At 43.4% G+C, this 57503-nt stretch carries 59 protein-coding genes (1 of these 59 running past the window's edge); 23 read left to right on the top strand and 36 right to left on the bottom strand.

From position 1 onward, the window contains the following. Positions 1-450, top strand: the end of a protein-coding gene (locus MHN32_RS13165; protein ID WP_239421962.1) for a hypothetical protein. It extends 1536 nt beyond the left edge of the window; only the last 450 of its 1986 coding nucleotides appear in the window; its start codon lies off the left edge, out of view; its stop codon occupies positions 448-450. Positions 451-1128: 678 nt separating this feature from the next. Here MHN32_RS13165 and MHN32_RS13160 read toward each other — a convergent pair. After that, positions 1129-1443: a hypothetical protein gene (locus MHN32_RS13160; protein ID WP_239360390.1), complete on the bottom strand. Its 315-nt coding sequence runs from the start codon at positions 1441-1443 to the stop codon at positions 1129-1131. Positions 1444-1843: 400 nt separating this feature from the next. Here MHN32_RS13160 and MHN32_RS13155 point away from each other — a divergent pair, with 400 nt between their 5' ends. Both MHN32_RS13155 and MHN32_RS13150 read left to right on the top strand, forming a co-directional pair. Then, complete coding sequence (locus MHN32_RS13155; protein WP_239421961.1) at positions 1844-2281, top strand: thioesterase family protein; 438 nt, start codon at positions 1844-1846, stop codon at positions 2279-2281. A 404-nt stretch (positions 2282-2685) separates the two neighbouring features. Next, entirely contained in the window at positions 2686-3693 is a 1008-nt protein-coding gene (locus MHN32_RS13150) for a fatty acid desaturase (RefSeq protein WP_239421959.1), read from the top strand. A gap of 21 nt (positions 3694-3714) precedes the next feature. Here MHN32_RS13150 and MHN32_RS13145 read toward each other — a convergent pair whose 3' ends face one another. The 3 genes from MHN32_RS13145 to MHN32_RS13135 form a co-directional block, all read right to left on the bottom strand. Further along, a complete protein-coding gene (locus MHN32_RS13145) occupies positions 3715-4218 on the bottom strand; it encodes an RNA methyltransferase (RefSeq protein ID WP_045961974.1) in 504 nt (167 codons plus the stop codon). 146 nt (positions 4219-4364) lie between these two features. Continuing rightward, a complete protein-coding gene (locus MHN32_RS13140) occupies positions 4365-4679 on the bottom strand; it encodes a DUF6172 family protein (RefSeq protein ID WP_010370561.1) in 315 nt (104 codons plus the stop codon). Positions 4680-4916: 237 nt separating this feature from the next. After that, the gene (locus tag MHN32_RS13135; RefSeq protein WP_239421957.1) at positions 4917-5690 is read right to left on the bottom strand and encodes a hypothetical protein; all 774 of its coding nucleotides are present in this window, start codon (positions 5688-5690) and stop codon (positions 4917-4919) included. A gap of 63 nt (positions 5691-5753) precedes the next feature. Here MHN32_RS13135 and MHN32_RS13130 point away from each other — a divergent pair, with 63 nt between their 5' ends. Then, the gene (locus MHN32_RS13130) at positions 5754-5915 is read left to right on the top strand and encodes a hypothetical protein (RefSeq protein WP_158299106.1); all 162 of its coding nucleotides are present in this window, start codon (positions 5754-5756) and stop codon (positions 5913-5915) included. 62 nt (positions 5916-5977) lie between these two features. Here the strand turns inward: MHN32_RS13130 and MHN32_RS13125 are convergent, their stop codons facing one another. The 3 genes from MHN32_RS13125 to MHN32_RS13115 form a co-directional block, all read right to left on the bottom strand. Then, entirely contained in the window at positions 5978-6286 is a 309-nt protein-coding gene (locus MHN32_RS13125) for a hypothetical protein (protein WP_102056286.1), read from the bottom strand. A 127-nt stretch (positions 6287-6413) separates the two neighbouring features. Continuing rightward, positions 6414-7481 (bottom strand): alpha/beta fold hydrolase, encoded by a 1068-nt coding sequence (locus tag MHN32_RS13120; protein WP_239421955.1) that lies wholly within the window; start codon positions 7479-7481, stop codon positions 6414-6416. Between the two features lie 12 nt (positions 7482-7493). After that, entirely contained in the window at positions 7494-7886 is a 393-nt protein-coding gene (locus tag MHN32_RS13115; RefSeq protein WP_239421954.1) for an alpha/beta hydrolase, read from the bottom strand. A 146-nt stretch (positions 7887-8032) separates the two neighbouring features. Here MHN32_RS13115 and MHN32_RS13110 point away from each other — a divergent pair, with 146 nt between their 5' ends. Then, the gene (locus tag MHN32_RS13110) at positions 8033-9556 is read left to right on the top strand and encodes a LytTR family DNA-binding domain-containing protein (RefSeq protein ID WP_239421953.1); all 1524 of its coding nucleotides are present in this window, start codon (positions 8033-8035) and stop codon (positions 9554-9556) included. A gap of 14 nt (positions 9557-9570) precedes the next feature. On the opposite strand, the gene MHN32_RS13105 is transcribed toward MHN32_RS13110, so the two are convergent. The 3 genes from MHN32_RS13105 to MHN32_RS13095 form a co-directional block, all read right to left on the bottom strand. Then, the gene (locus MHN32_RS13105) at positions 9571-9774 is read right to left on the bottom strand and encodes a hypothetical protein (protein ID WP_239421952.1); all 204 of its coding nucleotides are present in this window, start codon (positions 9772-9774) and stop codon (positions 9571-9573) included. A 78-nt stretch (positions 9775-9852) separates the two neighbouring features. Next, positions 9853-10002 carry a hypothetical protein gene (locus tag MHN32_RS13100; protein WP_239421951.1) on the bottom strand — a complete coding sequence of 50 codons (150 nt, stop codon included), beginning with the start codon at positions 10000-10002 and terminating at the stop codon, positions 9853-9855. A 105-nt stretch (positions 10003-10107) separates the two neighbouring features. Beyond that, a complete protein-coding gene (locus tag MHN32_RS13095; protein WP_237116809.1) occupies positions 10108-11013 on the bottom strand; it encodes a LysR family transcriptional regulator in 906 nt (301 codons plus the stop codon). A 158-nt stretch (positions 11014-11171) separates the two neighbouring features. On the opposite strand from MHN32_RS13095, the gene MHN32_RS13090 reads away from it, so the two are divergent. The 3 genes from MHN32_RS13090 to MHN32_RS13080 are packed head-to-tail and all read left to right on the top strand — an operon-like array spanning position 11172 to position 13582. Further along, positions 11172-11864: a type 1 glutamine amidotransferase domain-containing protein gene (locus MHN32_RS13090; RefSeq protein ID WP_235368625.1), complete on the top strand. Its 693-nt coding sequence runs from the start codon at positions 11172-11174 to the stop codon at positions 11862-11864. 24 nt (positions 11865-11888) lie between these two features. Further along, positions 11889-12950, top strand: a complete 1062-nt coding sequence (locus MHN32_RS13085) for an NADP-dependent oxidoreductase (protein ID WP_206471322.1) — start codon at positions 11889-11891, stop codon at positions 12948-12950. A gap of 23 nt (positions 12951-12973) precedes the next feature. After that, positions 12974-13582, top strand: a complete 609-nt coding sequence (locus MHN32_RS13080) for a glutathione S-transferase family protein (RefSeq protein WP_239421949.1) — start codon at positions 12974-12976, stop codon at positions 13580-13582. 74 nt (positions 13583-13656) lie between these two features. Here MHN32_RS13080 and MHN32_RS13075 read toward each other — a convergent pair whose 3' ends face one another. Beyond that, positions 13657-14835, bottom strand: coding sequence for an acyltransferase family protein (locus MHN32_RS13075; protein ID WP_239421947.1), 1179 nt, complete (start codon positions 14833-14835; stop codon positions 13657-13659). A 200-nt stretch (positions 14836-15035) separates the two neighbouring features. On the opposite strand from MHN32_RS13075, the gene MHN32_RS13070 reads away from it, so the two are divergent. Then, complete coding sequence (locus MHN32_RS13070) at positions 15036-15701, top strand: hypothetical protein (protein WP_239421945.1); 666 nt, start codon at positions 15036-15038, stop codon at positions 15699-15701. Positions 15702-15768: 67 nt separating this feature from the next. Here the strand turns inward: MHN32_RS13070 and MHN32_RS13065 are convergent, their stop codons facing one another. From MHN32_RS13065 to MHN32_RS13040, 6 genes are all read right to left on the bottom strand, one after another. Beyond that, complete coding sequence (locus tag MHN32_RS13065) at positions 15769-17808, bottom strand: prolyl oligopeptidase family serine peptidase (RefSeq protein WP_237116860.1); 2040 nt, start codon at positions 17806-17808, stop codon at positions 15769-15771. A 142-nt stretch (positions 17809-17950) separates the two neighbouring features. Next, complete coding sequence (locus tag MHN32_RS13060) at positions 17951-19576, bottom strand: Na/Pi symporter (RefSeq protein WP_239421943.1); 1626 nt, start codon at positions 19574-19576, stop codon at positions 17951-17953. A 127-nt stretch (positions 19577-19703) separates the two neighbouring features. Continuing rightward, the gene (locus MHN32_RS13055; RefSeq protein WP_239421941.1) at positions 19704-20720 is read right to left on the bottom strand and encodes a helix-turn-helix transcriptional regulator; all 1017 of its coding nucleotides are present in this window, start codon (positions 20718-20720) and stop codon (positions 19704-19706) included. A 121-nt stretch (positions 20721-20841) separates the two neighbouring features. Next, the gene (locus MHN32_RS13050; protein ID WP_239421939.1) at positions 20842-22083 is read right to left on the bottom strand and encodes a lipase; all 1242 of its coding nucleotides are present in this window, start codon (positions 22081-22083) and stop codon (positions 20842-20844) included. 9 nt (positions 22084-22092) lie between these two features. Continuing rightward, positions 22093-23043, bottom strand: a complete 951-nt coding sequence (locus tag MHN32_RS13045; RefSeq protein ID WP_239421937.1) for an alpha/beta hydrolase — start codon at positions 23041-23043, stop codon at positions 22093-22095. A 2-nt stretch (positions 23044-23045) separates the two neighbouring features. Further along, positions 23046-25316, bottom strand: coding sequence for a TonB-dependent receptor (locus MHN32_RS13040; RefSeq protein WP_239421935.1), 2271 nt, complete (start codon positions 25314-25316; stop codon positions 23046-23048). A 111-nt stretch (positions 25317-25427) separates the two neighbouring features. On the opposite strand from MHN32_RS13040, the gene MHN32_RS13035 reads away from it, so the two are divergent. Together MHN32_RS13035 and MHN32_RS13030 are read left to right on the top strand one after the other, a co-directional pair. After that, positions 25428-26306, top strand: a complete 879-nt coding sequence (locus MHN32_RS13035; protein WP_239421933.1) for a hypothetical protein — start codon at positions 25428-25430, stop codon at positions 26304-26306. A 213-nt stretch (positions 26307-26519) separates the two neighbouring features. Further along, positions 26520-26702, top strand: coding sequence for a hypothetical protein (locus MHN32_RS13030; RefSeq protein ID WP_010607278.1), 183 nt, complete (start codon positions 26520-26522; stop codon positions 26700-26702). 160 nt (positions 26703-26862) lie between these two features. Here MHN32_RS13030 and MHN32_RS13025 read toward each other — a convergent pair whose 3' ends face one another. Both MHN32_RS13025 and MHN32_RS13020 read right to left on the bottom strand, forming a co-directional pair. Beyond that, positions 26863-27477 (bottom strand): response regulator transcription factor, encoded by a 615-nt coding sequence (locus tag MHN32_RS13025; protein ID WP_010607277.1) that lies wholly within the window; start codon positions 27475-27477, stop codon positions 26863-26865. Continuing rightward, the gene (locus tag MHN32_RS13020; protein WP_239421931.1) at positions 27474-28610 is read right to left on the bottom strand and encodes a histidine kinase; all 1137 of its coding nucleotides are present in this window, start codon (positions 28608-28610) and stop codon (positions 27474-27476) included. Before MHN32_RS13020 ends, MHN32_RS13025 begins: the two co-directional genes overlap by 4 nt. 154 nt (positions 28611-28764) lie before the next feature. On the opposite strand from MHN32_RS13020, the gene MHN32_RS13015 reads away from it, so the two are divergent. The 3 genes from MHN32_RS13015 to MHN32_RS13005 all read left to right on the top strand — a co-directional run bounded on the left by MHN32_RS13015 (position 28765) and on the right by MHN32_RS13005 (position 30249). Then, complete coding sequence (locus MHN32_RS13015; protein ID WP_010607275.1) at positions 28765-29073, top strand: hypothetical protein; 309 nt, start codon at positions 28765-28767, stop codon at positions 29071-29073. A 232-nt stretch (positions 29074-29305) separates the two neighbouring features. Further along, entirely contained in the window at positions 29306-29554 is a 249-nt protein-coding gene (locus MHN32_RS13010) for a hypothetical protein (RefSeq protein ID WP_010370628.1), read from the top strand. 128 nt (positions 29555-29682) lie between these two features. Then, positions 29683-30249, top strand: coding sequence for a hypothetical protein (locus MHN32_RS13005; protein WP_017217868.1), 567 nt, complete (start codon positions 29683-29685; stop codon positions 30247-30249). Between the two features lie 196 nt (positions 30250-30445). Here the strand turns inward: MHN32_RS13005 and MHN32_RS13000 are convergent, their stop codons facing one another. Beyond that, entirely contained in the window at positions 30446-30994 is a 549-nt protein-coding gene (locus tag MHN32_RS13000; protein ID WP_010607273.1) for a carbohydrate binding domain-containing protein, read from the bottom strand. A 242-nt stretch (positions 30995-31236) separates the two neighbouring features. Between MHN32_RS13000 and MHN32_RS12995 the strand changes: the two genes are divergently transcribed. Next, the gene (locus MHN32_RS12995) at positions 31237-33918 is read left to right on the top strand and encodes a DUF2339 domain-containing protein (RefSeq protein WP_239421929.1); all 2682 of its coding nucleotides are present in this window, start codon (positions 31237-31239) and stop codon (positions 33916-33918) included. 222 nt (positions 33919-34140) lie between these two features. Beyond that, positions 34141-34389 (top strand): hypothetical protein, encoded by a 249-nt coding sequence (locus MHN32_RS12990; RefSeq protein WP_102056307.1) that lies wholly within the window; start codon positions 34141-34143, stop codon positions 34387-34389. 100 nt (positions 34390-34489) lie between these two features. Here MHN32_RS12990 and MHN32_RS12985 read toward each other — a convergent pair whose 3' ends face one another. Next, the gene (locus MHN32_RS12985; RefSeq protein ID WP_239421927.1) at positions 34490-35875 is read right to left on the bottom strand and encodes a hypothetical protein; all 1386 of its coding nucleotides are present in this window, start codon (positions 35873-35875) and stop codon (positions 34490-34492) included. A gap of 250 nt (positions 35876-36125) precedes the next feature. On the opposite strand from MHN32_RS12985, the gene MHN32_RS12980 reads away from it, so the two are divergent. Beyond that, complete coding sequence (locus MHN32_RS12980; protein WP_239421925.1) at positions 36126-37469, top strand: hypothetical protein; 1344 nt, start codon at positions 36126-36128, stop codon at positions 37467-37469. Between the two features lie 101 nt (positions 37470-37570). Here the strand turns inward: MHN32_RS12980 and MHN32_RS12975 are convergent, their stop codons facing one another. The 6 genes from MHN32_RS12975 to MHN32_RS12950 form a co-directional block, all read right to left on the bottom strand. Next, positions 37571-38653, bottom strand: a complete 1083-nt coding sequence (locus MHN32_RS12975) for an MBL fold metallo-hydrolase (RefSeq protein ID WP_239421923.1) — start codon at positions 38651-38653, stop codon at positions 37571-37573. A 92-nt stretch (positions 38654-38745) separates the two neighbouring features. Continuing rightward, entirely contained in the window at positions 38746-39444 is a 699-nt protein-coding gene (locus MHN32_RS12970) for a response regulator (RefSeq protein ID WP_010607267.1), read from the bottom strand. Positions 39445-39456: 12 nt separating this feature from the next. After that, the gene (locus MHN32_RS12965; protein WP_211868191.1) at positions 39457-40929 is read right to left on the bottom strand and encodes an ATP-binding protein; all 1473 of its coding nucleotides are present in this window, start codon (positions 40927-40929) and stop codon (positions 39457-39459) included. Between the two features lie 20 nt (positions 40930-40949). Beyond that, positions 40950-42446, bottom strand: a complete 1497-nt coding sequence (locus tag MHN32_RS12960) for a cytochrome c peroxidase (RefSeq protein ID WP_239421921.1) — start codon at positions 42444-42446, stop codon at positions 40950-40952. Between the two features lie 246 nt (positions 42447-42692). Then, positions 42693-43325 (bottom strand): hypothetical protein, encoded by a 633-nt coding sequence (locus tag MHN32_RS12955; protein ID WP_239421920.1) that lies wholly within the window; start codon positions 43323-43325, stop codon positions 42693-42695. Between the two features lie 155 nt (positions 43326-43480). Beyond that, positions 43481-44389: a hypothetical protein gene (locus MHN32_RS12950; protein ID WP_239421919.1), complete on the bottom strand. Its 909-nt coding sequence runs from the start codon at positions 44387-44389 to the stop codon at positions 43481-43483. A 168-nt stretch (positions 44390-44557) separates the two neighbouring features. On the opposite strand from MHN32_RS12950, the gene dctP reads away from it, so the two are divergent. Beyond that, positions 44558-45670, top strand: coding sequence for a TRAP transporter substrate-binding protein DctP (gene dctP, locus MHN32_RS12945; protein WP_239421918.1), 1113 nt, complete (start codon positions 44558-44560; stop codon positions 45668-45670). A 70-nt stretch (positions 45671-45740) separates the two neighbouring features. On the opposite strand, the gene MHN32_RS12940 is transcribed toward dctP, so the two are convergent. Continuing rightward, a complete protein-coding gene (locus MHN32_RS12940) occupies positions 45741-46577 on the bottom strand; it encodes an SPFH domain-containing protein (RefSeq protein WP_239421972.1) in 837 nt (278 codons plus the stop codon). A gap of 102 nt (positions 46578-46679) precedes the next feature. Between MHN32_RS12940 and MHN32_RS12935 the strand changes: the two genes are divergently transcribed. Further along, the gene (locus tag MHN32_RS12935) at positions 46680-47093 is read left to right on the top strand and encodes a GNAT family N-acetyltransferase (protein WP_029215910.1); all 414 of its coding nucleotides are present in this window, start codon (positions 46680-46682) and stop codon (positions 47091-47093) included. Positions 47094-47132: 39 nt separating this feature from the next. Here MHN32_RS12935 and MHN32_RS12930 read toward each other — a convergent pair whose 3' ends face one another. Next, on the bottom strand, positions 47133-47318 hold the full coding sequence (locus MHN32_RS12930; protein WP_010607259.1) for a hypothetical protein: 186 nt from the start codon (positions 47316-47318) through the stop codon (positions 47133-47135). A 95-nt stretch (positions 47319-47413) separates the two neighbouring features. Here MHN32_RS12930 and MHN32_RS12925 point away from each other — a divergent pair, with 95 nt between their 5' ends. Both MHN32_RS12925 and MHN32_RS12920 read left to right on the top strand, forming a co-directional pair. Further along, entirely contained in the window at positions 47414-47737 is a 324-nt protein-coding gene (locus MHN32_RS12925; protein ID WP_010607258.1) for a hypothetical protein, read from the top strand. A gap of 132 nt (positions 47738-47869) precedes the next feature. After that, positions 47870-48118: a DUF3297 family protein gene (locus tag MHN32_RS12920; RefSeq protein WP_239421917.1), complete on the top strand. Its 249-nt coding sequence runs from the start codon at positions 47870-47872 to the stop codon at positions 48116-48118. 66 nt (positions 48119-48184) lie between these two features. Here the strand turns inward: MHN32_RS12920 and MHN32_RS12915 are convergent, their stop codons facing one another. Continuing rightward, entirely contained in the window at positions 48185-48826 is a 642-nt protein-coding gene (locus tag MHN32_RS12915) for a response regulator transcription factor (protein ID WP_010607256.1), read from the bottom strand. A gap of 11 nt (positions 48827-48837) precedes the next feature. Beyond that, a complete protein-coding gene (locus MHN32_RS12910) occupies positions 48838-49965 on the bottom strand; it encodes a histidine kinase (RefSeq protein WP_239421915.1) in 1128 nt (375 codons plus the stop codon). Positions 49966-50124: 159 nt separating this feature from the next. On the opposite strand from MHN32_RS12910, the gene MHN32_RS12905 reads away from it, so the two are divergent. Next, positions 50125-50871, top strand: coding sequence for a hypothetical protein (locus MHN32_RS12905; RefSeq protein WP_010607254.1), 747 nt, complete (start codon positions 50125-50127; stop codon positions 50869-50871). Further along, positions 50871-51857, top strand: coding sequence for a tetratricopeptide repeat protein (locus tag MHN32_RS12900; RefSeq protein WP_206473656.1), 987 nt, complete (start codon positions 50871-50873; stop codon positions 51855-51857). Before MHN32_RS12905 ends, MHN32_RS12900 begins: the two co-directional genes overlap by 1 nt. Positions 51858-51918: 61 nt before the next feature. Here the strand turns inward: MHN32_RS12900 and MHN32_RS12895 are convergent, their stop codons facing one another. From MHN32_RS12895 to MHN32_RS12875, 5 genes are all read right to left on the bottom strand, one after another. After that, positions 51919-52089 carry a hypothetical protein gene (locus tag MHN32_RS12895; RefSeq protein ID WP_099642116.1) on the bottom strand — a complete coding sequence of 57 codons (171 nt, stop codon included), beginning with the start codon at positions 52087-52089 and terminating at the stop codon, positions 51919-51921. A 397-nt stretch (positions 52090-52486) separates the two neighbouring features. Then, complete coding sequence (locus tag MHN32_RS12890) at positions 52487-53116, bottom strand: SDR family oxidoreductase (protein WP_239421913.1); 630 nt, start codon at positions 53114-53116, stop codon at positions 52487-52489. A 179-nt stretch (positions 53117-53295) separates the two neighbouring features. Continuing rightward, positions 53296-54684, bottom strand: a complete 1389-nt coding sequence (gene dbpA, locus MHN32_RS12885) for an ATP-dependent RNA helicase DbpA (RefSeq protein ID WP_130126731.1) — start codon at positions 54682-54684, stop codon at positions 53296-53298. 98 nt (positions 54685-54782) lie between these two features. Beyond that, positions 54783-55592: a peptidase S8 gene (locus MHN32_RS12880; RefSeq protein WP_239421911.1), complete on the bottom strand. Its 810-nt coding sequence runs from the start codon at positions 55590-55592 to the stop codon at positions 54783-54785. Between the two features lie 94 nt (positions 55593-55686). Next, on the bottom strand, positions 55687-57108 hold the full coding sequence (locus MHN32_RS12875; RefSeq protein WP_239421909.1) for a DEAD/DEAH box helicase: 1422 nt from the start codon (positions 57106-57108) through the stop codon (positions 55687-55689). Positions 57109-57503 lie beyond the last annotated feature (395 nt).

Here is a 57503-nt window from a genome sequence, read left to right as displayed (position 1 = left end):
AGCTTTTTACCGATAGTGAGAAATATTGAATACAGAAATATTAACTCTGGTGGTTTAAGAACTATTACTTCAATTGGCTATCTAGCTTCGATTATGGAAGCTAAATTAAATACCAACACAAACTTACCTAGTTTGATGATGATTGATACGGTCGGAAAGTTCTTAGGAAAAACGCCTGAAGACGAAGCATTTGATACGGATCTTAAAGCAGATGAAAACGAAGGAGTGTCTGATCCTGATAAATATAAAAATCTGTTTGAGTCTCTTTTAGATTTAGCCGAGAGTTTTGAAGAGAAAGGAAAGCTTTGCCAGATAATATTGGTTGATAATGATTTACCACCAGAGGTAGCTAAAAAACACAGTGGATTTGAAATTGCACATTATCGCTCAAATGGAGTAAATAATTTACCTGTTGGCTTGGTAGACGATTGGGAACAAGGTAAGAAGTAAGATGTATGAAAGACTTTAATAGAAGTAAACTTGCTATGTCCATGATGAATTTAGCGTAATACAAATATTCTTGTAGGGGTAACTACTGCACTTTACATGCAAAGTGAGAAAGTGGAGGCGCGTCACGAGAGGGAAAACGGACAACAGCATCTTCGTCGTTTTTGTTAATTTTTTAGGCTCTCGTTGAGCACTTGGAAGTAGTTTACCAAAACTGTGTTTAGCATCACTCGCCCTTAATGTATACATGTTAGAGTTCAAAGTTTAAGTTTATTGATAATATTGTGGTTTTCTATGCAAAATGTTCAATTTAATTAAATTATGTGATTTGCGTGTAATTTAAGCTTCTCTTTTTGATCGTCGGCAAGGCGACATAAGGTCGCTGCTACGAATTGTTTGTAGCCGCTGGCAATCACGAAAGATCGCGGCGTAAAGCCGCTCCCACCCGGTCAAATTCAGCTCGGCGTTGAATAGATTAGTCTGCTGCTTTTCATCGCCAAAGCGGCGAAAGGTAAAATTGCAGGGCGGGGTCAAAAAACAAGTCGCTGCTACGAATTGTTCGTAGTCGCTGGCAAGCTCCTGAAGATCGCGGCGTGAAGCCGCTCCTACTCGGTTTGGCTCAACGCGATGTAGAATTGCTTAATACTTTAGTTGCAGGCCTTGTAGTGTGCATTTACCGCCTTAATGGACGGTAATAGGGAGATCGTTTACTACTAACGATTGGCCATTTTGCTGAGCTCTAAGAAAACTGGATACCAAAACGTCGTTGGATAGGGTGCTGATGTCGTTAACAGTTTCAACCATGCAAAACGTAATGGACTCCCAACCTAAATCTTTAATAAAGGCCTCAAGTTTATTGATGTTATCTTCGTAGTTTTCGTCTGTGGTTAGCAGGCCGATGGAGTGTTTGTTACCAAGTTTGTATTTCCCTTGCTGAGTGATGGCGCATTTGGCGTAACCGCTCAGTACATAAACTGTATTTGTGCTGTTGTTCATATTGGTGACATGCTTAAGTTTAATTCTGATTTTGATTTCAGATGCATTTTTTAAACCAAGCTTATAAATATTGCTCTGCTGTTTGCTTATATATTGAAAGTATTGAGAAAAATTATTAGTGATTTGTCTTGGGTGTTGTTCCCACAAAAAGGCGTCAATTTTTTGTGAGATTGAATGATAGGGATTGCGCTTATATTTACCGTTGTGTCGAAATCAAAGGGAGTGGGTGTATTATTTGTCGCCATCAATGGCGACCTACGGGGGGCGTAAGGTTGCACTGCGAAATGCTGGCTTTGCTTTCTTTGTTTTGACAAGTTGCCTTAAACTATCTCGTTAACCTTGTTGCTGGTACGATGAGTTGTTACTCTCGAGTTCAATAAACAAAATTAAAGGCAACATCATGCAGGAATTTTTAGAAAAGTTTGCAATCACCACCAAAGTGAATGTGGTGTGGGGAGAAATGGATGCGTTGGGGCATGTGAATAACGTGTCGTATTTTCGCTATTTTGAAACCGCGCGAATCGATTTTTTGACTCAAACGGGCTTACTTTCTGTATTATCAGAACCTACCCATAGTCCGGTTTTACGTGATACGTACGCGCAATACAAGCGACCAGTTACGTTTCCAGATACCTTGTATATTGGCTCATATATTACCGATATCAAAGAAGACCGCTTTACCATGCGCTATGAGGCGTTTAGCGAATCGCAACAAGCAGTATGCACAACGGGGTATGCGAATGTGGTGATGTTTAATATGAAAACAGGGAATAAATCGCCAATTCCAGAGAGCATGTTGGCCATTTTGAAGCAATACGAGATGGACGATAATCAATAGAAGTGTAGAGTTTAGGTATTGCTTTGTATCGATGTTTGAAAAACCGTCGCGGCGTAAAGCCGCTGCTACGACAATATGAGATGGACGATAGTCAATAGAAGCGCGGAGTTTGGGTGTTTCGTTGCGTTGCTGTTTTAAAGTTGTCTCGGCTTAAAGTCGCTGCTACGACAATGTGAGATGGACGATAGTCAATAGAAGCCTGGAGTTTAAGTGTCGCGTTGCTGTTTTAAAGTTGTCGCGGCGTAAAGCCGCTGCTACGACAATGTGAGATGGACGATAGTCAATAGAAGCGCGGAGTTTAGGTGTTGCGTTGCTGTTTTAAAGTTGTCGCGGCATAAAGCCGCTGCTTCGGTAGTAGGAGTTTTCGTTATGATCTTGATATCAAAAGGTGAGTAAAGGGACCAATGCCAACATTAACGGCGAGGCAGAATATCAAAGCGATAGTGACTGCTATCCAAGCTGAAGAGCAGTCACTTCGAACGCGTTATCCTATTTTAAATCAGCAAAACGGTATTGCTATGGTGATTTTGCTGTTGTCGTTAAGTGCGCTAATTGGTGTTGCCTCGCTTTACTATTTTGCCGTTATTCCTGCATGGCTGTGTATTATCTTGGCGGCTCTTATTACCTCTATTTCTCATGAACTTGAGCACGACTTGATCCACAAGCTGTATTTTAGTGACCGCCCATTTGTATATCATTTTATGATGTTGACGGTGTGGCTTATGCGGCCAAATACGGTGAATCCTTGGTATCGCAGGCAAATTCATTTACATCACCATAAAATGTCTGGTACTGAACAAGACTTAGAAGAGCGCTTGGTGGGTAATGGTATCCAATCTCCTTGGTTGCGAGCTGTGGTGGTTACAGATGGATTGCTAGGTTTATTATTGAATGCCAAGCGGTTTAGTCGAGAAATCAAGGGTTTTAAGTTTTTGCAGGTCTTTAATGCTGGTTTTCCGCTTGCCACGGCTTATTTTGCGACTTTATATGGTGTGATTGCTTATTACGTGCTGCAATTTATACAACCGTTTGAATTACCTAGGTGGGGAGCAGAGTTACTAGCGGTTGCTGAGTTCTTAATGGTGGTGCTGATTGTGCCTAATATGATCCGCTCAGCATCTTTAAACCTCGTCACATCTTCAATGCATTATTATGGCGGCGTGAGTAATGTGTTAGAGCAGACCCATGTGATCACCAGTCGCTGGTTTTTACCGTTTCAGTTATTTTGTTTTGATTTTGGCCGTACGCACACGATCCATCACTTTGTACCTAATCAACCGTTTTATATTCGGCAATTGATAAGTAAAAAAGTACGCCCAGTTATGGCTCAGCACGGAGTACGTTTTGATGACTTACAAAGCCTAAAAAATGCAAATCACTACCCGGACAAAGAGCGGGTTAGTCAAAAATAAAAAGATGCTTACAGCAAAAACTTATCCAACTGTTAGGCGGTTATTGATATCGCGGCTGGTGAGTATCTGACTAGCATCAAATCCCGTTGAGCGTTTTGCCATACGGTCGTATAACAACACGTTGACTGTCGCGGCTAAGTTCATGCAGCCTGTGGTTGGTACATACACCACGGCATCAGCGGCATCCACGATTTCTTGTGGCAGGCTGCCATCTTCAGGACCAAAAATGTATAACGCGTTGTCGGGGTGAGCAAACTGTGGCAGTGGGGTTGCGCCCTCTACCAGCTCAACGCAGACAAGTGCACGGCCTGCTACTTTTAAACTGATGAAATCATCAACTTGTTTGATGGGAATGTTATCGGCAACGTTTTTTGTATCCGTATGATATTTTGCAGCCCTTGCGTAACGATTGCCGCTAAAGTAGATGGCTTGCGCATCATAACAACCTGCGGCCCGTAATACGCCACCCACATTGGTTGGTGATTTAGGGTTTACTAATCCGATTGCTACAAATGACTCGCTCATACTTTTTAATTCTCACTATACCGGCAGTAGCGCCACCAAAAATTCGACGAGCGATTGTATCATGCGCGTGATTTTGTGCCAGTTGGTATTGTTGGGGGAGAGCAGGTGATGTTGTCGAGCTAAAGCTCGACCTACAGAAGTTGGGCTTAGTAGTCTTCTAACTCATCGTCAGATAAATCGTTTGATTTTCTATAGCCTGGCTTTGCTAAAATCTCAACATAAAAGGAAGTGAGGTTTTCAGTTTGCGTTTTATCAATCAACTTGTTTAGTTGTGATAGGTGCACCGGCTCGGCTTCTGCTTCTGTGTTACCAAACTTACAATCAAAATCCCAATAATCAGCGCCCGCTGGCAAAGTTTTGTTGCGCTCGCGCTTTAGGTATTTTTTAAGTTCATGCTTAACCGCGTCAACGCGTCTTTCAAGTTTGATTTTAGGGTGAATTAGTTCAAATGTCTTTTTCATAGTTGCCTTCAAGCAAGAAATACTCAATCGGCAAAACAGTATGCCTGAGTAGATAATGTGTATTGATTTAAGCGTAAAGCTTACGCGCGAATAAATACAGGAATGTAATAGGATATTTTACGTTATATTTTGTGAACTGGCGAGGGACTTTGTGAATGCCGAAGAGAATAAAAGCTGAGTTGGTTGCGCGAGTTCGCTACCAACTCATATTGCTAATGTACCATTGATAATGACGGATTAATTCGCTTTTGGTTGCGTTTGAGTTGTGGGGGCTGCTGCCAATTTACGCTCCAAACGCTCTAATTTTTCTGCCAGTGCGGTTTGTGTCATCTCTATTTGGGTAAGGCTTGCGCCGATCTCTATCTGTTTAGAGTCTCTGCTTTGCGCTTGAGACTTTAACTGATCAACATCGCCATTAATGGCTGCAATTTGATTTTTTAGCACACTAGCGGCTTGCTGTTGTTCTTCTAATAGCGATAGTTTTAAAGCAAGCTCTGTTTGACTCTGCGATAGTGTTTCTACTTTGGTAGTCGTACTGGTCTGGTTTTTAGCGTTATTACTTGCTTGCTCTTCGAGCTTTTTGATGTCTGATTGGTTTCTTCGCCACGCTGACGCCCATAGTTTATCCATCTGTGACCAAAGCTCGTCTGTGCGCTCGGTTAGTGTGTTCAATTTTGCTTGCATTGCACCCGCGGACAAGTCCATCTCTTCATCTGTGGCGGTGAGGGTATGTTCAAGCTCGGCAATGCGCTTTGTTGACTCGAGTAATTGTGCCTGGGTTGTTAAGTTTTGTTGGTAGAGCGCAAACGCCGCAGCAGCCAACGCAATAATCGAGATTGCACCCAACCAATTCATCATCCCCATACCTTTGGCGGGTTGGCTTGTTTGTTTGGTACTTTCTTTTGGTGCTGAGGTTTTATGGCTCGCTTGGGTGGTGGAGTTTTTATAGGCTTCAACCTGATCTAAATCTGGCGTAATACTGGGAAGCTCAGGTTCAATTCTCTTATCCAACGTACTTTCCTCTTTTTTGAGATTTATAAGGAGCTTTAGCAGCTTACTTGAAAATAACGCAATATGGAATTTGCAATCGATAAGAACCTTTGGAGCTGGAGGATTGCAGTCAATAAGCTGAAAAAATCCAATCCAAATGCAAAAGCATTTTTTGCTTTAAAGCAAGAACTCATTCCCAATCATCGTTTTAGCAATCAATTGTGGCGTCAACACTATGGCGAATGAGAGCTGTTAATATCGACTCGCCGAATAGCGTTCAGTTGTCCGGCTAGATTTTATCGGCAGTTTTAATCCTCGGGACCAAGCAAAGTAAAGGTTAAATGTTTACGCATATCCTTTAAAATCACCCCTTTTTTCAGCATGGCGGCGCTTAAACGCTTTTGCCATTTAAGAAGGTCTGGCTTTGCGGCTTCCAATGCTTGTTCATTCTCAAATTGGAAAAAGAGTATTAATGAGCCGGGGAACAAGTGATATTCCACATCAAACCAACATTGCACCATGCCGGGAATTTCTGCACGAGCTTGTTCCTCGAGTTTGTCTGCAATGGTCAGTACCAAGGCTTGTTGTTTTTCTTGTACTTTTGAGAGCTTTTTCATAATGCTATGGATGTAAGAGGCCAAAAGCCTGATTATACTCAAGCTTATGGGCTATCAACAACTTTGTTGATGATAGCCCGCTCTAAGTGAATTGCTTTTTCAATTCACTTAGAGTCGTTTTTTCGAATTACGGTGCTGACAGCGCAAGTTTTGGTAGCGGTAGTTGGATTGCTTCTGCACTGACGGGTTTTCCGCTTAAGAATGTTTGCATTCTGGCGAGCACCAAGGGTGAGCTTGTATAAAGGTTGTGGCCCGCATTGTTGACCATAATCTGGGTCAAATTTGTAAATCCTCTCACAGCTTCAAGTTGTTCTTCTGGATACGTTCTACCGTCTAGACTCCCTGTAAACAATAAAGTTGGGATGCTGGATAGGGGAGCGGTTCTAAAATCATCACCTAAATCTAGTTTTTTATCTATCAAGTGAAGTGTTGGCATTGGAAAGTTAAGCTTGTCGCCAAGCAAGGCTGTTGGCGATTGGGTTGTCACTTTTGCAAGGCGTTTAGCGGTGATCCCTGAAGCCACATCCATCGCCAGCGGCATCAATTTGAATGTAATGGGCTCATCGGTAAACATTCCACGCTGTAAAATATGCTTTAACAGCTCGGTATTACCGTTATCTAAACCTAAATAAACGTGAATTAGCATGGCAAGATATTGGTTAGGATCGGCAATCATCATGCTAGCTAACGACTGAATATGATGCTTTTGAAATAACATGGGTGTTTTTGAGCCGTCTTTTTGTGTAATTTGAAGTGCAATAGGCTGTTGCTCAAGTTTACTGTGCACTCGGCGCATCAAAGCGGGTAGATCCGAAACTTGTTGTTTAAGTGCTTGCTGATTGATAATTCCTTGAACTTTTTCAAAGTATTGATCGGTTTGGTGAGGTAGTTTAACGGTCTGATTGAGCCCTTCAGCACTGGCGATAATTACTTTGTCAAGATGCGCTGGCATCGCTTTTATGGCACTGAGTGCCAGATGGCTGCCGTAAGAGATCCCCCAAAGTGATACTTTGTCAGCTTTTAGGTGTTTTCGTAAGTCGTTTATGTCTAGCGCGTTCTGAGCGGTATTATAACCATATATATCAATATGTTGAGACTTCCATTGAGTAAAGCATTCTAATGCAGCTTTGCGGTAACGGTCTGCAATTTGCGCTTCAGTGGTAACAGAGTTAAGCGCAATGTGTTCACTAGACACGCAAGGAGCAGTTTACTCTGACTGCCCCGTGCCTCTTTGGTCTAGCGCAATAACATCACCAAACTCTCTTAGTGCTTGAAATAACGGAAATCTTCGCCACTTGGCAGTCGCGGTCCCTGAACCACCGGGGCCACCAGATAGATACACGATAGGTGAACCTTTATTGCTGCCGGTTGCAGGAAAGCGCACATAGTTGATTCTAATTTTGTTGCTGTTGGGGTTATTCCTGTTTTCAGGCACCCAGAGGTGCCCAGCTATGGCATCCGTTGTTTCTCCGCTGTTGGCTTGAAACTCGATTTGTTGCTCATTGCTGTACAGCACTTGCTTATCGCTACCTTTCTCTGCGCTTACGCATAAGCAAGTGAATAAGCTTAACGCGGCTATTAATGTGTGTGTTGATCGCATAGTATTACTCCTTAATAGTTTGTTTTTATTGAATACCATGGCAACTTTATGGGGTAGTGAACTTCTATGAGAGGCCGATATTTATTGGCTTGTAGGCTCAGCGGTAGTAAAAAGCCGACGAACGGTAAAAGGAAAAGCGGTAGAGTGTGAATATTAATCTTGTACTTTATTTAGTGATGGCTGTGTGTTGCTCGGGCGCTCTAGGTAAGGCTTATACCAGTCAACCTTTGTTGCCATTTTCTTATGAGCAAGCCGTGACGGTTTGCCCATGGTCAGTCTCGGCAAAAGAAATTCCACAGTTTACTGAGCCGCAATGTCACCGAGCTAAGTTATCTGAGATTGACCCGCAAAATCAGGCTGTTTGGGTGTTAATCGAATTTGAGCGAGCGAAATTAGCCTCAATACCAAGGCCCGTAGGGTTGTATTTATTTGCTAAAACATCAAGCGAAGTCTTTTTAAATGGTAGTAAGGTGGGGAGCAGCGGTTTTCCTGCCGTAGATAAAACTGAGCAAATAGGCAAAATGGACAGCGTATTTTATTTGCCAGACTCACTTATAAAGAAAAGCAATCAACTGGTGTTTGGTCTGTCTGCACAGCATAGCCTTATTTCATTAGGATACCCAATTCATTTTATTGGGCTAGGGCAATTTGGCGATCCTAAGCAGTATATTCAATCATTTAGTGGTTTGGGCCTGATTCTGGTTGGTGCCTTTTTGTTGGGCGCATTGTACTTTATAAGTCTGAGCTTTGGTCGTTATGGCAATACAAGCGTTCGGATATTTTCCGCACTGTGCCTGCTTGCGACAATGCAGCTCAGTGCTGAAATATCGCGAGGATTAGTTGACTATGGCTATGTGTGGCATGATATTCGACTGTTGACTGTGACGGCGTTGTCGTTTTTATTTGGCACTTTGTTGCTTGTATATAGCTCCTTAAAAGTTGCAAAAAAGCACGCGCTTCACTGGATTTATATTGGTACTATTGTCACGCTTATTGTTATTATTTTTGCACCAGGCTTTGATGCTAAAACCACTGCCGGAGTCTTTGTGCCATTACTCGTTAGCTTAGTTCAGCTAGGCTATTGTTGGCGACGCGCCAAAAACAATAATTTAGCGGTTTGGTTTGTGGTGCAGTTATTGGTGGCTGCAACCGTGCTATTTGTTGCATCAAGCTTCCACGAAATTACTCACTTTGTGATCATTGCCGTCTTGCTAGTCTACCTTTTCATTCGTCAAGCTAAAGAGTATCGTGCTCAGCAAGTACAGTTGAGTAGTGATCAAGCTCATATTGCCAAGCTTGAGTTCAAACTCGCGCAGAACAAACAACTTCAGTCTCCTTCTAAGCTGGAAGTCAGTATTGCAGGCAAAACTGACTATGTTGTGCTCACGGATATTGCGTTTTGTAAAGCCGCAGGGGACTACGTTGAGCTGCACATGAAAGATACCACGCAGAAGCTGTTTACAGGCTCACTAAAACAACTCGAACTTACTTTGCCCTCTATTTTTGTAAAAACACATCGTTCTTATTTAACTAATCTAAATGAAGTGGTGTCATTAGAAAGTGATAATAATCAAAGCAACTTGAAATTAACCAATGGAGCAAGTGTTCCCGTCAGTCGTCGGCTTGTCTCGTCGGTTAGAGCGACGCTTAAAGCGTCTACTAAACCTTAAACGCTGCAGGTCTTTTAAATTGGGTTTTGCAGAGCTGAAATTAAATACATCGCTCCGTTTGGCTCTATATGGCCGTCGCAGTTGCCGCTTTCTATTTGAGTGGTGCTCAATGCGGCTTGACCATCGGTTGGTAAATAAAGTGCTTTTGATACACGCCAGCAGCTCTTTTGTTGGATAGTTTGCTGTTCGACGATAAGAATATGTCCACCACCTATCACGTAAGCGTTGGGAATGTTGGTTTGGGCTAGATAGGCGACTTTACAGGCTTTATCGTTATTAAAACCGTTTGCTATTATCTATTTTGAAGCGGGGGTTGAAACGGTAATAATACATTTTTCACCAATGGATACAGCGTATTGTCCCAGTTGCCACTCTGCTGCTACTTCGCCTTGTGCAGCCGCTAAATTATTTATGCCGATCGTTGCTATAAGTGCTAAATATTTCATGGAAGCCTCCTCGCATATTCCTATTAATCCTTTTGTGGTCACTCAACATTAGTATCTCATCCACCAGCTGAAAGTTACTAGGTTAAATACACAATTGGTTGAGGCTTACGCTTCAACCAATTGGCGCTGAAAATACCCTTTTAGAAAATCGAGCAGTAGTCGCACTTTTTTAGAGTTGGCATTGCCTTTTGGGAAAACGCCATAAACATGTATGTCTGGCAGCGTGTAATCTTCTAATACAGGCACTAAAGTACCGGCCTGTATTTTTGGTAATGCATCGTAAGTTGGAATTCGTCCAAGACCGTGACCTCCCTCAACAAAAGCGGTGCGAGCGGCGGCATTGTTGGTGCTTATATCGCCTTTCATCGTGATGCTATAAGCTCTAGCCCCTTTACTCAATGTGAGTGCCCCCGATGTCAGCTTGTAAATCACCCATTGATGCTGGTAGAGATCGGTAGGGTGTTTGGGGACGCCGTACTTTTGCAAATAGTCGGGCGATGCGCACAGACAGGTTTTTAGCACTGAAAGTTTACTGGCTTGCAAACCTGAATCGGGAAGTGGGGCGCCTCGAATGGCCAGATCAATCCCTTCTTTGATGATATTGACGACTTCATCTGTAAGCATGATATCGAGCTGAATTTTTGGATACATAGCTCTAAATTCATTGAGTGCAGGCACTATGGTTTGCAGGCCAACATTCACAGGGCAGGTAAGCTTTATTAGACCGATTGGTTCTTTCTTTAAATTCTCAATTTGCTGGTTTGCAGCAAAGGCTTGCTCTGCAATCACACGGCAGCGCTGATAATATTCGCGGCCTGCCTCTGTAAGTGAAATGGTGCGGGTCGAGCGATTGAGCAATTTTATGCCTAACTGTGACTCCAGTTTTTTGACATGATAACTCACCACTGCACGAGACAAGTTTAAATGCTTAGCGGCGCCGCTTAAGGTGCCTTGCTCAATAACTTGGGCAAAAACGACCATGCTTTTAAGTTGCTCAAACGAAATATCCACGCATTACTCCACAGGCTGAGATGAATTGATTGTATCAATTGTTTGAACAAAGAGTTAGCTTTTGTCTGCATTGTTTAACTTGTCTTAAGTTCATACTTTTATATTTATCCGCAGGTTAAATAGCCTGAAGTTTTAAGAAAGAATGAGAGGTAACTTTGATGACAGCAAAGAAAATTTTAATGGTGCTAACGTCACATGCAGAACTAGGCAATACAGGTGAGAAAACAGGGTTTTGGATTGAAGAGTTTGCCGCACCTTACTATGCCTTTGTGGATGCAGGGGTAGAAGTAACGCTTGCTTCACCAAAAGGTGGTCAGCCGCCAATTGACCCAAAAAGTGAACAGCCTGATTTCCAAACCGACAGTACTAAACGCTATTTTGATGATCAAAAAACGCAGGAGAGGGTGGCAAATACGGTGCCACTAGCTAAGGTGAGCGCGGCAGATTTTGACGCTGTGTTCTATCCTGGCGGTCACGGACCTCTATGGGATTTAGCAACAGATACCAATTCAATCCAATTGATAAGCGCCTTTTTAGCTGCAGATAAACCAGTTGGTGCGGTGTGCCACGCTCCGGCGGTGCTAATGGATGTAAAAACCACGTCGGGTGAGTATCTGGTAAAAGGTAAAGTGGTGTCTGGTTTTACGAATAGTGAAGAGGCGGCAGTTGGGCTGACTGATGTTGTGCCATTTTTATTAGAAGATGAGCTGGTTAAACGAGGTGCTGATTTCCAGAAAGTCGATGATTGGAATGTGTTTGCTGTTAGAGATGGCTTAATTTTTACAGGGCAGAATCCAGCAAGCTCTGAACTTGTCGCTGAGAAAATGCTGACGTACCTAAACCAGCTGTAACCTGCTTATTAAAAGGAATAAATCATGAGTAACGCAATAAACCAAGCTCAAAACGCACAAACGAATCGTCGCATTACCTTGGCGTCACGCCCACATGGTGCACCAACGCAAGAAAATTTCAATTATGAAGAAGCACAGATCCCAACGCCAAAAGAGGGCGAGGTGCTCCTTCGTACCGTCTTTTTGTCGTTAGATCCATACATGCGTGGCCGTATGAGCGATGCAAAATCTTATGCTGAGCCGGTTGCTATTGGTGAAGCGATGGTGGGTGGCACAGTATGCCGAGTTGAAGCGTCAAATAACCCTAAATTTACCAAAGGTGACTGGGTACTCGCGATGAGTGGCTGGCAAGACTATAGCGTCTCGGATGGCACTGGCTTACTTAAGTTAGACAACAATCTACCTAACCCATCATATAGCTTGGGCGTGTTAGGGATGCCAGGCCTTACCGCTTACATGGGACTGATGGATATCGGCCAGCCAAAAGCTGGAGAAACGGTAGTCGTTGCCGCAGCAACCGGTGCTGTAGGCAGCCTTGTTGGACAAATAGCAAAACTGCAAGGCTGTAGAGTAATAGGCATTGCTGGTGGCGCCGAAAAATGCAGTTACGCTACCGAGACACTTGGTTTTGATGCCTGTCTTGATCACCGCAAGGATGACCTCGCTGAGCAGTTAGCGCAGGCATGCCCATCGGGAATTGACGTCTATTTTGAAAATGTGGGTGGCAAGGTGTTCGATGCAGTTATGCCATTGCTTAACTCAAGTGCTCGGGTTCCACTTTGTGGGTTGATCTCTCAATATAATGCCACTGAGTTGCCATCGGGGCCTGATCGTATGTCGATGCTGATGGCGACACTGCTGATTAAGCGAGTGAAAATGCAAGGCTTTATTGTATTCGACGACTATGGACATAGATACAACGAGTTCAGTGAAGCGATGCTGCCATGGTTAAACGCGGGCAAGATTAAGTACAAAGAGCACTTAGTCGAGGGGATGGATAACACAGTGGAGGCATTTATTGGCTTATTGGAAGGTAAAAACTTCGGCAAACTTGTCGTGCGCTTAGGTCCAGACGAACTCGTATAATTAGATTTATCAGGAAAAATTAGATGTTAACTGTTCACCACTTAAACGAATCACGCTCGACAAGAGTACTTTGGCTTTTACATGAACTCGACATGCCTTATGACCTTGTGGAGCACGAGCGAAACTCTGAAACGCGTCTTGCACCCGAAAGCCTAAAACAGGTGCATCCGCTTGGAAAAGCCCCCGTGTTGGTCGATGACAGCCTAGTCTTATGTGAGTCTGGAGCCATCATGGAGTATCTGCTAGATAAGGCAGAAGACAGTAGTTTGCGACCAAGTGCGGGGACTCCTGAGTACTATCGATATCAAGAATGGTTGCACTTTGCTGAGGGATCATTGGCACTGCCGGTGATCGCATCTTTGATGATGAAGATGGAGCAGCGTACAGGCGATAAACCAATGGATGGTTACATTGCTAAAGAAGTCAATGTCGACTTTTCTTATATAGATACCACACTCGCCAAGCAAAGCTATTTCGCAGGCAACGACTTTACCGCCGCCGATATTATGATGACGGTGATGCTAGAAATCGCAGATAAAGTCGGTTTGCTCACAGCGCATGTCAATATCAAGGCTTATCTTGAAAAAGTGCAAGCTCGCGCCGCATATCAAGCTGCACGCAGCTACGGTTAGGCTGTTTAAAAGCCAGAGGTTTGCTCTGGCTTTTGCGAAAGTAACTTTCGCACGCCGACTTCCTCTACTAAAGTTCACTCCGTCAACATGCCTGCTTTTACATTTTTTTGCTTGGCTTTTCGGCCGTTTAATAAGATACCAATCACCGTATTTCTAACCATATAATGGTAGCTAATAATGCCTATCGTCACCGTCAGAGATAGAGCAATAATAAACTTGATGAAGACAGGTACTTCAAGGTTCGTAAGAGGAAGTTGAATATACACAAGGAGCGGAATATGGATGAGATAAATCCAATAGGATGCGTCTGAAATATAGCGACTTTGTTTGTTAAATTGATTTAACCATTTGAACCCAGCTAAATAAGCGACAGCAGTCCAACTGAGAATGGCGATGGTTTGAACTACAACGCTGATCAAATTGATTTTTTCAGGCGTTGCGTCGCCTGTTTTGACCGCGATGATGACTTTTTCAAGCGACGGTGATGGCGGCAAAAAGTAAAAGTATGCAACCAATGAAGTGCAAGCAGTAATTAATAACCAATTGAATTGTTTTGAGTAGCGAGTTACCACTTCATGATGATGAAATAGTCCTGCTCCCAACAAAAATAAAGAGCCATAAAACCCGTAAGCCCACCAATGAGGTTGCAGTTTATCAGGAGCTGGAAATGGCACCATCAAATTGGACATAGATGCCGTGATGATAACCGGCAATATAACGCATAAAAAGACTGGTTTAACAACGATAGCGAGAGTGTGTTGATAAAACTTTGGAAACTTGTGTAACAGCCAAAATAACACACAGAACTGGCTTAAATACCATAAGAACCATAAATGCATGCTTGTCACCTGTGGCTCTTTTATCTGCTGCATAACACCAAATAACGGTGGTGGGGTGCTGGCAACACTGCTGCCCCAATGCATCGCATGTAATAACACCAGTAAGGTGAGCGGTAGGAAAATAATAAAGGGAATGAGTAGTCGTTTTAACCTGTTTTGAATATAAGCTTTACCACCACGTTTTTGAATAAGCAGGGCGGCACAAAAGCCGGCGATGATAAAAAATAGTGGCATCCTGAATAGGTGCGTCCACATGGCGAGGTAGTTAAAAAAGACATTTTTGTCTGGATCGACACTGATCCAAAGGTTATGAAAATAAGGGCCGTATGCTAAGGCCGCATGAAAAACAACACCAAGCAATAGTGCCAAGCCTCGCATATTATCAATATAATGAAACCGCGCGTTATTGTGCATTCTGTTATCCCTACATTGGATGCTTTATCAGGTGGTTATACTATATTTTCTGCCTACTAAAATATTGAAGAAAAGCGACTCTTCAGGCTGAATCGTTGTTACGAGAACATTTAATAACAAATAAAGTGGCTGACCGACTTTATTTTTATCCTGTCTTGGACTCAAAATAGAGACTTTATCTTGCTGGAAACGGAGCCAGAATGAAAGCAAAATTGATATTTGCAAGCGCAGCATTAGCAGTAGGGTTAGTGGGGTGTAATAGCGACGGTAGTGGTCCTGATGATGGTCAATGTGGTGGTGTTGGTAACTCAAGGTTTGATATAACCAGCTTTAACCTCGGTGAGTTTAGCGCTGATCAGGTAGATGAGTGGGTGAACACTGAATATGATGGCGTTGAACCTATTTCGTATCAAACGCTCGTATTTCAGCTTAAAGCTGACACGCAGTCTGTAGCGCAGTTAAGTGCACCGAGTTTTAAGTTTTCTTTAATTAGCACCGCTTATGCCTGCTCACCTGTTCCCCCGTATACCAATGAAAAAATCACGGATATAAATATTACCTCTAGCGCTGCGTTTAGTGACGAGTTACCTGCAGGTTCAAGCTTAAATGAGGTGTTCGACATCGTGTATATCGGTTCCGATTACTCTAATCAGGTTGATTATCGTAGGCTGGATAATGGTGAAAATGACTACTTTTCAATATCCGAGTTTTTAGATATGGAAGATAAAAATGCGAGCGAATTTATCCAGTTTGCACTGAACAGTGAACCTACTTACAAACAGAACCATGTATTTTATATTGAAATTTCGCTGGATACCGGTGAGCAATTCTCGCTTGAATCTCATGAGCTTAGTTTTGCCGAGTAGGTGAAATGAGAAAAGCGCTCAATATGAGCTTGAGCGCTTTTAACGTACTAGATAGTAAAATTTAAAGCTATTTGAGTCTGTCCATGAGGTAAACAAACTCAAGGCTATTTACCATCGCTCGCTGTTCATTATTTGCAGCGCCTGCATGGCCACCTTCGGTATTCTCAAAATACAGAACTTCAAATCCCATATCTTTCATTTTAGCAACCATTTTACGTGCATGGCCTGGGTGAACGCGGTCATCTCGGGTTGAGGTTGTGAAAAATACTTTCGGATATTGTTTGTCTTTACTTAGGTTATGGTAAGGCGAGTACGTTTTAATGTATTCCCACTCTTCAGGAACATCTGGATTACCATATTCGCCCATCCAACTTGCGCCAGCAAGTAGCTTATTAAAACGCTTCATATCGAGTAATGGCACTTGGCAAATAACGGCGTTGTAAAGTTCAGGCCTGCGAGTGAAAGCGGCGCCCACTAGCAATCCGCCGTTACTACCACCTTTAATACCTAAATGTTGAGGTTTGGTTACTTTATCTGCTATCAGCTGCTCTGCTACGGCTTCAAAGTCTTCATACGCCTTGTGGCGATTTTCTTTTAGTGCTGCTTGGTGCCAGCTTGGTCCATACTCACCGCCGCCACGAATATTCGCAAGCACATAAACACCGCCTTGTTCTAACCAGTTTTTACCAGTTGATGCCGAGTAGTACGGCTGCATAGAAACTTCAAAGCCACCATAGGCATATAATAAAGTAGGATTGCTACCATCTAACTTGATATCTTTCTTATGAACAATAAAGTAAGGCACTTTTGTACCGTCTTTTGATGTCGCAAATTTTTGCTGGGTAACAAACTTATCTGCGTCGAAATGTGATTTATTACCTTTGAGTCTGGTTGTTCCAAGTGATTTACCATCGACTAAGTAAAGACTGGTCGGTGATAAAAAGTCCGTGTAGGTGACAAAAAAGTCGTCTCTATTGGGATCAGTATCAAAAACGGATAATGAACCGGTATCAGGAAAGTTCACTGGGTCTATTTTCCACTGCCCATTAGCTTTAGGCATATAGCGGAAAACCTTATTCTTTACATCATCTAACACGGTAACTAGTATGGCTGATTTGGTAAAACTCAAATTTTCTATTGAACGATTTGCTGTTGGCTTGATTAAGCTTGTAAACTGGATATTTTTAGAACCCAAATCGTTAATGTTGGCATATATTACTTCTGCTTGTGAAAAGTGCTTCCAAGCAGATTTTAGCTGGATAAAGAGCATGCCATTGTTTAATCCGAGGAGGCTTGCATCGCTAGGCACTGGAATTTTTATCTGCTTATCACCTTCGAGTTTATAGACGTCGCGAGTATAAAAGCTTGTAGAATCGTATAGAAAGTGATTTGTGTTGCCTTGATCGTATACCGTAAAGCCTCCGGCACTGATAGAACTTTTATTTGCCTGATAGACCGTTTTAGCGTCGTCCAGCAGCGTACCGCGTTGCCACACTTTAACCGTTCCAGCATAACCTGAGTCAGTTAATGAGCCTTCTCCAAAATCTGTTGCAACAAATATTGAATTCTCGTTGAACCAAGATACTGAGGTTTTTGCTTCAGGTAAATAAAACCCATTTTTTACAAAAGATTTGCTTGGAATGTCGAACTCTCTCACGACTTTTGCATCAGCACCACCGCGGGATAAGTATACCAAACAGCGTTCATACTTTGGATAGTGACAGTTCATTCCGCCATAAACCCAGTTTTCGTCTTCAGCTTTTGCTAGCGCATCTAAGTCGAGAATGGTTTCCCACTTAGGATCCGCTTTTTTATACTCTTCAAGAGTTGTTCTGCGGTATATGCCTCTTACATGCTCCGCATCTCTCCAGAAATTATAGTAATAACCTGCACGTTCAGTTGCGTACGGAATACGAGACCGATCATTGATAATATCTAATGTATTTTGAAAGATATGATTATATTGGCTGTGGCTTTTGAGTTGTTTTAGTGAGCTATCGTTTTGTGCCGTTACCCACTCTAGCGCTTGTTTGCCTTCAATCTCTTCAAGCCATAAGTATGGATCTTTTTCTAATGCTATCGATTTACCAGCAAAGGTGGTGAGCATACATAGTGTCGCAATATTTGTAATTTTTTTTCTCAAAACTTAGTCCCTATTTTATAGTTATTTATTACGTTTTATCATCAAGTCGTCAAAATAGGAATGTGTGCTGATTAAAAAAACGTGATCTGCTTACATCGATTCACACTTAATCTGCTTGCGATGGAGAGAGTTGTGCTTCAATGGCGTGGATCAGCAACATCGCTTTATGCCACTGCTGTGAAAGTTGCCACATCTCCGCCAGAGTATTGATATTGCTTACCATCTTATCTATCGCCAGTGATGCGTGAGTACCTGCTAGAATTAAGTCGTCTTTCACATCGTCATGTAAACGTTGCAATGTCTCTTGCGCCTGCAACAGCTCTGCAGGTGTTACGCTTTGCCCATGTAAGCTGGTTTTCATGAAGTGGCTAAGCTGGGCTTGGTATTCATTCAATTGTGCATGCAAGTCATGATGCTCTGCGAGTTGCTTATATGGAGCGTGTTCCGTTAATTGTTCTACACAGTGGCTACAAGTAAACAAATACTGCTCAATACGCATGAGTTTAGCGAGTAGTGAGGTGGTCTGTGATGATAATGCTGATTGCTCTACCGACACAATAAAAAGGCTAATTTGCTGACACAGAGACTGGATCGCATGAAGTGCCTGTTCAACCGCGAGCTTATCGGTCGGGAGTAGGCATTTATCAAATTGGGCCAACACCTTATCTGCAACGAGTTTGGACTCAAGCAATAACGCATTGATTGCAAGCTCTGGCGTTTGGGCGATGGTATTATCTAAAAAGCGTGGCCTCGAAGCCGTCTCCTCGGCACTGCAAAAGCGTTTCATTAAAAAGCCCGCGAGCCTGTCATTGAGTGGAAAGATGAGTAGCACGCCCAAAATATTAAACAAAGTATGAAAAAGTGCCAATGACAACGCGGGATCGGCGGTGACGCCGAAAAGCGCGGTAAAATAGTTGATGAGATAAAACAACACAGGTAACACCGCAAAAGCGACCATCGCGGTGAACACATTAAATATGACCTGAGCCGCCGCGACGCGTTTGGCATTAGCTGTTGCGCCAATGGATGCCAGCATAGATGTTGACGTGGTGCCGACGTTTGCACCGATGACCATCGCGCCTGCGGCATATAACCCAATCATGCCACTAGCAGCGGCGGTAATGGTCAAGGTGATGGAAGCACTGGAGGATTGAGTAAGGGTTGTCATCACCATGCCCACCAGCAAAAAGGTCAACATGCCGCTTATTCCCTCTGCGTTAAATTGGCTTAGATCAAAAGCAACGACAATATGCTCAAATGCGCCTTTGAGAATATCAATACCGATAAAAAATAGCCCAAAACCAACCAAGGCCATGCCTGCCGATGCCAGTCGCGAGCGAGGAAGTAGCAACTTCATTAAGGCACCAATGCCTATCAAGGGGAGTGCGATAGCTTGGATATTAAATTTAAATCCAACCGCGGCTACCAACCAGCCAGTGATGGTGGTGCCAACATTAGCGCCATAGACAATACCAAGCGCCTGATGCATGGTAATAAGGCCTGCATTTACAAAGCCCAAAGAGGCCACGGTAACCGCGCTGGACGACTGCACTAAGGCTGTCATGCAAAAACCAGCAGCAATACCGCGCTGAGGGGTTTTGGTCCACACTCCAAGCACTCGGCGCAGCGACGAGCCGGCCGCTAGTTTTAGGCCGTCTGTCATCATGCTTATCGCAACTAAAAATATTCCCAAACCGCCGAGTAGCGTTCCTGCAAGTTGAAGTGTTTCCATATCCCTTCCACGTATTACATTTTTACTCTGTTTGCTTGTTGCACAATATCACTTTTGTTGTGCTTTGTTTTGTTTAACGTCAACTTTTACATGAGTTGTATTAGCAGCTCTAAACAAAATTTAATAGTTAGGATTTTGAACTCAAACTCTGCAGAAATTGCATAGGCGTTATGCCGTTCCACGACTTAAACGCACGGATAAAGCTACGCTCATCTGAAAACTGCAGTGTGTGCGCCACTTCATACAAACTACTGCCTTGAGTTAGTCGCAGTTTGGCCTGCTTGTTCTGTACGTTATTTTTGAGTTGCCTAAAACTGGTTTGATACTCAGCGAGCCTTCGTCTTAATGTTGCGGGACTGATATTGAGCTTGTCAGCCATTTGTTCTTGGCACAGTGTTCCCGCGTTAAGCTCACTATAGACTTTATCGAGCAAGTTAGCGTGGTCGTTGATCGATTGCTGGTGATGGAGTGTGTTTGCGAGCGAATGATAAATGGTACTGAGTGTTAGGTGCTCTAGCTTCGCCAAATCCAATGATTGATTCGTTTCTTGGTATTGATAGGTGAGTAAGTAGCGATTACTTAAGGGTTTAATGGGAATGTGGGTGATAACCGAGTTTAGCAGCGAGCTTGAGTCACTTTTGGTCTGCACTTGTGTCAGTTGAACTCGGGTGGTTTCGGCGCACACATATTTTACGAGGCCATGGATCAATATCAGCATGCTATCTAACATACAGCGAGAAAATTGTGCGTCAGCGGCTGTGGCGTAGTCAAAGGCTGCATCATCAATTATGTAACTCACTTGAGAGTGTGACACCTCGCAGAAATTGTAGGTCCCCGCGTGGATAAAGTTATAGCCACGGGCAAGCTCCTGTAAGAGCTGAGTAATGGTGCGGCAATGGCGCAGACTATTGAATACAAATTCGTTAGTGCCAGGCAGAAGCTTTTTGCGGTTGAGGTTTAGGCTTTCGTCATTGAGCTCGACAGCACAGTGTTCCATCACGCGCATAAACTCAATGGCATCTAGGGCGTCAATAGCTTTATTGATAGCCAAATACTGCGCGACCGCAGCAAATTCCAGTTTTGCTGCGGTGAGTGTGTGCTGCATCAATTGCACGTAGCAAGGTGCAATGGCGGTGTTTGACATAAATACGTAAGCTCATCCTGTCACTCTCAACAATTCAGTTAATCAACATCAACTCAAGATAGCAATAGTTTTGCGTTGCAACTTTAGTGCAGTATTTTGTCACCATCCGCCGAGGGGGCTGCTAGGGTGCACTTAACCAATTTTTGATTTGGTTGATTGCACTGGGTTCCCAGCCAAGCTCTAGGTGGTTGGTGGCCACAACCGCCGAGCCCGCCAAGTTACTTATTCCTGTGCTGTCGATGCAGCTACTGATAAATACAACGCCATCGGAAGGGCCGGTATGTTCATTGTGAATAAATGCCATATCGGCCTGATCGCCACAAAGATTATAAACTTGAACGCTACTGTCGGTGCCAGCGTTACGAACTTGGTCTACCAGTGAGTTGACTGTAAACGTTGCGATACCTCGGCCTTTGCTCACAAACCCTAAGCCACCGTAGTAAGTGGTGTACCAATCTTGCTCTGTGGTGGGCAGTGCATATTTATCATCTAGTGCTTTTAACATCTGCGCGGAGCCGGGAAAGTAAGGCGAGTCGTAAACCCACTCGGAACTCGAATACCACAGGCCAAAACATAATATTTGATCATGCGCAGTAGGCCCATTTATGCTGCCGCCACATTGCGAATAAGCACCATAGGTATGATTAACGCCGTGACGAAATGACCAATCAATGCCGTTGTTGGGGGCACCGAGCATCACCAGTTTGCGTACGTCACTGTTGAATTTAGTGCTCCAAGCATTGGTCAAAGAAGAAATATACATGCGGGCATTAAACGCGCTTTTTGACCAAGTGACTAAATCGACTTGCGTTGCCCCCGTCTTATTTTTAACCTGAGCGATGGCATTGGCTATCTGCTCCGCCCAGATAAAGCCATCGCCATTTTTATGCGCCAGATTTAAGGCAAAAACCTTGTAATCATCATTGGCAAGCGCTTGCATTAAGCCTTGCGAAGGGCAGTTTTGTCGACCACAGCCGTAACTACCGGCCTCGTTTGGATTTGCCCAAGCCAAATCAGCATCTTGATTGGCACCGTGGATCAGCAACACCGGTGTTTGGCGGCTGTTACTATCCCAACCCGGCGCATGATAAAGCAGAAACTGCGCAGAGCTTGGTTGGCTAGATGCAAAGAAAGTAGCACGCTGACCTGATTGATCGCCACGGCCGTCGGCAGGAAAGCTTTCATTGCCGATATGCCCTGAGCTATCTCGCCACCTTTCAACCTTCTGCCAGCCATTGTTAATACCTGTGGTATAGGTGGCTTCAAGTGTCGCTGAAGCGTGCGCTACACCACTAGCTGCAAGTGAGATAAAAACGAGCAATCCATAAGTGTGAGTACGCAACGCTGTTTTTGTGTTTTTCATATTTTTATCCTAGGTTAAGTCATGTTTTAACTGATTGGCGATATTACTGCGCGCGAGCTTGCAGACGTCGAGCACGGCAAAGGAGAAAAACGCATGTATGGTATTTTCAAAGCAGGTTAGGGTATTAAGCACACCCGCTTGCTTTAGTTTTTTGGCGAGCAGTATTCCTTCGTCGTAAAGTGGGTCGCAGCCGGCAAGCAGCACACTAGTGGCAGGAAGGTGCGTCATGTCTTCAATAAATAATGGCGAGACATTGACGTCCGCCGCGCTTTGCTCGGGTGCGAGATACCAGTTGCAGGTGTCTTTAATTGCCTCTCTGGTTAGCAACAAGTTTCCATCGCCATACTGCATGCGCGACGGGTAGGTTTCATGGGGAGAAAAAGAGTCAACCACAGGGTAAACTAGGTATAAGTTACTTAGGGTGTTTGGCTGTTGTTGATGTAAGTTATGCGCTGCAACAAGCGCTAAGTTACCACCTGCACTGTCGCCCATCAGTGAAATCTTAGTGGGGTCTAGCTCCAACCGCTGGTGGTTTTCTTGCAGCCAATCTACTACGGCGAGCACTTGCTGCAGGGCGCATGGAAATTTATGCTCAGGCGCGAGGCTGTATTCGACACTGAAAAAAACGACACCGGATTGCTGGCATAAGTCTTTTACCAGTCCGTCATAGCAGTCGACATCTCCTAAAGACCAGCCGCCGCCGTGGACAAACACCACCGCGGGACTGGGGCTTGCCAAAGGCTGCGCTGGGCGGTAACAGCGAACGCTCACGTGAATACCATTGTGTTCAATGTGTAGGTCTTGGCTACTTACTTGTGCGTCAATCTCTCCCGCGAGTCCTAAAAACATCGCTCTTGCGCCTTGTCGAGAGGTCTCAATGGAGATTTCTATGTCATGAATGTCGCCAGCTTGAGCCGCGAGGTCGTCTAACAGTGCTTGTGTTTGTTTGTCTAATTTCATAATTAAAACTTATATTTAAGGTTGATACCGTACGTTCTAGGCGCGCCGTAATAACCAAGTTGAACCCCAGGTGCTGCGCTAAGATCGAAGCCGTGTTGACGATAGCGTTTATCGCCTAAGTTTTTACCGTATAAACTGGCTTCCCAAGTATCGTCCGCGGAGCGGTAGTGTAGTGACATATCAAAGAGGGTGTAGCCTGACTGTGCGAGTACCTCAGAGCTGCTCACGGTGAGATAGGTTTTACTGCGATAGGCGGCACTACCACGTAGCGAAAATTCGCCTTGCGTAAAAGCGCTAAAGAAGTATTCAAAGCCTGCACGGCCATTCCATTTGGGTGAATTAACCAGCTCCCTTTCATCGCTGACTTCTTTCCCAAAGTCGCCGATGAGCTCATCATAACCGCCCCCTAAATAGCCCAAGTTGAGGTTCACAGTGAGGTTATCGGAAGCCACGGCTTCGAGCTCCATTTCTGCGCCATAAATGGTGGCTTTACCTGCATTTTCAAACAGTGATAAAAACGCGCCGGTGTCGGGGTCGATAGAAAAGCGGCTGAGCTGAAAGTTCTTATAGTCATTGAAAAAAGCCGCGGTATTTAAGCGAATATTCTGCTTATTCAATAAGGACTTAGAGCCAATTTCATAGCTCCACAAGGTTTCTGGTTCAAAAGGTTGTGCAAATGAGGTGATCCGGCCGTTAAAACCGCCACTTTTAAACCCTTTTCCGGCGCTCAGGTAAACCATGCTGTCGTCAGATATGGTGTAATCGAACACCACTTTTGGGGTAAACTCTTTCCACTCCTTGGATGCGCTGTAGCCTGTAGGGCTATAGCCAATGCCTGTGCCGAATACCGCTTCCATTTCCTCAGCCGTTGTTACACCGGTGCCAAAAAACTCCTCGCCTTTGGACGTGACTTCTTTTTTCTCAATGGTGTAGCGTGCGCCAAGCGTGATGTCGAGCTTTTCAGTCAAAGACCAAGAGAGGTTAGCGTAGAGGGCTGAGCTGGTATTTTCTTGATCGCGTTCTCCTGCGTTAATCACAGGCCAAGGCAGGTAAACATCTGGTGCCACCATAACGAAAAAGTCCGGAGCAACGGAGCCGCCAAAACTCAGATCGTCCTCATTAAAGTAATAGAGCCCAGATACCAAGGAGAACTGGTCGTCTTTGTATAACCATTGAAATTCTTGGCTTATCTGCTGTTGATCTTCGAAATTAAAAATACCAAATGATGCATCGGGGGTGGCATCTAAGTCTAAGTGCGTGCGGTATTCCATTTCGCGTCGAGCAGTGATGGATTTAAATACCGAGTGGCCCGTGAGATATTCAAGCGTTAAGCTCGCTCCCGAGGTATCGAGTTCTTCTAAATCGTTGTAGTTAACGTCAACGAGAAAAGGGTCTTCCTCGGGCGCGTAGTAGCCTTCTTTTACCACCGAATAGATAGGCGTTTCTCTATGTGGGGTGCGTGAGCTTGAGGGGGATGCGTTCGAGCCGTCGACGACTAAATAGGCCGAAAAATTCTCACTTGGTTGATAAAGTAAACTGCCGCGCCACGCTAAGGTGTCTTTGTCGTGGTCGTCACTATTGTTATAGCGATTCTCACTAAAACCATCTCGACTACTTTTGGCAATCGCAAAACGTCCAGAGAGCGTGTCTTCAATCAATGCGCCGTTGACGCTAGCTTTTATCGTCCGAGCATTATAATTTCCAAGTGCCACGCTGACATACCCTTCGTTATCTTGCGAAGGTTTGGCACTACTGAAACGCACCGCGCCACCTATGGTGTTGCGACCGTAAAGGGTGCCTTGTGGACCGCGTAATACTTCGATTTGTTCCGGGTCGACAACATCTAAAAAGGCACCTTGAACGCGCCCAAGATATACGTCGTCGAGATACACACCAACGCCAGGGTCATTAAAGGAGATAGAGTCAATTTGGCCAATTCCGCGAATATAAATGACGGCGTTGGAAGCATCACCTGAGTGCAGGTTAAGGTTCGGAACGTGAGATGCCAAGTCACCGAGGTCTTGTACGTTCATCTTCTCAAGCTCTGAGGCGGAGAGCGCGGTCACCGCAAGTGCGACATCTTGTAGGTTTTCGGTTTGCCGCGTTGCGGTAACGCTGATCCGCTCAATTTTTTTGCTTTGCTGAGTGCTTAGCGTGGACTCCGCTTCGGCATAGCTATGGCCTGATAATACTGTCGCAATCAGAAGTGATAGTGTATGCGGTGGTATACCTTTGGTTGAACTGACTCTGTGCGATTGAGTTGCTGCAATCATGCTGAGTAACCTTTCGTCGTTATTATTATGTTCTCCAGTATAGGAATGAAGAAAATTCAATAGCTAGGACAAAAACAGTCAACTTGATGAGCAAATTAGCTCATTACGAACATGGATATCTTATTCATCCATCAACTCAAACCTGTTCTACGGCTCAATGGGTGTTTATATTATGATGCTGATGAAAGTGGCTTAGAGTGTTCAAGTAATTCTTACGGTCAGGTTTTGTTTGATAAACAATACTATCCTGATGACATTTCTTTGAGAGATGACAACTTATGTATCGTTGAAAATGGTAAGTTGGATTGTTTCGAGTTGGTAAAAGAATGGAGCCAAGAAGACCCTAAAATTCGACTGCAAGCGCGTCCAACAAATTTAGATTCTATTAGTAATGGAAGCGCAGCAAGAAAATCTTACCTTAGTTGGGAAGGTATTAGCGTATGCGCTTTATACACAGGCGGCTTTTTGTGTGACAGCGACAACTCTGGGGCTGATTGGAGTTATCCTAGTATGTATTTTGATAACATATTATCTCTGGATTTAAGTGAGGACCGTATTTGCATGGTTAGAGGTTATCAGCAGATTAATTCTCGCTTTGTGCAATGTATCAAGGAGGGAACTCATGAAGAACTGTTTGTTCCTGGTGACTTATTAACTACAAAAAGTGTCTCAGTTGGTGCTATAGAAACATGTGTTTTAGAACTTGATAGAGCGGTGTGCTGGAATCGCGCTAATGATGTATATAGCAAACCACTCGTTAATCCGACGCAACTCAAAGTATACACTTACCAAGCTTGTGCAGTAGATGATAACGGTCTATCTTGCTGGCCCTTAGGGAGTAATGAAGGAAAGGGGATAACGCTTCCTTCGATTCAAAATGTGACGAAATTAATGGAAGATTCAACCTGTGCGGTGGGAGAAAATGGTCTATTTTGCTGGGATACTTTTCCTTATTATGGGTATGGGCAAAGAGACCGAGCACTATACTAGTTTAAAGGCATTGGACTGGGTTGAGCTCAGTCCATTGCACGCAACAAATTATCCGATATGTAAAGATTGCATGCTAAGCCCTTAGTTAAAACTGAGCGAAAGAATTATTTACAATTTTAGTATTTGCTGAATTATTGTTCTTTATCTCTAAAGGTGATACTTTGGGGTACTCTTTTAAAAAAGGGTACAAATTATCAATAAGGAAAATAAAGAATGAAATTGAAATTACAAAAAAAACCACTTAAATCTCTATCTAATAATACCGAACTCAATGCGCAAGCGACTCCTCAAGTAGCAGGTGGCGTGAAGCAAACTGAGTGGTGCAGCATGGGTCCAAAATGTTTAGTTACCGGCACTTGCTATCCTACGGATAAAGTTGCCTGTACGGAAATGTAATATTGATTCGTGATGCGGACCTAGTTCGTATCACATTTTATGCTTTTTTGTATAAATAACCTTAGCTTCGGATAGTTAATGCCATCCTAGCCGTCAGCTTTGGCGCTAATCGGATTGAGCTCACTTTCAATAACCAGCTATCGTCACGGTTAAGCTTCATTTAAATCAAACTCTGGTTAATCGCCTTTATGACCGCTTGGGTTCTGTCTTTAACTTCAAGTTTTGCGAGTATTTGAGAGACATGGTTGCGAATGGTGCCTTCGGAATTGTGTAAGGTGTTGGCGATGATTTTGTTTGACATGCCGAGAGATAAACAGCGCAACACTGCTTGTTCTTTTTCAGTCAATTTTTCTTGTGGTGCTAATTGCTGATCTAGAAGGTAAGTCGTCAAAGCGCTTTGTAGCACTTTTTTCCCTGCAATCACTTGTTGGATGGCGTCGATTAATGCCTCTAGTTCAATATTTTTAAGTACATAGCCCCGTGCACCAAGATTAATGGCCTTTACCAATACATCGCAATCTTCAAAGGTAGTGATAATCAAAACTGGAGTGGGTATTGCGTTAGTGCGCAATGCATTAAGTACACCTAGTCCATCTAAATTAGGCATGCGCATATCCAGTAAGATGATGTCAAATTGTTGTGAAGCGAGTAACTCAAGTGCCTGTATACCGTCTTCAGCTTGCCCTTTTATACAAATGTTTTCGTCAAGGTTAAGCAAGTTGGCTAGGCCTAACCTCACCAAGGTTTGGTCTTCCACGAGTAGGCAATTGATCATGTAATATTCTCGGATAAAAGGTTAAGTTCGGGTACAGGTATGGTTATCGAGCTGATGAGCTTTTGATTTTCAATTTTTTGTGTGAATGAGCCGTTAAGTAGTGCTAGTCGCTCATGTAGCCCAGATAAGCCATTGCCTTGTTTTGGCAAGCTAGACTCGCTTTGGTTGTGAAAGGCGTTAGCTTTTAGATTATGGTTTGCTGTGTCAATTACGACCTCAAAATTGATATGATTTGCTTTGGTATGTTTGAGCGTATTGCTTACCATTTCTTGACAAAAACGGATCACGCAGAGTGAATGCGCTTGCGAAATTTGTTCTGATCCACGGTCTAGCTTTAAGGTGTAGCGCAAATTGGGTGTAGCCGTGAAAATTGCTTCTAGTGCTTGTTTCAAGAGTGTTTTATTGTGGCGCTGAGTGGATACGATACTTCTTACTTCCTCAAGCAAAGTTTGGCTTAGTTGATGGCAACTCGCTAGGGTTGGCTCCATATCTTCGCTTGCCGTTCTTTTTGCGAAATCAAGATTAATACTCAGTGCTGTGAGTTTATGGCCTAGTGAATCATGCAATTCTCGGGAAATATTGAGTCTTTCTTGCGCTGCTGACATGGCTCCCATCATGTGTTGCGCGGCTTTAAGCTCTTTGTAATTTTGCCGAGATTGGTAGTGCATATTGAGGCTCTCAACTATGCGTCTGCTGACAAACCAGTTCATTGCACAAAAAAATAGCCAAACAGCAAAGGTGATCCAAGGTACGCTACCCTCCCACCTTGTATAGTGTGTAAATCCGTATACCAGCATAGCAAGTAACACGGCAGACAGAACTTTAGGGAATGAAAAGTGCGGACTAAAAATTGCAGAAAACATGACCAAATGAATAAAAACTAATGAAGTTGTTGATACCTGCATAAGTAGCGCTATCAATACTAGGTAGGTACAGGCTGCCGCATGGACTCGCTTATTTGGGTTGTGAATGATAAAAAACAGCAATGTCAAAATGGCACCGCTAATGAATAGCTGGCCGACCAATGCGAGCTGAGAGTTACGGTAATACATACATGCAAGTGTGACACCTAACCAAGAAGCAAGTGTTGAAAAACGCCAGTCTGTTGTATGGCGGATAGGAGAGTCCATCATTTCTGCGCAAAGTTTTTATTTTTGATTATTACAGAATCGCTATGGTGAGAACAGTGATAATTGTCATAGTCAAAATATGAGATTTATCACTGGTGACGTGACATCACTTTACTAAGATAGTGATGGATATCGGTAATTCATATGAGGCTTATTTATGACGGATATGGCAACGATTTCTTCAATGGCTACTGTTCAATGTGGCGTCGCTCGTGCTGATGGAAGATTATGGGCGACGGCAGATACACTGCATTTTACTCCTTTCAATACCTTGCTGGGGCTAGGTCCATATCAAATTGATGTCGCTGATGTGATTAAGGTTGAACAGTGCCTTGGCAAAGGCGCAGGACTGCTTCCTCTTACAACTCAAGCGATCCAAATTACATTAAAGAGTAATCAAACGTTCAAATTTATTTTATCAGAACCTGAATCATGGGTAAGGTGGTTTAATTCTATTAGCTGTTGATTAAATGAAAAGGATTTAAACCCCACAATTTATAGATGGCTTTCTTTAAGTTGTTGTAAAATTTTAATTTTAATTTTTATTTTCCAGGTTGGTTTCATTTGGTAACTAGTTTGGAAAAAGGGATTGTTCAGTTTGGTAATTAACCTATAATTAATTTGGCAGGTAGAAATAAAGCTGATAATCTATTGCCCGTCTCAAAATAATCTCACTTAAACACAAGGATTATAGTGTTATGAATGCTCAAAGATTGGAGCGCATATTAAGTGCGTTTTTACCTTCTTTTATTGCTAAGCAACTAGCTAAATCACCAAAACTTTTGCTGTTTGTTGTGCTATTTATCACCTTGCTCGTCATTTTTATTATTAAAGTCGCCTCTTTTGCTATTTACTCTTTGGTCGTGGGAGCTGTGTTATTCGGCTGTTGGATGGCGTGGAGTGGCACTAAACGCATCATGTCGAAGCGCAAGAAACGAGTGTCTTAAAGTTAAATCAAGATACTCTGGGCTTGATAATTATTACGTAATTAATCTGAAATATATTTTTTCGGTTTGTCTGCCGTATTAGATATTACATAAATTGAAAATCTCAATCTATTTAAGGAAAAATAACCATGAGTCTATTAAATAAATTCAAAACACAAGCGCAATCTATTGGCAGTAGTATTGGTGAATCTACCAGTAAACTAAGCGGTGATATTGTGTCTTCAACGAAAGACAATGCAAAGCTTGCAGGTTTGAAATCAGATATCGCGTCAATCGATGGTCAACTTAATATTGCATACCAAGATATTGGCCGCAAATATATTGAAAACCTAATCAAAAACGATGGTGCAAATCTTGAAGCTGTATTGCAAGACACTATCGAGCGTATCGATCCGTTAATTAAGCGTAAAGACGATCTGGAAGCGGAAGTTATCGCTATCGAGAAGCAACTAAAAGATCAGATAGTTATCCAGGAAAAAGCGGTTTTCCAAAAAGAATTTGATGGTGAAAAAGAGAAACTAGAAAAAGCGCTAAAGCTTGATGTTATCTCACAAGACGAGTTTGATACTAAGCTGGCTAAAGCACGTTTGAAACTGGACAATTTCGATGAAATTCGTAAAACCAAAAAGCAGCACGAAATGGGTCTAATCAATAAAGAAGAATTAAAAGAAAAGCTAACTGCGTTAGGTGCGTAATCTAACGCTTAATTACTCCCTGATTAGCCAGCGCTAATAATTTAACAATTATATGAGCTGGCTACACTCTGCGTTATTGAAAAATCATATTCAAATCATTGCGTTTACGTTATTCGCTTTAACCTTAAATTGGCAGCGATTGTTTAGTAAAGTGGAATACCCCACATGTAGATGCACATCAATTTAATTGGCTAAATTACTCAATTCGAAGACTCTTTATTGCAAGGCTTGCTTCGCCACCTTCTGTGTCTGTCAAGTCTGGTACAAAGTAAAGTGCGGAAACATGCTTGAGTATGACCCCTTTGTCTTTTGACCAAGCAGGTGTCCAGTTGGGTCTGGCAAAATCATTCAGAGATACGTTGATTGTTTGCCAAGTATCTGATGCTGGTAATTTAGTTTGGTAGTGAGCATAGCTTTTATCACCTGAGCCGCCATACTCCTGTTGCGATAACTTAACTATCAAAGCGTTATCACTTTTATACGTCAGTGCAATGTTGAATTGAGAGGGGAGCTGTTTAGTGGGCAAGTCGTAAATAAGCTCTACCCAAGAGTTGTTTTGTTTATCGACTCGCGGCACGCGTTTAAACTGAATAGCAACTTGCTCTTCATTAACAAGCGGGCCGTTCAGAATTGCTTGGCTGCCATGCGGATCGGTCGCATAACGCCATTGTTTTGGCTTTAAGTTCGGCTGAGTATAGCTACAGCCAGAAACCGCTATAACGAATAAAAGTGATAAAAAACGCATAGAAAAATCCTTAGAACAACGTCCCTAAAATATAATTTTTTAGTTTATTTACAAGAAGGTAATATGACAACGGGGCCCATGTGCATTTTTGGCCAATGTTAGAAAATTTCAAGTCATCATACTTCAATGTGGCTTGCTAAAGTTATGGCACCTATCATGAGAGATTGATTTATTGGTGTGGTTGATCTCATACTGTTTCTAATACAGGTTAGCTAGGGTCTAGCAAACAAATAAGGAATCGTATGGAAACGGAGTTTATCTCTTTTATTTTTTATCTTTTTGTATTTATTGGCGCTGTTTTTGCTCTACAAGATAGACAAAGGCTTAAGCAACTTGTCAAAAAAGTACATCAGTTACAAAATACGATAGAGCAGCAAAGTCGCCGGATCTCGACACTTGAAGGTCGTGAATTCTCAGATCAAGCACGTTCAGAGAAGAAGCTTTCTGTGCGTGGACAAAGGAATGACGAAACAGCTGATAGCACATCATTAACTGCACGAACAGCATTGGGTGGCTCCATTGCAACAGCCAATCCTACACAACCTCAGCAGCCTGAAAGCGACAGTATGGTGACTATCGCAAGAGCCAAGCCTAGTAAGAATAAACCAGCCTTTGAATTTGACTTTACTTTAGATTCTTTATTAAAAGGGAATGGACTTTTTTGGATAGGTGCCGTAGTGCTAGCCTTGGGCGGCGTTTTTCTGGCGAAGTATTCTATTGAAGCCGGACTTCTTCCCCCTAGTGTGCGAGTGATACTGGGGGCCCTTTTTGGAGTTAGCTTGGTTACTGCCGCTGAAGTTGTAAATCGCTACAAAGAAAAGCTAAAAATTAATACGCCATACATTTCTGCAGCACTTGCCAGTGGTGGCGTGATCACTTGCTTTGCCATGACATTGGTTGCTTTTGATTTCTATCATTTTATACCGGCTAATATGGCCTTTGTTTTACTCGCCATTATTTCATTGGCTGCGACTTCTTTGGCACTGAGATTTGGCCCTGTGCTCGCAGGTATCGGCATCGTTGGTGCGTATGTCGTGCCTGCTTTGGTATCGACCGGTTCTAATAATATCGGTGCGTTACTGCTGTATATCAGCTTTGTTTCACTCTCTGCGATTTGGGTTGCGGATTATGTGAAGCGCAAATGGCTGTGGTGGCAAAGCTTTGCTGGGCATTTCTTATGGTTTTGCACCGCGGTTGCGGTTGGTGGAAGCGGCGACTTTTGGGTGCTGCTGATTTTTGCGCTTATCTCTATGTACTTATATGTGTTGGTAGACGTACTGGGTTGGCGACTGACGAATTCAATGATAAGTCCGTTGCCGGTCAAAGATCTATTAATGCCAAGAAAAGAGCAGTTGGGAATTTTACTCCCACTGTTACTTATCGCATGTGCGCTAATAATAAAAACCCAAATCGATACGCTTATTTGGGCTAATGTCTTATTTGCTAGCGTGGTTTTGTGTGCGGCTTATAGACATAATGCATTGGATAGTTGGCCATTTTATTTACTATTGTTTGTACTTCTCTCATTCTACTTGATGCCCAAAGTGGGCACTTACGACGACGTACTTTTTCCTTTCACCGGTAAGTATCTGTTTATCCAAGTAGCAGTTGTCATCACGATGTTATTTAGCATGATGATGATTAAGCGATATCCATCAAGACTCGCTTATTTGATGCTGTTGAACGTGGCACCGCTTGCGCTTTACGGTGTAAGTTACGCTATTTCTCCTAGAGTCGCAGAAGCAATTTTATATCCTGTATGGGCGATTGAGATGTTGGCCATCGGGCTCTTCGCTTCGTATTGTGCGATGAAAACGGATACTAATATTCAGCAGGTCACTTACCTTATTTTGGCGAACGCCATGCTGAGTTTGTGTTTTACGATGTTACTCTCGGCAAGCTCGTTGACGTTAGCGATTGCGGCACAAGTGGCGTCTATGAGTTATTTGAGCTGGAAGTACAAAGTGCGTATACCTGATTGGTTGTATAAGGTTGCACTTATTGCCGTTGTTACCCGTCTTACTTTTGCGCCTTGGCTTGCAGATTACAAGCACGAAACGATTTTAACTATACATTGGACACTTGTGGTCTATCCGCTGGTGCTGGGCATCATTTGGTTTGCTACCAAACACAACCCTTCAAAGGCCCTGAACACTTGGTTTATGGGCGTCGCAATGCATATTGTGGCGCTTCTGGTTACGACCGAAACAAGTTATCTCGTGATTGGTGACTACCCTGATTTTACTAATCTCGGTTTCCAAGAATCCGTGTTGCTTGCTTTGAATTGGCTGGTGCTTGGCGCTGTATATCTGTGGCGAGGGCAGCTCAGCGACAAGGGCAACAGACTTTATCCGCTTGCAGCTAGCTCGCTATTACTTGGAAGCGCGTTGCTCCACGCCGATATTTCGTTTGCCAATAATCCGTTTTTTGACAGGCAATATATTGGAGACGGCGTGTTTAATTGGTTACTTTTGCAGTGGTTGGTACCAGCATGCGTATTCGCTTTCATGCTCCAGTTTAAGTTAATACCACCGCAATTTAAGCGTTTGGTATACGGGCTGATAGCCTTGCTAGGGGTCTTGTTTATCAATGGTGAAATTCGGGCGTTATTTCATGAGGGTTTCCTTGTGCTGTCGATGCCGATGGAGCAATCCGAGTTATATACCTATTCGATTGTTTGGCTATTGATTTCAACCGTATTAATTTTTGTTGCCAAGCGGATAGAGCATAAAGTGCTGATTAATGCCGGTTTTGCAGGGCTAGCCATTGTTATTTTAAAAGCTTTTGTGGTCGATATGGCAAACCTCGAAGGCTTGCTGCGCGCCTTGTCTTTTATCGGTTTAGGCTTATGTTTGGTGGGAATTGGTTGGCTGTTTCAAAAAATGCAGGATCAGCCCAGAGAGGTAAAACCAACGGCGGACTGATCCTTACATTTTTACAAGCAGTAACCACCGTCAACAGTGATGTGCGCGCCGCGCATTGCTGTTGACCCTACGTTTAACCCGACTATTTATTGCTCGCTTATTCTTGCTTTGTTTTGGATTTCAGTATTGGTCACACTGGTTTAACGCCGTTTGGTGTTGGGTTCAATCATTTCAGCAGAACTGGTATTCTACGCGGCATACTGAGTAAGTGAGAGTAAAGAGATGATCAACGATAAAGATATCATTGAAACTTTGGACGAGCTGGAAGCTTTTTTGTTGCTAATTGATAACGATGGCTTAGGGTTGCAAAACGTGGCTGGTGTGGCACTGGCAACGAACAACAGCGATGGCAGACCATTTATTGCGATTTTGGATGATAAACACCAATTGTTGTTGGGTCGTTGGGTATCTCAAGACGTGTATGAAAACGGCAGAGACATGGTTCGTTACGGACCAAAGAAAGCACATTAATATCCTTTGAGTAGCCGCATGGCTGGATTTAAGATTGGAGTGCAGGATAAACCTGCTTCCAATCCGTTTTGTCGGTGGTTATACGAAGCTGCGTCAGTGCTTAAGCGTCGTTTTCAATATAGACGGAATCGCTTGCCATAAGCTCTATGGCGACGATTTCAGAGCGGTTCATGGTGAGTTTATACCTTTCTAACTGTATTCCTTGAGAAGATTTAAACCGCATTACCAAGTTGATTTGATAGCGACGTTCAACTGACTTTTTCGAGACCTTTTTCCCTTCAAGGCTATAAAGCTTTCCTGCGCCTTTTTTTAGATAGCGTACAAACGAACTCATGTTAAAGGTGATACGCTGCTGTACTTCTTCGTAACCGGGTAAAAACTCATCAATATGTACTTGGTTTTTACAGCAAAAATGCAGTAGATGCGCAGCTTGTTTATTTTGCTGTCGACGTTTTTTTAGCAGCTTATCAACGTCTTCTGGTAGGTCTTTTTTGCGAATATGTTCCAGCCATATCGTTTGTGTACAAACGATGGCGTCCGTTACTGAGTTTTTAAACTTGTTGCGCCACTTTGGCCGGCCGCGTTGAATATGACGCCATGCCCACTGGGTTAAGTCTTCTTTGAATGTTTCTCTAAGGCCATAAATTACCCCAAGCAAAGCGATAAGGGCGACAGTGACTTCTTGAAAGTTAGAGCGGGCGTTGAGCACAATAAACATCACAAAGGCCATGATAATACCAGTAACCACTCCGCGAACTAAACGCTTTAAATTGGTACTTAAGTCGATGGTTTGTTTGTTAAAAACAACACCATATTCAATGAGCCTTTCAAGCAATTTCATTTTATTGGTAATACGGTTTGGGTCATCCAACGTGACTTGCGAGTTGTAGCTCTGCTCCTCGCGGTATTGGCTCTCTCGTTGACAGAAACTAACAATACAGCTTCGCTCATGACTAAAGTCGCTTGACTTAGGCCCGCTAGCGATGAGTTTTAAAAACGCTTGCTCAGTATGCCAACTGAGGTAGTTATCTGCGTTTTGATAGTAAGGCTTAAGCTTATTATCCGGTGGCGTGTAACGCCTGAGTTTTTTCAATAGGCGTTCGGTTTCTTCCACTAATAATTGTGCGGTTGGATAAAACTCATCAGCCTCTTTTAGCTTCAATGTCTGTTTTACATCGGCATCTAGCGCAATGCGGATCTGGTAGCAAAATAGGTTTAGATTAACGCGGTAATCGGTTCTTTGACCTTTGCTTTGGCTGATAAAGCGGCTACGTACCAAGGGGAGATGAAGCTGCTCCGAGTAATATGCACTGTGACTTTTTATATTGGCATTAAAGTAGTCTACTTCGTTCAATGTGTTGGTATTAATCCCCATATCGGTTGGGATTGAAAAATACAGGTCGAGTTGGTTTGTCTCTTTGGGAAGGAGTTGATAGTTGATTTTAAAAGATAAGCTTTCGTCTTGACTTAGTTTGGCTCTGCTCACTCGGGTATGGTGCCTCCTTGAATTAACACTTTGTAATTATAACATAGATAAGTGTATGAAAGCTGAAACGGGTTTATAGGTTATTGTTCTCGCTGTTTAATGGGTTCTGCTAAACAATTCTCATCTTTAGAAAATCACGAAAAATAAAACCTTTAATGATTGATGTTTTTATTTTGTTAATTATGTTGATAGTTAGTGTTATCAATACTAGTGTTGGTGGTGAAATTTCATACGTTAAAAGGAGGGTTAGATGAAAATTTCACACTTATCAGCTGTATTAGTAGCAGTATCAACAACCTGCTCTAGCCACGCACTAGAACATAAATTGACCCCATCAGGAGTAGTGAGTCAATTTGGTGCAGTCAAATCTATGAAAGACCGAAACTTAATCGAAAAGCCAAGCAAGGGGGTTTCACACATATCATTTAATAGTGCTGAATCAGCTCTAGATATTACTCCTGTTTGCCCAACTTTATCTACGGGAAATCTGTATACGATTAATAACTCGCAATCAGGTGATGCGAATTGTTATCACTTTGAAATTACTGAACGTAGCAAAACAACCGCTTTGTTGGTTGATCAAAATGCACTGACCGATGTCAATTTATCTATTTTGCGTCACAATAGTGATGATACTTACACCACAATTGGCAGCTCTGCTAATGCAGGGAATCAAGATGAAGTAGTTGTTGCGCTTACCGAGCCCGGACATTATTACTGGTATATGGAGGTGGTTGAATCCGATGGGTCGCCTTTCAGTTTTGGCGCAGCAGTAGCGACTAATCTAGACGAATATGAGTTCAATGATACGGTTGCATCGGCAACTGTTTTGCCAGATCTGCAAACAAGCTTGGTCGCTAATATGGATGCTGTCAATGACATCGATTATTTTCAGTATTCTGCAGCACGGGGGCAGGATCTTTTTCTGTCACTACAAAGTACCGCAAGTAATGAATATATTTTTGAGGTATACAACAATGGGTGGGTTTTGTTAGATAATAACCAGTATATTTCTTTAACTGGACTACAGGTAAATCAAGTCGTTAATTTTAGAGTTAGGGCTAACCCAAATGTCGCAACAAATCCAAGCAATACCTATAATTTGCAGGCTGGATCAGTGGCTTCTATCCGAAAGCGTACCGTTTCAGGAGAAGATAACGTGATTCGTATTCCCGGCTCCGCATACGACAATCCATACCTTACTGTACAAGCCTATAATAAAATTACCTGGTCAGCAGAGTTAGAGGATTCGACAGGAGCGCCTGTAGCCGGGGCAACAGTTCGGCTTAGGTTAGTTAAAAATTGGCGTCAAGGAAGGGGATCTGCTGTTAATTATGACATTACGACGGGCCCTGATGGTAAAGCTTCTCGCGTGATTGATCTTGGTAATTGTGACCCTAATGAGTACCCGGTTCGCCATACTGATTATGATCGCGGCTATAGAAACCTTTGGGAATCTGATTTTGAGCGTGGTGAATGGCAAGTAGTCTCGCCATTAGGGGTAAATTCAAGTAATGAGCAAACTACGAATGCACTTTGGGGCGCGATTGGTCATATTTGTTATCAAAGGCTGATTTCTAGTACGCCATCTTAGTACACATATAGGAAGCCTTAATGGACTTGGGGCTTCCTCTTTAATGCGGTATTGGTGGCGAGCTATCTCTCAATGTTTCTTTTACGTGAGCCGTGATGAACTCACCAAGTTACTTTTTCGCCTTCATTTAAAATATACAGTGGCGTTTGGGCTTTTAGCACTTGTTGCATATGCAGTAAGCGGAACAGCGCTGAATGTGAAGTTTTATCTCCCATTTTCCAACTAGCATTGCCATAGCCCCACGGCACCATAACCTTACAACCGAGCTCTTTTGCGGCAGTCAGTGCATCTTCTGGTGTGGTGTGTACTTTACGATACCAATCAGGATGTTCTTCGCTGTAGTATGAGGCAATTGGAAGTAGGCACACATCAATATCACCGTATTTTTCATGAATGTCTTTGAAGTGCGGTGAATATCCAGTATCTCCAGCAAAAAATAGAGTCTTGCCTTGGTGTTCTAATATCCAGCCACCCCATAGTGCAGCACCATGATCTTCGTATAAAAACGGCACCCAAATACGGCTGCTAAAGTGATTTGCAGGCACAAAGTGTGCGGTTACTTCACCAAGTTGTTTGCTTGAATACCACTCCATTTCAGAAACCTTGTATCCGTCTTCAGGAAAGTGCTCAGCAAATCCTAGTGGAGTAAGATAATTAGGCCCAGTACCAATCGCTTCGATATCGTTCTTGTTAAAATGATCGTAATGAATATGGGAGTACATTACGGCATTGGTTTGTTGTAACTCTGTTTGACTGAGCTGTGCAGGTTGCTTGCGATTAAACCCTTCTGAGAGGCGAAATGCCCAGTTTACAGGCCAGTCAAATTGAGCCGTGACGGGGTCAAACAAAAACTGTTGCCCATCTTTGGTGTTGACTTTAAAACTCGCATGTCCGAGCCATTGGATAGCAAAGCCGGTATTGAGCGAGAGAGTGGGGTTGTTGCCAACGTACGTGCAATCTTGCATCTCGGACTGACATTGAATTTGTTGGGTGACTGGATAGCAGTTTTCTTCGCAGGTCACGGGATAATCTTTAAACTTATTATAGATGTTGGAATATCTATCTTCATACCCTTCTACAGAGCTATGTTTTACCGCGGAAGACTCAGATTTTATTCGCTCTACAACATTACTATTACTGCAGCCTGTTAATGTGATTATGACTGCCAAAGCAAGCCTTTTCATGCCCATTCCTTTTTATAATTATTAGTTATTTTTTGGAGTTTACCAATAAAAGGGAATGGGGTGTAGCGGTGAATTAAGCCTTAGGTTAGAGACTAGGAATTACGTTCCTGCGCCTCAAACTTATATCCCGCTCCGTAAATAGAGTGGATAAAGTCGTATTTAGGCGCGATGCTTTGCAGCTTTTTACGAATATTTTTAATATGGCTATCTATGGTTCTGTCGCTAACAATGTGGCTGTCATCGTAGATGTGATCCATCAATAAGTCGCGGCTATAAATTCGGCACGGGTGTCCGTACATTGCCTTTAAGAGCATAAACTCGACATAAGTGAACGTCGCTCTCGCGTCGAGGAAGGAGACAAACAAGCTCTCTTCGTCTAGTTTAAGTTTGCTCTCTGTTTCTGACACTGTGCCGCGCTCGTTTAGCGTCACGCGTCTTAAAATCGCCTTCACTCTTGCGACGACTTCTTTTGGACTATAGGGTTTGCACACGTAATCATCAGCACCCACTTCAAGACCAAGAAGACGATCGATTTCTTCTACTTTGGCAGTGATCATGACAATTGGCACGTTTGAATAAGCTCTGATCCGCTTGCAAATTTCGATACCGTCAAGATTAGGCAGCATGAGGTCGAGTAAGATAAGGGCAGGTTGCTGTTGTTTAAAAGCCTCTTCAGCCAAAGCGCCATCGTGAACACAATGGCTGGTATACTCGGCTTGAGCCAAATACTTACTTAAAATATCGGCAAGTTTTGGTTCATCTTCGACGATTAAAATATGTTTGTTTGGCACGGGGGAAACTCATTATCTTTTCAGTTCAATAATAATAGCGAGACCACCCAGTTCGCTCAAGTCCGCAGTGATTTTTCCGTTGTGGGCAGCAACAATACTTTGGCAAATGGCTAAACCAAGGCCAGAGCCACCCGTTTTTCTACTCCGCGCTTCCTCTACTCGATAGAGCCTATCAAATAGTTTGTTTAGCTGTTCTTGTGGTACAGAAGGTGCGCTGTCCTGCCAGTAAATTATCGTTTTATCTTGTCGTTGTATGACTTTTACATCGAGATTTCCCGGTTGTTCAACTGAGGAATCTGTGTATCGCAAGGTGTTTTGCAGTAAGTTGTCGAATAGCTGCCCAAGGCGCTGCTCGTCACATTCTAAGGTAATATGCTCATCGCATTGCAAGGAATAAGCAAGATGGTGCTTTTCAATTTGGTGACTACTTTTCGCGAATGTGCGTGAGAGCAGGTCGTAAAGGTTTTCTTTATCCATGTTGTAAGTAAGTGCACCGCGGTCTGACAGCGATAGTTGATGTAAATCGTCCACCAGCCGAGTCAATCGTTGGATCTCTTCGTTAAGCGACATCAGTTGCTCGGGATTGCTTGCGATAATGCCATCAATCATGCCCTCAAGTTCCGCGCGGATCACGGCAATCGGCGTGCGTAGCTCGTGCGAAATATCCGCTATCCATTGCTGCCTAGCTATTTGATTCTGCGCTAATGTGTCTGCCAAACGGTTCATATCTCTGGCAAGCAAACCGAGTTCGTCTTTACTCGCGATATCGACGCGAGCATCGTAATTTCCTTGTGTCAGTGTTTTTGCATTGCGGCGCAACAAAACGATTGGGTTGACCATATATTTACTAAAAGGCACGGCAATCACTAAAGTAACCAACAGGGCAACGAGCGCAATGATGATGAACTGTTTACGTTGTTGCTCTGCAAACAGTTGGTCGAAGTCATTGCGTACCAAGCCACTTTGCTCGACACCTAAGTAGGCGATAATCTGTTCGCGTTTAGGCTGCGCCAAGTGGTCGCTTTGATAGACTGGGAACCATAGCGAAGTCTGCTTACTTTTCGGTGTGCCCATAATAATATTGCCTTGTGTGTCTTTGATCAGCAGGCGTTTTTTATTGTCCAAACGCGGTGGAGGGCCATCACGTCTTCGTGGCCCTCCTTCGCCTCTTTCACGATGTCTTGGTGGTGGACGAGAATGTAGCCTATCTCGTGGGCGCTCATCCTCAGAAAGACCATAGAAGCTACGTACTATGCTATCCCAATCCTCTGAGCCTCGATACACCCAGTCCAATGAACCATGGCGTGCGTAAGTCTCGGCAACTTGCGTTACCACCTCTTTGAGTTGCGCCCGAGAGGTATTTTCAAGATAGGCCGTAAAGCTTTTTTCAAACGCTAATTTATTGGCGGCATAGATAGCCAGCACCAATGTGGTGTTGGCTATCAAAATTATCAGCAATAGTTTGACGCGAATGGTCATTTTCATGGTTGTTGTTATTCCACCGGTTAACGTTGTGCACGCAAGCGTAAATTATCAGGGTCTGGTGTGCGACGGTTTGGCATCCACTTTCTTACGCACCGTTGGTCTTTTGCACACTTGTCTGTCAAGGCATGTAAAAACGCAACGAGATCCTGCTTTTGTTGTGGCGCTAAATTGGCGGCAACAAAGGGTGATTGGCGCAGTAACGTTAACGCCGCTTCACTATTTTCTCTCGCTTGTAGGTTTAGTGTGTCACACTGAGCGGTTAAGGAAAACTGCTTTAATCCACAAGCACCACCACGTTGAAAAAATTGCTCGACGGTTTGCTCAGGGTTTGAGTAATGATTGACCACTTGTTCTAACGACTCGTAGGCTCCTGCGTGACCATATGGCGCAGTCAGGGCAACATTTATTAAGCTTGGGACTCTAAACGCAAATTGGTTGCGAGTCGAAGGGTCAATTGCAGCGCGTCCGATATCGGCCTGATTATCTTGTGTACCAATACCATACTGTGGAAAGGCGAGGTTAAAGAAACCATCGTTAGTGAAACGTTCACCGCTGTGGCACCCAACACATCCTGCACCGCCTTCAGCTATAGGAGTAAAAAAGAGTTTAGCACCACGTTTTTGTTTGTCGCTGAGTGCGCCACGGTCACCTCGGGCATAGCGATGCCAATTGGTATCCACCATCACAAATGACGCTTGATACTGGCCGAGCGCAAAGGCAATACTATCAAAGGTAATTAAGGTTTGCGCGTCAGCTTGCGAGTTGAATGCTTCTCTAAAGGCCTGAAGCCAATCATTGGTGGCCAAGCCTCCGGCTTCATCACCGTAATCGCCAATGCGCTGGGCTAAATGTGAGCGGACTTGTTCATTGGTTTCGGCACTTTCGAATGCCTCTCCACGCATTTCTTCACGAGAGGTGACAGGAAAGCGAGACAGGGTTGCAACTAGTGAATCTGCCGCGTTTACATCTGGTTGGTTAAAACCTGAATCAGGCGTACTGATAAAACTGCTTTCATTGCCTTGGTCGTCAGTGATCGTCACACGTTGAACACGGCCGTCCCAAAATAAAGCGTTGTTGGCAAATCCGGTATTAAAAATGGTGGGAGAGTTACGTGGAATATTGATGTTATCGTCGACTGCTTGGCGACCAGGGCCTATCACATCACTTTCTACTGCGTTTGTACCTATTGGCAACGAAAGGCCATCGGCACCACCGAGCCTTGGATCGTGACAGCTCGCACAGGCGACTGATTTTTCTCCCCCAAGGGCTTTGCTAAAAAATAACTGCATGCCGAGCTGAGCAATGGGATCTGAGATCCTCGGCAGTTGTTGCGCACCTGCAACTCTGCCAGTAATACCGCGAGCACGCATAATTTGTGAGAGTTCATCATCCAGCGCCGAGTTTGGTTGTGGCTGGCCTGGAGGCGGAGGTGGTAGAGGCTTATGTTGTGCTGCTATTGGTAAACTTGCCACCGCGGAAACAAGTGCCATTGCACGTAGAAAGTTCGCGTTGTTCATCGTTATTCCAAACCTTATTGTGATTCGAGTTTTAAAATTGGCAGGCAAAAGTGCAGAGAATGTGAAAATGGAAGTTTTTGTTTTGGATGAAGAGTTATCGAACGTAAAATATTTAGAATTGATGTGTATTTTAGTTGTTTTAATTTTAGTTCAAACATTGTGTTAGCATAAGCCACGAACGCTTTATGATGATTAATTTGCTCGTGGCGTAAAGATCTTATTCAATCAGAAAAGAATTACACTGTATTATCTGTTTACATAGTTTCCGCGATATAGCCACATTGAATCCATGTTTTCATTGTGATTAACAAGGCCAACACCTGTAACAACAGAGTTATTACCTGATGCTGGTGGGAAATATGAAACTTCAATACCGCCACTTCCAGGGTCATAGCAGGTTTTTGATTGGTTCGTTGATTTAACTCCCGTTCCGTAGAATATCTCAGAGCCTAGATTTCCTTGACTATCAAATTTTCGGTAACTCACCCGCAGCGCTGCAATATCATCTGAACCATTGATGCGCCACTCCATACCTGTAATTGCGATATTGTCGGATGTATTTACGTACTGACATTCAAGCTCGTGACTTGGTTTGCTGCCGTAATTTTTGCTGTAAATCTGACCAAATTCACCATTGCCTAATATTTGACGATACCACAAGGTGACGGTAGTTACCGTTGTGTTTCCAGCTCGAGCACCAATACCAACTAAAACGTGATCAGGAATTAACATTGGGATTGGGTTTTGCTCAGGAACCATAGTTGCACGTTCACCATACTTATATACATCGACATCAGTAATATAGTAACCCGAGTTATTTGCTTGTACTAACGGTGAGAGTAATAAAGCCGCGACCGGCAAGATATGTTTATTTTTCATAGTATAAGTCCTTTAATTAAAATATGAACAAAGAAGTTTGGCATCATTTCATATTTATTTACATATGTAAATAAAATGAATATTATTTGTTTTTTTAGATCTTATTCATATTTCCTATTTAAAGCTAAAGAAGTCCCACCACGTATTTTATTGAGTCATTCGCTTAACCGATATTTAGCTCGTGTAAGTGGGATTTGTATGCGACGTATTGAGCTTGGGAAGGCTGATAGAATCATCGGCTCAACAGCGCTAATATCAAATGCGTATGCTGGCGCATTGTCATATTCGCCGAATAAGGCGGTAACCTGAGAAAAAGACGTAGGTACAAGCTTGTATGGCGCTAGCGATTGCGGTATATCAAGTTGATATTGATATGCTTTCACCAGTTGTAATGCGTGATCAAAGTGGCAAATGTTCCAGCTTTGATTTTCATTGTTTAGCTGCAAAGCCCACACCCCATTTTTATCGGTAGCGACAGAGTATGGGTTTTCACAAGGCGCAGGTAGTGACTGTGTGTTACTGCGCTGCCAAGCACCCTGGTGATTCAAACAGAGATTCTCTTTGCTATTAAGCGTCACGACTCGTGTGCTGAGTCTTGCTTTACAAGCATCTTCCACAGGTAACCAATAGGCGGGTTTGGTGGTGGAAAGTACCATAAATCCAGCAGGTCTTTCTGGGTCGTGCGAGGTCCATCCAATAAAATAGTGGTTGTCTACGCGCCACTGATCATAGCTTAACCGACCTCGTTGGTATTGACTAGCTAAAGGCAAAGCGCCTTGTCGGTCAGCAAACTGGCAATGGATGGTGTCACTCTTCAGTTTACAGGCTGACTGAACCTTATCGAAATTGAGAGGTATTGCAGCATCTGGATAGTTTGGCGTTAGAGGTTCTACATATTGTCGCACTGGGCGCAGGTTTGCATTTTTATCCTGTGAAAAATAGCAATCAGGTTTTGAAACAGAAGGGATGACGGCAATCGTTTTTGCTACAACAGCTAATTCACATCCCAGCACACTGAAGCTCAGAGCACAATGAACAGCAAAAAAGCAAAGAGGCATACGCATAGATAAGGCTCCATTTTCCATAAATTAGAAGATAGACTGGCGCTGTTAGCAATTGCAAGAGCAGCATGAATTTTGTGATAGGTGCGGCTAAAGCTATGTAACTATAGGTTAAAACAGCAAAGCAAACAGCTATCTTTAATTGAGGTATGGAATTTAGGTTGTACTGCCATGTCCAAGAGTAGACGTCAATTTCTTGAAGCTTCACTAGCGGCATGTTTGAGTGCTTCATTTCCGGTTAGCCAAGTACTTGCACTAAATTTACTCTCAGAAGATGAACGAGAACAAGAAATGGCTAAGCGCAGTGCTGCCCTCCATATTTTAAGATTAGCTTCCCCATACCCTGCGGATCAAAGTGACTTTATCCCGCACATGCATCAAGTGTTTAAGAAGAATGTTGAGTCTATGACTCGCGGTAAAATCTATGTTGATGTTCACCATAGTGGCGCGCTTGGAAGTGGCCGCGAGTTAATGGCGGCAGTGACTCGTGGACATGTGGAGGCCGCACTTATCTCTGTATCAAATCTGTCTCGGGCGTTACCTGTGCTAGATATCCTTAATATCCCATTTTGGGCGAGCTCAAATCGCGCGTTTCTCAATCTAATTTGTTCGCCACAATGGCAGTCACTTGTTATTAAGCCTATTAGTGAACAAGGAAAACTGAATATCTTAATGCATCATCTCGTTGGGGGTCGCACATTAACAAGCACGAAACAGTTCAACCGCTTAATTAACTTGCCTGAAAAACTCAAAGGAGTGGTGCTAAGAGTACCTGCTTCTAGGGTTTTGAGTCATTTTTACAGTATGACGTCGGCAAATGTTATTGATGTGCCTTGGGCGCAAGTGGCCAAAATGGCAAGAACAAAACATATAGAGGTTATTGACCCTAGCGTTATTGGTTTGTTCGCAGGTCCTGATCTGCTTAAAAACGAGATAGGGCAGGTAGCTTTACTCGAAAGTGTCCCCGATGCTTGGGTGACCGTCGCAAATCAGCATTGGTTAGATAGTTTGCCACTGCGCTTAAAAGGGGAAATCGAGGACGCGAGTAAGCAAACATTTCATACTCATATTGCGCAGATTGAGCAACTGCAAAAACGCTGTGAGCGCGAGCTCATGGCCATGGGCGCAAAGCTGCACCCTTTAAGTGTGGACGAAAAGCGCGAATGGCAATTAAAGTTTGGTCATCACAATGCACAGTGGAACAAGGTAAAGCGAGAGCTACTTGGCAGTACTCGCGCATTTCAACAGCTGGTAAATGCGACAGAAAAAGAGTTTACTCAATAACCCTGGTGAGAGCAACAACTGACCTTCTCGCTATTGTTACTCCCAACTCAAACGAATTATTGGTACTTTGTTATCGACTCTCTTTAACCAGTGGAATGCCGTTGGTGCCAACCGGAATATAAACCGTTGTATGGTTAGGAGATTCTGCCATTTTTAGCTGCGCATTTATCGCTTCATGTTGTAAGTAGTTTGCAGTAAGTGTGGCGTTGATGATCTTTTGCGCTTCAGCGATACCTTTTGCTTCTTCAATCCGAATTTCCGCATCTTTTTTCGCAATGGCCTTTTGAGTTTCTTTTTCTGCTAGCAGCTGTTGCGCAGCGAGTTTCTTTTCTACAGCATTGGCTACGATATCTGGATAATTAATGTTACCGATCACCACTTGCTTGATATCAAATGGCGCTAACTGTAGGTAGCCTTTTAAACGTTTTGTGACGATTTCAGCAATTTGTTCGCGTTTGCTTTTTAATGCGCCGCTGTCGTATTGTTGGACTTCGTCGCGAACATAGGTTCTGAAAGTTTCGCGAACAAAACGCTGATACCAGTTCTCTGCACCATAATTTTCGACGACATCTTTTACTGTACCTGGTTTAATTGCAATGACGGCATGAAAATCAAAACTGATATTCAAGTCATCCTTGGCTAAGATCTCAAAGCGCTCGGTATACGTGTTTGGACGCATATCGATATTGACGACTTGATTTCTAAGCGGGGAAAAACCATAGTTGCTCGGACCTACTAAGCTACCTTGGTAACCACCAGAACCAAAAAATCTCGGTTGCTCAAAAACATAGCCTTCATGTCCTGCGGGTGTGCTGGGGTTAGTGCAAGATGTGATGGAAAAAAGTAACACAATGCCAATCACGATAATAGATATAATTGAGCTTCCAATGCTAGATTTTGATTTCATCATAGATGATTCCTTTATAGGTACTTTGTTCGCTATGATAGGTGACAATACTAAAGCGAACAACAATTACCTTAGTTCAACGATATCAACCGGAGCGCAGTAGTGAAAATATCCGTGGTAGAAAATCCTGAGCAACAATTTGTCGATTTTTTAAGTAGTAAAATTAGCGAGTTTAACTGGGCTAATTGGGAGGTCACAGAGCGTCTTCCATTGGCGGTTGAAGTAAAGGGTGAGTCTGGAGAGGTTGTTGCAGGTGCAGCCGCGCGTACTTTTGGCAACTGGTTGTTGCTTGATACTTTGTGGGTTTCTGAGACACTAAGGGGTCAAAATATCGGCTCACAGATACTAGAAAGCCTAGAAGCGGCAGCCAAACAAAGAGGGTGCGTGAAATGCTTACTCGATACCTTAAATTTTCAGGCAATGCCATTTTATGAAAAGCATGGCTATGAGACCCAATGGATCCAAGAACATTACCCTAAAGATGGCTGTAAGTATTTTATGGTAAAGGTGTTATAACAAGTTTAGTGGGTAAGAGTACTTACCCACAATGGCGCATTAATACGGATTTGGACAAGTTCGAACCTGAAAGTGTGTAAACCAAGGACAGCCTTGATCGAACTTGCTTTCTGGGTATAAAGGTGGATTGCCAGCACCTGCAATATTTGGGGTTTGCGCCATTGGTAAGTCTTGTAAATCTTTTGAAAGGGACTTAATCGCCTTTTTGTTTAATTTAAGTTTCATACTTGTTTCCTTGTGTTAACTTCATTGTTTATCTTATCGAGAAAAGTGGAGAGTGCAAGGGGGATGGGTATTTTATTTATAGGAAGCAAATATTGATGAAAAATGTAGAAAACACTGAGCAGTTGGCTGCGGTAAATCAAAAGGTAGTAAGAGAAGGTGAGTGCTTACCATCGGTACAATTAAAAGATGGTAGTAGAGTGCAAACGGGTACAGTAGCAACTATGTTGCATAACATTGACCTTTACAATGCTGGTGAGCGAGGACAAGTAGAGGACGAGCTAAAGCTTGCAATCCCAACGCTGTGTAAAATCGGTCTATTTGAGCTGTTTACTGTGGAAGAATGGTTGAGTGGAGATAATCCTGGCCGTCGATACGTGGGTGAATGTGCCAAGGCATTTCTAAGTAATAACGTTAGCTAAACTTCAGAGACCTCATAGTGCTCTTAAATCGATACAGTTTTTAATTCAATTGCGATTATAAGACGCTCAGCTATTGAGCGCACGCATGGGATTACCTACAATACAGCATGCTTAAATAATTGAAGAAAAACGATGACAGATTCAATCGAAAAACCAGCACTACCAGATAGACTTTCTATCAATCCTCGCAGCCCACATTATGCTAAAGAAATACTAGAGTACCACATTGGCATTCGTTTTAATGGAAAAGAACGTACCGATGTTGAAGAGTATTGCATTAGTGAAGGCTGGATCAAAGTCGCTGCGCCAAAAGCGCTAGATCGCCGAGGTCAGCCTTTGCTAATTAAATCAAAAGGAACGGTTGAAGCTTACTATTGCTAAGCGCCTGCTAAGCGCCGTGACGATGCACCAATCTGCTCAGGGGTAAATTGGTGCGCTTTGTTTAAGCTACTGTAATATTCCCATTTCGATTGCTAATAGCACCGCACGGGTTCTATCCCTCACACCCAGTTTAGAAAGTAAATTGGAGACGTGATTTTTGATTGTGCCTTCTGACTTATGTAAGGCTTCGGCTATTTCCTTGTTGGAATAACCATTTGCAACCAGTCTCAATACCTCTATTTCTCGTACGCTAAGCGTCTCTGTGGCTTTGAACTCAGAAAAATCATTGTCGAGTTTTGGTGCATACTTTAATAGGGTTTCTGTAATTGCCGGTTGAAAGTAGGTTTCACCATTGAGGATGGTTTTCATTGCATTCACCAACGAATCCAGAGCGATATCTTTAAGTACAAAGCCTTTGGCTCCATTACTTAAGCTGTCCAGAACGAGTTTGGGGTCATCAAAGGTTGTTAGCACTAATACTGGGATCGTTATACCGCGACTATTTAGCTGCTTCAAAGTAGCGATACCGTTCATAATTGGCATGGATAGATCCAGTAGAATAATATCAGGTGAAACCTCTGATAGCCCATCAAGTAACGTCTGACCATTGTCGTACTGGGCAATCACTTCAACTTCTTCGTTAAATTGTAATAAAGTGACAATGCCTTCTCTTACGAGTTTCTGGTCGTCAACCACGACTACTTTCATCAATATCGTCCTTACTGTGGAGTTAACGGGAGTTCAATTTTATAGTGTAGGGCACGATTGTGCTCATAGAGATGCAAGTGGCCACCACACTCAGATACGCGTTCAGACATCCCCGTTAAACCATTCCCTTTTTGCCATTGTTCACTGATATAGCCATCATCATGCATATTGACGAAAAGCTTTTCTTCATCTTCCGTCATTACAATCCAAAATTGCTTCGCATGACTGTGTCTTAGGCTGTTGGTTATTGCTTCTTGAACACAGCGCAGCAGCACTTGTGCTATATGGCTATCGTCAACAGCAATATGTTGTGGAATGGTTGCATGCACTTTTAGCTCAGGAGTATGTTGGAGTAGTAAGGTAAGCGATTGATGAAAATCAATATCTCTGTGCTGTCTGAGCATATCCACGGCATCTCGTACATCATTGAGTAGTAATTTAGCTACGCTTTGACATTCTAGGATTTGCTGCTGGGCTGGTGCGTCGGCAGTCATTCTTTGCGCTATTTGCAACTTAATACTGAGTGCCGTGAGGTGATGACCTAACAGATCGTGTAAGTCCCGCGCGATGCGGGTGCGCTCAGAGTGCTTCGACAGCTCAGAAAGCAAGTGTTGTGTGGATTGCAACTGAGCATGTTGATTTTGTAGCTCAACCCTAGCTTGCTGTTCTCGTTGATGGGTGGTGGCTAATAGCAAGGCGAATAAGTGAAACAAGCCATATAGTAATCCCTCAATCCAAAGTAGATGCTGTTGCTTTACACTCTGCATTGTAAACCAGGCCAATACGATGATGAGGGTGAAGCAAGCTGATACGCGAATGGGGAGCAAATAAGCGACAACGGCAACCCAGATAATGGTAAGAATGGATAGGTATCCAAATTGCAGGATCCAGCCACAGGCAAAGGCTGAAAATAGCATGAGGACTAGGGCAAGCCATCGTAATTTGTGTTGACATTGCTCGCAGGTGCCAATGAGATAGCCAAGCGCATAGAAACAGAAGAAGCTGCTAAAGAGAGATATTTCGGGCGCTTCAGGCTGTTGATTCGTTATGTAAACTGAAATAGCGAAAAGGGCAACCCAAGTCATCAGCGCCAGTAGGTCTCTCATATCTCGATTTGCGATTAATGTGCTGAATGCCAACGCTTATGTCCTCGTACCGTTTTCTTCACTAAGTATGACAAAGTAACAAGGTTGTGCCTATAGGCCAAAAGTCATGGTTTTACATCATGACGTCTGGGACAGGCACTCCAAATGTAGTGACGTTAAGCTAAAGACCAAAATCGTAAAAGAGAAATTGTTATGCTTATTGTTCATCAGTTTGCTTTGTATTTGCACATAATTATTGGTGCTATTGCGCTAATTGTATTTTGGGTGCCTGTAGTAACCGTAAAAGGCAGCCCACAGCATAGACTATGGGGAAAAATATTTACTTGGTGTATGTGGCTAGTTTCCGTCAGTGGCATTGTCATGTGCCTAATTGTGATCTACGACCCATTGGCGATCCGTTACCCCTCTCAACACATTGATCAGGCGCTAGGGCAACAGCTGGTATTGAAGCAACGTCAATTAAGTGAATTTTTACTGATGCTGTCAGTATTGGTGTTGGCAAATATTCGTCATTCGAGCTTGGTTTTAGCGGCTAAACAGCACCGAGAGCGATTAAGAAGCGGGTCTCATTTATTGCTGATTGGGCTCTTAGCGGCAACGGGTGGGCGAGTGTTGTACACTGCGCTTACATTTGGCAGTACGCTCTATCTAATATTTTCACTTATTGTGCTCTCTACTGTCGCTACTATGTTGTTCTACATATTTAAACCAACACTCAAACCACGAGAGTGGGTGCTGGAGCATATGAGTACCATTTTAGGCGCTGGGATTGCGGTATATACGGCATTTTTTGCGGTGGGTGGACGTCATTGGTTAGCGCAGCTAATGCCTGGGGCTTGGCAGCTAGTGCCATGGTTGTTACCCGCTGTGGTTGGCACCTTGGGCATCCTGTTTTATAAAAAACAGCTTAATCACTGTCAAGCAAGGGGGAGCAAATAATGTTTCAGATGAATAAAGTACTTTGTTTAATGATGATACTAGTGGTAACTCCAAAAGTGTTTGCGATGCCGAATATTACCGATGCATTGGAGCATGCCAAAATACTATTTGAGCAACAGGCGATAGTGGATGCTGAGCAAGCTTTTCTGGCGCTGCAAGAAACGCATCCAAATGAGTCGTTCTATTATCTTGGCAGAGTTAAGTTGGCGTCGAATCAATTTGATGAAGCAGAAGAGTACCTTGAAAAAGCACTGCGTCTCGAGCCTAACAGTGCGGATGAGTATTATTGGTACGCCAAGGTAAATGCAGAGCAGATAAAGCATGCCTCTATATTTTCAAAACTGAGTTATGCCAGCAACACAGAAGATGCGTTTTTAGCGGCAATAGACAAAGACGCAACGCATATCAAAGCGCTGCAAGGGTTGTTCTATTTCTACCTTTCAGCACCAAGCATTGCAGGTGGCTCTGAGGCCAAGGCGGTGCGACAGATAAGGGCGATAGAAGCCTTATCTTCCCATGCCGCAATGAAGCTATGGATCGACTTTTATTTGCTGACTGGCAATGATGAAGCGTTGATAACCTATACTAACACCTTGCTTGAACGCAAAACTATTGATGAAGCAGTGTTGTTTAAAGCTGGAATAGCGCTGCAGAGTATCAAACATTACGATGGTGCATTTGCGTTTTTTAGAACTTTAATAGTAATTAAGGAAGCAAAGCATTACGCTGCGGGGCTTTACCAAATTGGTCGGACGGCGGTGTTTTCAGAGGTTAATGTAGACGAGGGGATCGCAGCATTACAAACGTATTTAACACTTGAGATCAGTACAGATGGTCCAGATAAAAACTGGGCACGGTTACGTTTAAGCCAGCTCTATATGCTCCAAGGAAATACCCTAGGTGCTAAAAAGTTAATCGGCAAATTAAAGTCAACGCGAATCAGCGACAAAGACCTAATCAAAGCGATTAGACAGCTGCGAATCTGAGTATTTAGTTCATTTGTTTTATTAGGATGGCAAACGTCGAGCAAGCTCGACGTTTTAGCGATTACTGAGCTGAAGTTAACCAGCTCAGAAATTGACGTGCTTCGCCGCCATTGGCGAATTGTGTGATCTTACGGCCTGTGCCGTCAGCAAAGATCACTTTAGATTTGTTCACCGAAATTGAGCGAATTGGTTGCTCAACACGGATCTCTGTTCCGTTATATGTATATGACATAATAAAACTCACTTTTATAATGCACAGCAAATTAGCTGATGCTTTTGATAGTAGATGAGCTTCATTACAGTTTAGCGAACAGAAGACACTGTCCTCGCAACGACCCGAGACGGGTATGACAGCTTATACCAATTTTCTTAATTGGCTTGATTTCGCCTGACTATATTAAGCTCTACTTGTATTTTTTATGCGGACTTACTGGATCAAGGCAAGGAGGCATTACTTGAGGTTTGCTTTATTTTGAGAGGAAGTTAAAGCAAGAGAGGGATGATATAGAATTGCATTTTTTAAAGCAAGATTTTTATGTCAGTGAAGCGATAAATATTTTCAACACTTAGCCAAATTAAAGCACCTAAGTTTGCCCCGAGGCGTTAAACCCCGAGACATAGCTGCCCTATTAGCGCAGCGTTTGTTCGACTGACTGCTTGCCATTAAATAGCTCAAATGTGAGGTTCTGAGGATGTTGAGTGGCAAGGTAAGCTAGCGCGTCTGCGACATTCTCTCGACTTATTACGGCATCTTCTCTATTTGCAGGGCGTGCGGTCGAGAATCCCCCAGTTGCAGGCTCATTTTGTAACGCACCCGGTCGGACGATAGTGTAGTTTACAATATTTCTCTGTAGGTGTTGATCGGCCATGTGTTTGGCTACCAAGTACGGTTTGATTTCACTTTCAATGTTATCAGGATCGTCAGCACCAATAGAGCTGACCATAATAAAATGTTTAACGTTTGCTTTCACAGCATAGTTAATGGCTTTAATGGCGGCCCACAAATCAATAAGTAGGGTTTTATCCGCTCCAGTCTCTCCACCAGAGCCTGCGCTAAATATTACCTGCTCGACGTTGTCAAAGGCTGAACTAAAATCGCCTTCGAGGTCTTGCTCTATGATAGTGAGTTGCTCAGACTGAATATCAGCTAGTTTACTTTTATTGCGCACTAACGCCACGACGTCATGGCCTTGTTCCAGCATTTTCTTTGTCGTCATTTTTCCAATTTGACCACTGGCACCAATAATTAAGGTCTTCATAGATAAACTCCTTTAAAGTGTTTGCTCAATTAAGACCTTGGGGTCATGGTGCAGATTTAAACCCCTATGGTGGAAATAGGTTACAAATAGGTTATTAATAGGCGAGTAATTGCTTGGATAATCTAAAGTCGTGGTGGTCAGGGAAAAGTTGACCACCATAGAGAGGGGAGAGTGACCTGTTACTTTGTTACTTTGCGAGCTCTAAAATTTCGGCCTTTCATTTTTCCTTCTGAGATTGTTTTAAGCGCCACGTTGGCAATACTACGCTCAACCGCAACGTATGAAGACATCGCAGTGACTTTGATTTTGCCGATTTGATCACCTTTTAACGCTTGATTTGAGGTCAGTGCACCTAAGATATCACCCGGTCTTAATTTCGCTTTCTTACCGCCGTCGATTTGAATGGTTACCATCGGCGCTCGATTAATTTTGTTATTTAACACTTGGTCGCTTGGCAGGGTATTGGGCTCAATTGTCTTACCTAAATAGTCTTCGAGGGCATTTACTTTATGCGATTCTTTATAACTCATTAAAGAGCATGCCACGCCTTTATTGCCTGCACGTCCGGTTCTGCCAACGCGGTGAACATGCACTTCTGGGTCATGGGCGATATGGTAGTTGATCACCATATCTACATGGTCGACGTCGATACCCCGGGCTGCGACATCCGTTGCCAACAAAATGGTCACGCTCTTATTCGCAAAACGAACCAATGTGCGGTCACGGTCTTTTTGCTCTAAATCACCGTGAAGTGCTGCTGCATCAAAACCTAGGCTATATAGGCTGTCGCATACGTTCTGGCATTCTGCCTTGGTGTTGCAGAAGATAACCGCTGAGTTTGGTTGAAATTGCATTAACAGCTTTTGTACCGCAGGCAATCTCGCATCGTTATTGTCGACTTCGTAAAAGTACTGTTCAATTGAGCTATCGTCATGTGTTGCTTCAACTGTGACTTTGGCTGCATCTTTCATGATGTGCTGCGCGAGCTGCTCTATTTTTGGCGGGTAGGTAGCACTAAATAACAGGTTTTGGCGTGCTGTAGGGCAGTGATCTATGATGCACTGTAGTGACTCTTCAAAGCCCATCTCCAACATGCGATCCGCTTCATCCAGTACAAAGGTATTCACTTCATCTAGCGACAAACGGCCTTTGCGCAGGTGCTCTTCAATACGCCCAGGCGTGCCCACAATGATGTGCGCACCGTGTTCAAGAGAGCCAATCTGCGGACCCATAGGTGCACCACCGCACAGCGCTAACACTTTGATGTTATGGACTGCACGGGCAAGCTTGCGAATTTCAACTGCAACCTGATCGGCAAGCTCTCGAGTTGGGCATACCACAAGCGCCTGCACGCGAAAGCGTTTCACGTTTAAATTATGTAATAGTCCTAAAGAGAAAGCGGCGGTTTTACCTGAGCCTGTTTTACCTTGGCCAATGACATCTTTACCCGCTAAGATAAGCGGTAAGGTTTGTGCTTGAATGTCAGTCATGGTGTGATACCCCAATGACGCGAGGTTATCGAGTAAGGCGCTGGAAAGTGAGGTACTTGAAAAAAGTGGCTGAGTCAAAGTCGCTGTCTCTGTAGTTCTAAAACAGCAATTATAACATGGCTCGAACGGATAGCGCGTGTAAGGCCGTGATAAAATTTTTACCACGGCCAAGTGCGTTAAAAAATAATCTTAAACATTTCCCATGAACAGGGATAAGTGGCATTACAGCCTATGACGGTAGGATGCACATTGGCTCCCGCGCCACCATTACCTGCGGCTTGGATATAGTGACCATTGATTGACTTAAGCGCCACTTTATCGCCATTTTGGATCAAAGCACCGGGGTTATTCGGCAACTCAATCGTGAAGGTTTCCCAAATAGAAGCCACCGTTCGATTGGCATTTAACTCAGCGCCACCACCTTGCTCTGCAACAAAGTAATAGCCAGTGGCTGTTTGAATGTGGACGGTGTCGCCATCAAACAGGTTACCGCCGTTGACATCGATAAGATTAAATCGCTCCCAAGGGCCAATCGCAATACGATTGGCGTTTACTGTATTACCGCCATTGTTTTCTGCAACGAAGTAGTATTGTCCGCCGGTTTCAAACGACACATTAGTAAAAATCGTCGGGCCACATGGGGCTGTAGTGAAGGTTAAGTCTTCCCCTTGAATGGTGGTGCGAGGTGGCTTTGGATCTCCTCGAAAACGAAAATGATATTCGCTGCCGCAATCTAGGTTCGCTATTTGTGCGCTAACCGGGCCATTAATGCCAGCCGGTGTTGCGAGTACGCTGTAGCCGTAGTTAGTAGTTGGGCCATAATCAAACGTTTCTCCACTTAAACCAATAGTAGAGGCGGAATAGCCGTTTAATTGAGCGGAGGTTTCTGTGATATTGCTCGCAGCTTGGGTCACATATTGCGTACCAGCGTGCGCTAAAAATGTACTACCAAACAATGTGAACAGTATCAATTTCAAGATATTCATTGTCTAGCTCCTTTGACTAAAAAAGCTGTTACGATTAACAGCCCTTTTAGCTTAGGAGAAAGAGCTGCAAATGCTATTACACCTGCTTACACCATTAATTGCCAGAAGTGGGCTTCTGACGTGGTGTACGCTTTTCTCCAGCGTGTTGGCTCTTTGGCTTGTTTGCAGACGATGATGGACGGTGTCTACGGTTGCCATTGTTATTACCAGCAGGTTTACCGTTGCCACTTGGCTTATTGTTGCGAGGACCTGAATTTTGCTTAGGTTTGTTTTTCGGCTGAGCGGAAGGTGTTTGCTCAGCGTCTGTCGCCTTTGGCTTTTTAGGTTTCTTTGGCTTTTTCGGTTTGATTGGGCGTGTATCTAATTTTGACTCAGGTACGGCAAGTTGCGGCTCAAACCCTGGCTCCACTTTACGTGGCACCAGCTGTTGAATTAATCGTTCAATGCCAAATAAGTCGCTTGCGGTCTCTTGGGTAACAAACGAGATAGCTTCACCTGTCGCACCAGCGCGGCCTGTTCTGCCGATACGGTGAACATAATCTTCGTAAACATTTGGCAGGTCAAAGTTCACGACATGAGGCAGCTCTTGAATATCCAAGCCCCTTGCTACAATATCAGTGGCAACAAGTACACGCACTTCACCATTTTTAAAGCCAGCAAGGGCTTTCATGCGAGCGCTTTGGCTTTTATTACCATGGATTGCTGCGGCATTGATCTTGTCTTTTTCTAGATCCTTTACCAAGCGGTTGGCACCGTGTTTTGTGCGGGTGAATACCAACACTTGTTGCCAATTATGCGTTTGCACTAAATGCTTGAGTAAGTTGGTGCGTTTACTTTTGTCTACCGGGTACACCCACTGAGTCACGCTTTTTGCGGTGCTGTTTGCTGGTGCCACAGAAATCTCTACCGGATCATGAATTAGCCCTTTCGCCAAGGCTCTAATCTCTTCAGAGAATGTTGCAGAGAACATCAAGTTTTGTCTGCGGCTTGGCAATACTTTGATGATGCGTTTGATATCGTGAATAAAGCCCATATCTAGCATACGGTCGGCTTCATCCAATACCAGTACTTCAAGGTCATCAAATTTGACAGCATTCTGCTGGTAAAGGTCGAGTAATCGCCCAGGTGTTGCCACTAAAACATCAATGCCTTTACGCAGCTTCATCATTTGCGGATTGATCTTCACACCGCCGTAAACGACTTCAGAGCTGATAGGCAGGTGTTTACTGTAAAGCGCAACACTTTGCCATACTTGGTCAGCAAGCTCTCTGGTTGGTGTTAGAATTAACGCGCGTACATTATTCGCACGTGGTTTAGTACCGGCAATCAGCTTTTGCAACAAAGGTAATGTAAAGCCCGCTGTTTTGCCCGTTCCCGTTTGCGCTGCAGCCATCACGTCTCTACCTTCTAAAATGGCAGGAATGGCTTGTTCTTGAATGGGAGTCGGTTTGTCGTAACCTTGTTCGACAACGGCTTGATTTATTTCTGGGGCTAAACCTAGGTGGCTAAAGCTCATGATTTTGTACTCTGTATTGGGCGGCGGGCAAGAGTACAGTATTTACTCCGCTTAAGCAATTTCGCCGTGTTGTTAAATAGCCTCAGGTTAAATAACGATAGGCGGGTAGATAACAAGGCATAGCGTTAAAAGCAGAATGTAAACATCAGGATTACAATCAAAATAAGTGAAAGGAAACGTTCGTACTAGAGGTCTATTGATGGCATTAGTTATTCACGACCAGTTTGCTCTGTATCTGAGTCACTAATTTGGCAAACTGGATTAACTTAGGAGATGTATGGACTCCTCCCCCTTATCGGGAGAGTACGGTATAAAGATATTGCAAAACACTTTTACCAAATAAGGAGTCCATACATGACACAGTCTAATTTAATTGCTATCGACTTGGCAAAAAA

Source organism: Pseudoalteromonas sp. Of11M-6 (assembly GCF_022347905.1).
In the GTDB taxonomy this organism is placed as follows: Bacteria; Pseudomonadota; Gammaproteobacteria; order Enterobacterales; family Alteromonadaceae; genus Pseudoalteromonas.
The sequence above is the reverse complement of the archived record's forward strand: the minus strand, read 5'-3'. Positions and strand labels throughout refer to the sequence as shown.

Bases quoted from the DNA above. Each gene is read 5' to 3' on its own strand.
- MHN32_RS12880 (WP_239421911.1), bottom strand. From the start codon at position 55,592: ATGAATATCTTGAAATTGATACTGTTCACATTGTTTGGTAGTACATTT.
- MHN32_RS12995 (WP_239421929.1), top strand. From the start codon at position 31,237: ATGGAAACGGAGTTTATCTCTTTTATTTTTTATCTTTTTGTATTTATT.
- MHN32_RS12925 (WP_010607258.1), top strand. From the start codon at position 47,414: ATGAAAAATGTAGAAAACACTGAGCAGTTGGCTGCGGTAAATCAAAAG.
- dctP (WP_239421918.1), top strand. From the start codon at position 44,558: ATGTCCAAGAGTAGACGTCAATTTCTTGAAGCTTCACTAGCGGCATGT.
- MHN32_RS12895 (WP_099642116.1), bottom strand. From the start codon at position 52,089: ATGTCATATACATATAACGGAACAGAGATCCGTGTTGAGCAACCAATT.
- MHN32_RS13020 (WP_239421931.1), bottom strand. From the start codon at position 28,610: ATGATGGACTCTCCTATCCGCCATACAACAGACTGGCGTTTTTCAACA.
- MHN32_RS12890 (WP_239421913.1), bottom strand. From the start codon at position 53,116: ATGAAGACCTTAATTATTGGTGCCAGTGGTCAAATTGGAAAAATGACG.
- MHN32_RS13080 (WP_239421949.1), top strand. From the start codon at position 12,974: ATGTTAACTGTTCACCACTTAAACGAATCACGCTCGACAAGAGTACTT.
- MHN32_RS13025 (WP_010607277.1), bottom strand. From the start codon at position 27,477: ATGATCAATTGCCTACTCGTGGAAGACCAAACCTTGGTGAGGTTAGGC.
- MHN32_RS12980 (WP_239421925.1), top strand. From the start codon at position 36,126: ATGAAAATTTCACACTTATCAGCTGTATTAGTAGCAGTATCAACAACC.
- MHN32_RS13000 (WP_010607273.1), bottom strand. From the start codon at position 30,994: ATGCGTTTTTTATCACTTTTATTCGTTATAGCGGTTTCTGGCTGTAGC.
- MHN32_RS13050 (WP_239421939.1), bottom strand. From the start codon at position 22,083: ATGAAAAACACAAAAACAGCGTTGCGTACTCACACTTATGGATTGCTC.
- MHN32_RS13070 (WP_239421945.1), top strand. From the start codon at position 15,036: ATGAAAGCAAAATTGATATTTGCAAGCGCAGCATTAGCAGTAGGGTTA.
- MHN32_RS12960 (WP_239421921.1), bottom strand. From the start codon at position 42,446: ATGAACAACGCGAACTTTCTACGTGCAATGGCACTTGTTTCCGCGGTG.
- MHN32_RS13060 (WP_239421943.1), bottom strand. From the start codon at position 19,576: ATGGAAACACTTCAACTTGCAGGAACGCTACTCGGCGGTTTGGGAATA.
- MHN32_RS13085 (WP_206471322.1), top strand. From the start codon at position 11,889: ATGAGTAACGCAATAAACCAAGCTCAAAACGCACAAACGAATCGTCGC.
- MHN32_RS13155 (WP_239421961.1), top strand. From the start codon at position 1,844: ATGCAGGAATTTTTAGAAAAGTTTGCAATCACCACCAAAGTGAATGTG.
- MHN32_RS13040 (WP_239421935.1), bottom strand. From the start codon at position 25,316: ATGATTGCAGCAACTCAATCGCACAGAGTCAGTTCAACCAAAGGTATA.
- MHN32_RS13075 (WP_239421947.1), bottom strand. From the start codon at position 14,835: ATGCACAATAACGCGCGGTTTCATTATATTGATAATATGCGAGGCTTG.
- MHN32_RS13100 (WP_239421951.1), bottom strand. From the start codon at position 10,002: ATGAAATATTTAGCACTTATAGCAACGATCGGCATAAATAATTTAGCG.
- MHN32_RS12990 (WP_102056307.1), top strand. From the start codon at position 34,141: ATGATCAACGATAAAGATATCATTGAAACTTTGGACGAGCTGGAAGCT.
- MHN32_RS12905 (WP_010607254.1), top strand. From the start codon at position 50,125: ATGCTTATTGTTCATCAGTTTGCTTTGTATTTGCACATAATTATTGGT.
- MHN32_RS12900 (WP_206473656.1), top strand. From the start codon at position 50,871: ATGTTTCAGATGAATAAAGTACTTTGTTTAATGATGATACTAGTGGTA.
- MHN32_RS13005 (WP_017217868.1), top strand. From the start codon at position 29,683: ATGAGTCTATTAAATAAATTCAAAACACAAGCGCAATCTATTGGCAGT.
- MHN32_RS12965 (WP_211868191.1), bottom strand. From the start codon at position 40,929: ATGAAAATGACCATTCGCGTCAAACTATTGCTGATAATTTTGATAGCC.
- MHN32_RS12975 (WP_239421923.1), bottom strand. From the start codon at position 38,653: ATGAAAAGGCTTGCTTTGGCAGTCATAATCACATTAACAGGCTGCAGT.
- MHN32_RS13065 (WP_237116860.1), bottom strand. From the start codon at position 17,808: ATGCTCACCACCTTTGCTGGTAAATCGATAGCATTAGAAAAAGATCCA.
- MHN32_RS13160 (WP_239360390.1), bottom strand. From the start codon at position 1,443: ATGAACAACAGCACAAATACAGTTTATGTACTGAGCGGTTACGCCAAA.
- MHN32_RS13015 (WP_010607275.1), top strand. From the start codon at position 28,765: ATGACGGATATGGCAACGATTTCTTCAATGGCTACTGTTCAATGTGGC.
- MHN32_RS13055 (WP_239421941.1), bottom strand. From the start codon at position 20,720: ATGTCAAACACCGCCATTGCACCTTGCTACGTGCAATTGATGCAGCAC.
- MHN32_RS12955 (WP_239421920.1), bottom strand. From the start codon at position 43,325: ATGAAAAATAAACATATCTTGCCGGTCGCGGCTTTATTACTCTCACCG.
- MHN32_RS13140 (WP_010370561.1), bottom strand. From the start codon at position 4,679: ATGAAAAAGACATTTGAACTAATTCACCCTAAAATCAAACTTGAAAGA.
- MHN32_RS13010 (WP_010370628.1), top strand. From the start codon at position 29,306: ATGAATGCTCAAAGATTGGAGCGCATATTAAGTGCGTTTTTACCTTCT.
- MHN32_RS12950 (WP_239421919.1), bottom strand. From the start codon at position 44,389: ATGCGTATGCCTCTTTGCTTTTTTGCTGTTCATTGTGCTCTGAGCTTC.
- MHN32_RS12875 (WP_239421909.1), bottom strand. From the start codon at position 57,108: ATGAGCTTTAGCCACCTAGGTTTAGCCCCAGAAATAAATCAAGCCGTT.
- MHN32_RS13045 (WP_239421937.1), bottom strand. From the start codon at position 23,043: ATGAAATTAGACAAACAAACACAAGCACTGTTAGACGACCTCGCGGCT.
- MHN32_RS12920 (WP_239421917.1), top strand. From the start codon at position 47,870: ATGACAGATTCAATCGAAAAACCAGCACTACCAGATAGACTTTCTATC.
- MHN32_RS12915 (WP_010607256.1), bottom strand. From the start codon at position 48,826: ATGAAAGTAGTCGTGGTTGACGACCAGAAACTCGTAAGAGAAGGCATT.
- MHN32_RS12930 (WP_010607259.1), bottom strand. From the start codon at position 47,318: ATGAAACTTAAATTAAACAAAAAGGCGATTAAGTCCCTTTCAAAAGAT.
- MHN32_RS13035 (WP_239421933.1), top strand. From the start codon at position 25,428: ATGGATATCTTATTCATCCATCAACTCAAACCTGTTCTACGGCTCAAT.
- MHN32_RS13145 (WP_045961974.1), bottom strand. From the start codon at position 4,218: ATGAGCGAGTCATTTGTAGCAATCGGATTAGTAAACCCTAAATCACCA.
- MHN32_RS13090 (WP_235368625.1), top strand. From the start codon at position 11,172: ATGACAGCAAAGAAAATTTTAATGGTGCTAACGTCACATGCAGAACTA.
- MHN32_RS12940 (WP_239421972.1), bottom strand. From the start codon at position 46,577: ATGAAATCAAAATCTAGCATTGGAAGCTCAATTATATCTATTATCGTG.
- MHN32_RS13115 (WP_239421954.1), bottom strand. From the start codon at position 7,886: ATGCGATCAACACACACATTAATAGCCGCGTTAAGCTTATTCACTTGC.
- MHN32_RS13130 (WP_158299106.1), top strand. From the start codon at position 5,754: ATGGAATTTGCAATCGATAAGAACCTTTGGAGCTGGAGGATTGCAGTC.
- MHN32_RS13030 (WP_010607278.1), top strand. From the start codon at position 26,520: ATGAAATTGAAATTACAAAAAAAACCACTTAAATCTCTATCTAATAAT.
- MHN32_RS13125 (WP_102056286.1), bottom strand. From the start codon at position 6,286: ATGAAAAAGCTCTCAAAAGTACAAGAAAAACAACAAGCCTTGGTACTG.
- MHN32_RS13150 (WP_239421959.1), top strand. From the start codon at position 2,686: ATGCCAACATTAACGGCGAGGCAGAATATCAAAGCGATAGTGACTGCT.